Source organism: Streptomyces sp. B93, assembly GCF_018070565.1.
Lineage (GTDB): Bacteria > Actinomycetota > Actinomycetes > Streptomycetales > Streptomycetaceae > Streptomyces.
In genome coordinates this window covers 1-57,671 of record NZ_JAGPXL010000011.1, presented here as the reverse complement: position 1 = coordinate 57,671, position 57,671 = coordinate 1, and the positions used below count along the sequence as shown (strand labels likewise).

Sequence of the window (57,671 nt, the reverse complement as noted above, 5' to 3'; positions counted from 1 at the left end):
CTGGTGGCAGTACGACCGCCTTGGCCTGATGGACCAACTGGGGGCGCTGGAGCCGACGGAACTCTGAGCCGCGCGGCAGCAACGGAGACAGCGGTCGCGCCCCAGGAAGGCTTGCCCCTATTAATAGGGGCAAGCTCACCCTTGCCCCACCCCTGTGCCGGCTCCCTGTGCTCCCCCGAACATGGCACCCCGTCTGTCATAGGGGACGACTAGGATTCTGGGCCTGTCATCAGGGGAGGGACAGCACGCCGCAGCGTGTACCGCCCCGGTCCGCCGCCGTCTCCGGAGGTACTCGGTGCCCGCTGCTCCGAAACCGGCTGCCCCCACTCCCCGCGAGCGCTGGTTCCAGCCGCGACGGTCAGGTTTCCGCTGGGAGCAAGAAGGGCTGGACCACCTGCGCGGCCTGATGCCGCGGACCGAGCCCTACCGGGCGTGGGCGACGTTCCAGTTCACCGGTGCGTCGGGACGTGTCAACGAGTGCGACGTGTTGATCGCGGTCCCCGGCGGTGTCTACCTGCTGGAGCTGAAGGGCCATCCCGGCCGGGTCGTGAACCACGGCGACACCTGGCAGTTCCACGGTGACGACCGGGTCCGTACGCTGCGCAATCCTCTTCATCTGACGGACCTGAAAGCCAAGGAGCTGAAGAACCAGCTCGAGCGGGCCGCTCGCAGGCTCGAGATGAACCCCAGGCAGGTCCCCTTCATCAAGCCCGCCGTGTTCCTGCACGACTCAGGGCTGGTCAGCGGCCTGGACGAGTTCCAGCGGACGTCGGTGTACGGCCGGAACGACGGCGCGAGCGGACTGCCGAAGGTGTGGGACGACCTGCTGGGTCGGCCACCGGAGCGGGAGGCCTGGCGCATCACCCCGGTGATCGGTCAGCGACTCGAAACGCTGATGCAGAAGATCGGCATCAGCCACTCAACCGCCCATCTGCGCTTCGGTGACGACTGGAAGCTCCAGCCGCGGGCGCTGGACGCGGGCCCCGAGTGGGAGGACCGGCTGGCCGTCAGGGACGACGGGCTGGTCCAGGAGAGCGGCCGGGTCCGTATCTACCTGGCGGGGCAGAAGGCGTCCGCGGAGCAGCGTGCGAAGGTGGACCGCGCGGCCCGCCGTGAGTACCAGGTGCTCCAGGGCATCAATCACCGCGGCATTGTGCAGGCGGTGCAGATCCGCGAGCACCAGGGCGGGCCCGCGATCCTCTTCCGGCACCGGGAGTCCGACCTGCGCCTGGACGCGTACCTCGACGCGTACGGTGGTCAGCTCTCCCCTGTGATCCGTCTGGACCTGGTCCGGCAGCTCGCCGAGGCGGTCCGCTACGCCCACCACCGCTCCCTGTACCACCGGGCCCTTTCAGCCCGCTCGGTCTACGTCTCGGCGCGTGAGGACGGCAGCGAGCCCATACTGCGGATCGCCGACTGGCAGACCGCGGCCCGCGACTTCGAGACGACCGTGCACCACTCACTGGGGGACACGCCTCTCGACGGCGGTCTGATCGCGGACACGGCGCAGGTGTATCTCGCGCCGGAGACGGATCTGGAGTTCGCCGATCCCGTCGACCTGGACGTCTTCGGTCTCGGTGCCGTCACCTATCTCCTCCTCACGGGTCGCCCACCCGCCGACCGCCGCAGCGCGCTGTTGGAGCGACTGCAGAGCGACGCGGGACTGCACCCCTACGCCGTCAGCGACTCCGTCTCGGCCGCCCTCGACACACTTGTCTTCCGGGCGACGGCGGCGGATGTGCAGGACCGCCTCGCCTCCGTCGACGAGTTCCTGGAGCTGCTGGCCGCCGCCGAAGCGGACGTAGCGGCTCCGGACGTGTCGGGCGGACCCGCCACGGACCCTCTCACGGTGCAGCCGGGGCAGCCGCTGGACGGGGCCTGGACGGTGGCCCGCGTGCTGGGTACCGGTGCGACCGCCCGCGCGCTGCTGGTCCGCCGCACCGGCGACGACGGCGCGGACGACTCACTGCGCGTGTTCAAGGTGGCGCTGGACCGGGAGAAGGACGCCCGGCTCCTCGCGGAGGCGAAGGCGCTACGGGAGGTGGGCGGCGGACGCGTCGTGAAGCTGCTCGCCGAACCGCGCGAAGTGGCGGGCCACACGATCCTGGAGCTGGAGTACGCGGGCGGCTACCGGGGGCCCGACGACCGTGAGCCGGTGAGCCTCGGGTCGCGCCTGCGTGACCAGGGCCCGCTGGGATACGACCAGCTGGAGCGGTTCGGCAACGACCTGTTCGACGCGCTGGACGCGCTCGCGGCCCGCGGGGTGCGGCACCGGGACATCAAGCCCGACAATCTCGGCCTGTTCAAGCGCAGCGACGGTTCGTGGCAGCTGATGCTGTTCGACTTCTCGCTGGCCGACGCCCCCGACCAGGACCTGCACGCGGGGACGCGCGGCTACCTGGACCCGTTCCTGGGCAGCACGGGGCGCTCCCGCTATGACGATCACGCCGAGTGGTACGCCGCCGCGGTCACCCTCCATGAGATGGCCGCGGGCGAGCGGCCCGTCTGGGGAGACGGCCAGGGAGATCCGCGGATGGCCCCCGACGCTGCGCTGCACGTGTCCGCCGAGTTGTTCCCCGCCGCGCTCAGTGACGGTCTGAAGAGGTTCTTCGAGCGTGCGCTGCACCGGGACGCGGAGCAGCGCTACGACAGTCTGCGGCAGTTGCAGGAAGCGTGGCGGGAGGTGTTCCGCGCGGCGGACGCGGCCCGCCCGGCGACGACCCCGGCAACGGTCGGCATGAGTGTGGAGGACGTGGAGGACGCGCGCGAGCAGGCCGCCGAGGCCGCCTCGCTCAGCACTCCGCTCGCCGCCGCGGGGCTGTCGCCCCGGGCTGTCTCGGTCGCCGAGAGCCTAAAGGCGCACACGGTCGAGCAGCTGCTGAACATCCCGCCGCACCACATCTCCCGGGCACGCGGCGCGGGCAACGCGATCCGCAAGGAGCTGAACCGCCGCCACCGTCAGTGGACGCAGGCGCTCCGGCGGCGGGCGGCGGCCGGGAAGCCCGCGGCGGTGGCCCTCGACGCCCCCGAGGAGGCGCTGGAGTCCGTCGACACGCTGGCCGCGCGGCTGACACCGCCGGAGGGTAAGCGGCGCACACGCCCCCGCCCCGACGTGGTCCGGGCGGCACTGCAACTCCCCGGTGCGCTGGAGGCCGGGGAGACGCTGGAGCCGTGGCCCGCGCAGAGTTCGATAGCGCAGTCGCTGCGCATCAGCCAGCCGACCGTGTCGCAGAACCTCCACGTGGCGGTCGAGCAGTGGTCAGCGCTGCCGTGGCTGCGCAGGATTCGCGACGAGCTGGTGGCGATCCTGGCCGACCGGGACCGGGTGTCCACGGCCGAAGAGCTGGCGTCGGAGCTGCGGGCCCGGCACGGCGCGGGCGCCGGTGACGCGGAGGGGGCGCAGGCGCGGGCGCTGGCTGTGGTGCGGGCCGCTGTCGAGACGGAGATCCGCAGACGGGAGGACGAGCAGCCCGGTCCCGACGCCGAGCCGCCCCCGCGGCTGGCCGTCCAGCGCCGGGCCGGGCGGGTCGTGATCGCTCTGGAGGACCAGCCGGGCGCCGACGATCCGACCCCTGCCGAGCTCGCCGACTACGCCGCGGCGCTGGGCGTGCGCGCCGCTGACCTGGCGGGGCGCGATCCGCTGCCCGGACGGACCACGGTGCTGCGGGAGCTGCGCGCTGAGCCCGCCCCTGACGGGATGTCCCCGCTGGCCGACACCCGGCTGGTGGAACTCGCCGCGTCGATGACGGCCGGTGTCGCGGTCTCGCCCCGCCTGGAGCTGTTCCCGCTCTCCCTCAGCCTGCCGCGGGCCCTGCGCATCTCCCAGGCCCCGGCGGGCGTGCGGCCCGAGACCGGGATCAGCACCGGGGACCTGCTGGCGCGGGTACGGGCCCGGTTCCCCGGTCTGGAGGTGCTGGACGAGACGACGTACGTGGAACTGGGCGAGGCCCTGGGCGAGGCGGGGTTCCCGCTCCTCTACGACGCCAACCGGCGCCGGTTCGTACCGCAGTCGCGGGAGGGGGCGGGCAGTCGTCCCGCACTGTCGTCCTCCGTCCTGACGAGCACCGGCTCCCTGTACGCCGCCGCTCAGGGCAGCATCGCCGAGGGCCGGGACCCACGGGAGGTGCTGGCGGCACGGCTCACCGACGCCCGCCGCCGCGGCGGGTTCCTCGCGCTGACGTTGAAGGGCGCGGAGCTGCCGGGCGTCGCCGCGGCTCTGGCGGACCGGTTCGAGGCGACGGACACCTCGCTGAACGGGCTGTTCCTGGACGCCCTGCGGGAGCTGGCCGAGGAGCAGTCGGTGCGCTGGCAGGCCCTGCTGAAGGCGGACGCCAAGTACGCGGCCACCGGCACGCTCGGGGCGGCGCTCGCGTCGTACACCCGGCTCGCGGCGGAGCGGGTGCGTCAGCGACTCCTTGACCTCGCGGAGCATTCCGGGCCGCGGACGGTCCTGCTGGCCCACGAGGCCGGGCTGATCGCGCGCTACTGGGAGGCGGGCGGCCGGGAGCTGGTGGCAGCCCTCCAGCAGGCCGCCCGGCGTCCCGCCGACACACCGCACGGCCTCTGGCTGCTGCTGCCCGCGGAGGACCCGCGGGCCACGCCAACGCTGGACGGCCGGACGGTGGAGGTGGTGGACCGGGCCACGGAGTGGGAGGTGCTGGACGGACTGTTCGTGCGGGAGCTGCGGTCCACGGTGCGGCAGGTCTGACGCCTCGGCCGGGTCGTAGCGGACGCCGATCATCAACCTGCCTGACGCGCAAGGGAGTTGATCGCGATGCGGCTGACAGCCCCGCTGCCGTCCCCCTACCATGTTCAGTCCTGTCGGCTATCTGTAGCGGGGGTGACTGATGGCAGGCACCGTCGTCAGTTCTGCCCAGTCCGGTCACGCGCTACGGGGGGCACCGAGCACGCGGCGCCGCATGCCCGCCGTGCCGCTGTCAAAGCCTCACGCGCCGCTGTCCGCACCACCGCCGGAGACCTGGCCACACTTGGTGGCCCGGTTACGGGACCCCCTCATCGAGGAGTTCTCGGCCGCGTGCCGGGAACTCGTGGCCGCAGACGCCGACTTGTGCGAGATCAGCCCTCGTGATTTCGACATCCAGTTACGCCTTTACGCTCCCTCGGTACTCAGCGCGGGCCATCCCGGCCACTCACTCGAAACACTTTACGACGCTCTGCGACGACAGCTCATCGTGCGTTGCAGCCGTATAGCCGCCTACACCCACGACGCCGACCTCATGGCGAATACGTCACTGCTGATCGGCGGCGGGGAAGCGCGGCGCGACTTCACTGTCCGGCGCCCTGACGGCTCCTCCGTCCGGGTGAGTTTCGACCAGGTACCGGCCGACATCGGACATCTGTACCAGTCAAAGCTGCATTACCTGCTCAGCCCACGGGCCGACACCTTGGTAGAAGTCGGCTGCTACCTCCAGGGCGCCTCGCATCCCATCACCTACCTGGGCTTCTCCGCCTGCGACAGGCCCGGCATCATAGAAGCCCTGCGGCGGCACGACGTTCCGGCGGAGCGCTCCAACTTGCTCGTCCTGACTCGCGCCCTAGGATTGTCCGATACAGCTCGAAACCTGATGAGTTTCACGATCGGACAGGCCGTGAGGTATGTACGAGACATCGGCTGCAAATACATCGTAACGGCATTCAATCCACTCCTCGGATTCACCGGGTCAGCATTACACGCCTCCAATTTCACGCCTTTCGCCACAGCACCGGTAGCGTACTTCTACGACACTCTCGGAAATTACCGAACCCGCCGCCAGTCAGCATCGGACAAACGCGCGGAACGCCGAGCGGGAAACTACCGCAACCTCCTGGTGGCACTCGGCACGGACAGCACGACAAGAAGAGAAATCCGCAAAGTGAAAACCCTCGAACACCTCGCAGAGCCGACGGCCCAGAAGCCCACGCCCTCCGGGGCACGCCCGTCGCTCGCCCTCGCCGACCTGTGGCGCTACCGCTCCCGGCTGGAGGCCGCGTGGTCCGTGCGGACCACCCACCCCAGTTACGCGCGCGAGCCCTTGTCGTCCAAAGGCCAGTGCGGCGTCAGTTCCGTCTGGCTGGCACGCAGGCTGCGGCAGCAGCAGATCGAAGCGACGTACTGCTACGGCCGCCTGCGCTTCGACGACCCGGGCATCTCCTCCGTGGACCACCACTGCTGGATCGAGATCGGCGCCGCGAGCGACCCGTCCCGCCAAGTCGTCGACCTCACGGTCGACCAGGCCGACGGGTACGAGGAGAAGGTGATCTGCCGCCGGTTCGACGAGCTGAGCCGCGACGGCATCCACTACGAGCCGACGACGCGCCTGTCCGTCGACGACCTCCCGAAGGACCGTGTCTGGTCGCGCTACACGCGGCTGGAGGAGTCCATGCGGGAGAAGTGGGGCATCCAGACGCTGTACGACTCGGTCTGAGACCGCGCAGGCGGGCTCGGGGTCACAGGGGGAGGGTCCGTTGAGCACCCAGGTGGAGCGTCCAGAAGTCCTTTTACTGTCCTCGAACCGGCGCCGCCGCTACTCGGAGGACATCCTCACCGCGCTGGCGCTCCCCCGGGGTGCGATCATCCGGTTCCGCTACGAGGCCCGGTACGTGGCCCCTCCGCTCCAGCAGAAGGTCGCCAACGGCAGCGTCCTCGGCGTACAGACCCTCATAGGCTTCATCGCCGACGAGGACTCCCCGACCGACGCCTTCCTGCTCCCGGTCCGGCTCGCCAAGGTCGTGTCCGCCGAGTGCGCGGCCGACATCTTCCGGTTCCGGCTGCGCGTCACCGAACACGTCGACCTGGACGAGTACTCCCTCAACCGGGACGAGATCAGGGCGTCGAGCCGCCGGACCATCGACAAGATCATGGAGGGCAACAACGGGACGTACTACCCCGCCCTCCTGCGGTTTCCGCCGTTCCCCATAGGCACCGGCAGCGACGAGGCGCAGTTATGGATCGGGGTCGCCCGCCGCCTCGCTCTCCACCCCACGTTCGCCAGCGCCTACTTCATGCGTGTGGACCCTCCGGTCCACCTCAAGAGCGCCACCACGTTCACCTTCGACCCGGAGGGCCGTCTCGTCCTCGGCGACATGCAGCCCGCCCGCCTGCCGGTCAGCTTCCACACCGAGCACTACGCGGAGACGCCCAAGATCAGCCTCACCTGCGACACCGACGGCCGCTTCCTCCGCGTCTCCTCCGACGCCTCCCACGACGTCGCCTCCCGCTACGACTCCACCGAGTTCTGGCTCCAGCCCGACGCGTCCTCCTTCGACTCCCTCACCCACGTCACGGTCCGCCTCGGCCCCGATGAGCCAGGTACCACACCCGTCGCCGACGTGGGGCTCCCGGTCGTCGTCAAGCACTCCCGCGTACGCCTGTTCTCCCGGGTCGCCATCAGCGCACTCGGCGCGTGCCTGGTCGCCACCCCGGCCATCCTGGGCCCGGACTCCTCCCTCCCCCTGCGCGTCCTGCTGGCCGTCCTCGGCGCCGCCGCGCTCAGCACGGCCACCATCGTCATGGGCCGCCCCCGCGACTGAGAGGATGGGCACGGGCTATTGGCAGCCTGTGTGCGAGGGGTGAAGGAGTGATCCGTAAGTGACTGCTGAGGGGACGCCGGGGGCGGGGGCCTCGCTCGACCCGGTACGGCTGCTGAAGGATCTCCAGACGCGGGCCCGCCTGCTGGAGGACGACCTGCGCGCCCGCACCGACAGCGAGCCGGAGTTCCGTTCCGCGCTGCACGCCGAGTACGACCGCGCGGTCCGCGCCGAGCGTACGGCGGCCATGTACGAGACCTGGCGGGACGAGCGGGTCGTCCAGATCGCCGCCGCGTGGGTGCTGGCCTGCGTGTTCGTCCGCTTCAGCGAGGACAACGGGCTCATCCCCGACGCCTGGCTCTCCGGCCCCGGTGAGCGGCTGGCGGAGGCCGTGGACCGCCACGACGCGTACTTCCGGGCCCACCCCGAGAAGAACGACCGCGACTGGCTCCTCGCCGCCTTCGACGCGCTCGGCGCTTCCCATCCGACGGCCGCCGGGCTCTTCGACCGTGAGCACAACCCGCTGTACGAGGTGACGCCCTCGTACGAGGCCGCGTCCGCGCTGCTGGCGTTCTGGCGCGAGCGGGGCGCCGACGGCGAGACCGTCCACGACTTCACCGACCCCGACCTGAACACCCGTTTCCTCGGCGACCTCTACCAGGACCTCTCGGAGCATGCCCGCAAGACGTACGCGCTGCTCCAGACGCCGGTGTTCGTGGAGGAGTTCATCCTCGACCTGACCCTCGAACCGGCGGTGGAAGAGTTCGGCCTCACCCCCGCGTGGAAGCACCGGCCCGCAGGGTGGGACGGGGAGGTGTGGGCCGACGGTCCGGGTGGCGAGGAGGTCGTGCGGGGGCTGCGGTGCATCGACCCCGCCTGCGGCTCCGGGCACTTCCTGCTGGGCATCTTCGAACGGCTGCTCACCAAGTGGCGCGAGGCCGAGCCCGGCACGGAGCAGTGGGTCCTCGTCCGGCGTGCGTTGGAATCCGTCCACGGCTCGGACAAGAACCCGTTCGCCGTCGCCATCGCCCGGTTCCGACTGCTGGTCGCCGCGTTGAAGGCGGGCGGTGTGCGGGACCTGACGGCGGCGCCCGGGTTGCCGATCCGGGTGGCGGTCGCCGACTCGCTGCTGCACGGGCGCGGTGCGGAGACGGTGACGGAGGCGCTGGACACCCTGTTCGCGGAGAACGAGCCGTTCTATTACAGGACGGAGGATGTGGAGGAGTACGCGCGGGGGGTGGATCTGCTCGGGAGGGGGTCGTATCACGTGGTGGTGGGGAACCCGCCGTACATCACGGTGAAGGATGCGAGCGAAAATGCGACCTATCGCCGAGCCTACGACGCTTGCTCGGGAACTTACGCACTTTCTATTCCTTTTGCGCAGCGAATCTTTGAACTGGCAGTTAGGTCGGGAGGAAGTCGACGAGACGGTGGCTTCACAGGGCAAATCACGGCCAATTCTTTCATGAAGCGACAGTTCGGGCGACTGCTGATCGAAAAGTTCTTCGCTAAGGTTGACCTCACTCACGTCATTGATACCTCCGGGGCGCACATCCCAGGGCACGGGACACCCACAGTCATCCTGGTGGGCCGAAATAGAAATCAACTGGCTATGTCGCAGGTGCGAGTAGCAATGGGTATTCAAGGGGAGCCAGAACAGCCAAAGGAACCGGCCAACGGTAAGGTTTGGTCTGCGATCGAGCAGCTAATTGGACAGCCAGGTAAGATTTCTCAGTGGGTTAGCGTTGACGACGTGGAAAGGTCACGTCTGGCAAAGCATCCGTGGTCTTTGAGTGGCGGAGGAGCAGCAGAACTGATTCAGCGGCTAAAGAGCGAGGGGGAACTCAGAGGCAGGATTGATCCACCTATCGGGCGCGCTATTCGCGCTGGCGCCGATGACGCCTTCAGCAGACAACGCCCTGTGAAGGTGCTGGAGAGCACAGATGCGTCCGCTCTTCGACCCATTGTGCGCGGCGAAAACGTCCGAGACTGGGGAATGCATAACCTCGGTTTCACTTGGTACCCATATATCGGCAACGGGCAGGTACGAGATGATTTGCAGCACGAACTTTGGCCGCTTCGGACACTACTCGCCGCCCGGCGCACATTTCAAGGAGACATGGCTGCAGCAGGGCGCGCTTGGTGGGAATACATGCAACACACCAAGTCGGCGTACGTAACACCACTCTCAATCACGTTCGCCAACGTTGCCACTCACGTACACTTTGCGGTCGATCGCGGCGGTAAGGTCTTCGACGCTCACGCCCCTGTCATTAAGTTGCCGCCCGGGGCGAGTGAGGAGCGGCATCTGGAGTTGTTGGGGGTGCTTAATTCCTCATCTGCCTGTTTCTGGTTGAAGCAGGTGAGCCAGGGCAAGGGCGGAAGCGGACTCGGACGGGGCCTTCAAGACGAAGAGTGGGAGGAGCGTTACGAGTTCACCGGCACCAAGCTCCAGGAGTTTCCCCTTCCTGGGAAGCTCCCCCTTCCCCTGGCCAAGGAACTCGACGCGCTCGCGCAGCAGTCGGCCGAGCACGAGCCGTCCGCCCGCACCCGCACTGGTGTCCCCACTCGTGCAGCCCTCGACGCGGCTCGGCAAGCGCAGCAACAGATCCGTGCCCGGATGATCGCCCTGCAAGAGGAGCTGGACTGGACCGTCTACGGTGCCTACGGCCTGCTCACGCCCGAAGAGGTCGCTCGGACGACCACCGATGAGGTGCCCGAGGTTGCCCTTGGACAGAGGGCCTTCGAAATCGTGCTCGCTGCCAGCGGGGCCGAGACCGCCTGGTTTGAGCGGCACGGGTCGACCCCCGTCACCGAGATTCCCGCTCACTGGCCCGAGGACTACCGCAAGGTCGTCCAGGCGCGGATTGACCTCATCGAGGCCAACAAGGACATCCGTCTCATCGAGCGGCCCGAGTACAAGCGGCGCTGGTCCATCGAGCCCTGGGAGAAGCGGGAGGCCGCCGCGCTGCGGAGTTGGCTGCTCGATGCCGCCGAAAGAGAGGAGCTGTGGTTCGAGGAGCGGGACGGGTTCACCGTGCCCCGGCCGCTCACCGTCAACCAGCTCGCCGACGCCCTCCGCCACGACGAGGACGTTCAGGCCGTCGCCGCGCTCTACGCCGCCGACCACCTCGGCAAGCGCGACGCCTCCCTCGCCACCGTGCTCGCCGCCGTCATCGAGCCCGAGCACGTCCCCTACCTTGCCGCCCTCCGCTACAAGGAGCCCGGCCTGCGCAAGCGTGCCCAGTGGGAGCAGGTCTGGGAGCAGCAGCGCGAAGAGGACCGTACCGGCAAGCGGCTCGACATCAAGGTGCCGCCGAAGTACACCAGCGCCGACTTCCTCAAGCACTCCTACTGGTCCCACCGCGGCAAGCTCGACGTGCCGAAGGAGCGGTTCATCTCCTACCCCGGCGCGTCCCTTGAGTCCGACACCTCCCTCCTCCTCGGCTGGGCCGGTTGGAACCACCGCGACCAGGCCGACGCCCTCGTGGGACTCCTCCGCAGCCGCGTCGAGACCGGCGGCTGGGCCAAGGACGACCCCCGGTTCGTACCGCTCCTGGCCGGGCTGCGTGAAGTGCTGCCCTGGGTTCATCAGTGGTACGGCGGCTACGACGAGGAGTGGGAGGGCAACCCCTCCGAGGAGTTCCAGGCCGCCCTCGACACCGGCCGCACGGAACGTGGTCTCTCCGAGTCCGACCTGATCAACTGGCGTCCGGAGAAGGCGGCTCGCGGGCGGAAGAAGAGCACCTGACGTGAGTGAGGGGCGGCCGTGCGTGCGGCTGCCCCTCGGTCGTCACATCAGCCGCGCGCGGCCATCCGCACAAACGCCACCCACGGCACAGAGGGAACGCTGATCACGGCCGCGTGCGGCTGCTTGGAGTCCCGGACCAGTACGGCTGCTCCCGCGTCCGCTATCTCCACGCAGTCGCCGCCGCTCCCTGAGCTGTAGCTGCTCTTGTACCAGCTCAGGTCGTCGGCGGGCGCAGGGCTGCTTGCCTTCATAGCTCTCCCAACAGCTTCTCGATGAAGGTCAGCGACTCCCGGGGAGTGAGTGCTTGCGCTCGGAGAACGCCGTACGTCGCTTCCAGAGGGCTGACCTTCTTGGGTGCGGTGTACAGGATGCTCGCCTCCTGCACCTCCATGTACCCAATCCTGCGCTGGTCTTCAAGATGGATCAACGTGAAGGCGCCGCCCAGGCCCGCGTGTTCATCGCGGTGCATCGGCATGACCTGCATCTCGACGTAGCGCTCGTGCCCGCACAACAGCAAGTGCTCAAGCTGGCCTTGTAACACCTCACGCCCGCCCACAGGCCGACGGAGCACCTGTTCCTCGATGACGAAACTCAGCAGTGGAGCGGGTCGTCGGGAGAAGAGTTTCCGCCGCTCCATACGTGCCGCCACACGCTGCTCGATTACTTCCGCGTCCAGCAACGGCCGCCACATGGTGAAGACCGCCCGCGCGTACTCCTCCGTCTGCAACAGCCCTTTGACCACGTGGTTGTCGTAGGCGTGCAGCTCTACAGCCTCGGCCTCCATCTCCGCGTACCGCCGAAAGAACGACGGATACCGAGCCCGAGCCACCTCCCCCTTCATCGCCACCAACACCCCCCGCGCCCCCACCGCCCGGTCCACCGCGTCGATCAGCTCCGGCTTGGGAATCCGCCGCCCCTGCTCCACCGCCGCGATCTGCGCCTCCCCGTACCCGACCCGCTCCCCCAACTGCGTCTGGGTGAGCCCGGCCACCTCCCGCAGCAGCTTCACCTGGCGACCGAAGCAGCGCAGGAACTGTCCGCTGGAGTCCGGTTCCGCCCCGCCCGCGCCCGCGTCCGATCCCGTGTCCATGCCGCCTCGCCCCCTGTCGCCATCCAGCCACCGTCCGTCACTGGAGCGTAAGCCGTATGCACATCAACCCTGGTCACGGGAGGTCAAGTTGCCACCTGTGAGTGAACCCGCCCACCAGGACCCCTCTTCACTCAACGCGTCCACGGAAGCACGCTCCGTGCGCTACCGTCACTCCAACAGCAACCCAAAGAAACGGCCCCCGCGACGGCTGCAACCGTCAGCGAGGGCCTGAACCACCAGTGGAAGGCCATTTCCACCGTGATGTACCGGCACCTTATCGCGCCCCCTCGCGCGTTCACCCAGTTCTCCCACGACCTCATCCGGCATCCCCGGCTCTCCTCGGACGCCGTGCGGCTGCTGACCTGGCAGCTCTCCCTCCCGCCCGGCGCCCGCGAATCCCTCTCCCGTACGGCTGAACGCGCCCGTATCGGCGCCTGCGCCTTCACCCGGGCCAAGCGACAGCTCAAGGATGAGGGGTTCGTACACGAGCGGCGGCTCCAAGGGCCCGGTGGCCACTGGGTCACCCAACAGCTCGTCTCCAGCGTCCCGTTGAACCAGGCCGAGGCCGCCAAGCTCCTCGCCCGAATGCCCGTAGGCCCGGCCGGGACGACCACCACCGAACGCGTCACGCCGGCGCCAGCCCCGTCCCCGTCACCGCAGGTCGCACCGGGTCCCCGTCTCCCGGCCGTCGGTGAGCCGACCACCCCGCCCACCGACGGCTATCCACCCGAAGACCCTGAAGAAGACACCCCCAACCAACCCCCCAGGCCCCCCGGGTCCCCCGAACCTTCCGTGCCTCCGCAGGAGACCGCCGCCGCCCGCGCCCTGGTCGACGCCTTCCCCGCCCTCTCCCCCGACCTGCGCCACATCCCCCGCGCCATGCACGCCGAGCTGACGCACCTCACCGCCCGCTGGCTGGCCGCCGGGCATCCGCCGAGCAGCATCCGTACGCACATCCTGCGTGGCCTGCCCGACGACGGAACGCCCGTGCGCCGCCCCGGCGGACTCCTGCGCCACCTCCTCCAGGACGTGCCACCACTCCCCCGGGACACGCACCCCACGCCGCCCCCGCCACCCACCGCAGGGCCCGCCGGCCCCCACCTCTCCCCCCGCCTCACCGGCACCCGGGAATGCGCGGGCGACCACGTGCAGCCGGTCCTCTTCCGGCCCGTCGGCAGCGAGACGCACTGTCCGCGCTGTCAATCCCCCCGAGCTGACTGCCCGCCAACTCGGTTGCCCCGTAACGTAGTCACATGACTACGAACATCTACATCGACGGCTTCAACCTCTACTACGGCCTGCTGAAGAAGAACCCCGACCTCAAGTGGCTGGACCCGGTCTCGCTGTGCGCCAAGCTCGTCCCGGCGGGGCAGCACATCAACCGGGTGCGGTACTTCACGGCGAGAATCAAGCCACGACCCGAGGACCCAGGAGGGCCACAACGGCAGGACGCCTACCTGCGGGCGCTGGGCACACTGCCCGAGGTGTCCGTCCACTACGGGCGGTTCCTCCAGAGCACCACGCGGATGCGGCTCGCGCAGCCGCCGCCGGGCGGGCCGAACACCGTCGAGGTGGTGAAGACGGAGGAGAAGGGGACGGATGTCCACATCGCCGCGCACCTACTGCGGGACGCCTTCCGCGGGGACTGCGACCTGGCGGTGCTGGTCAGCAACGACAGCGACCTGTGCGAGCCGCTGCGGATGGTGAAGGAGGAGTTCGGGGTGGCCATCGGCATCCTCAACCCGTTCGACCGGCCGAGCCGCTGGCTGCGGCAGGTCCAGCCGTCCTTCATGAAACCGATCCGGGTGGGCGCCGCGCGCGCCTCGCAACTGCCCGACCCCGTTCCGCTCGGCAACGGCAAGGAGGTCCGGCGCCCCAAGGAATGGGTCTGAGCACGGACGACGACCGACCGTAGAGGACAAAAGCAGAGGCCCGCCGTAGTCCTTGGCGGGCCTCGCGCCTGCTCGCCGCGACGAGCAGGGGGTTCGCTTCCCACCGTAACGCATCACCCGGTGCCTTCCAAGCGGTACGGCACGGTCACCTCACGGTGCGTGACGGCCCGGGTCTAGTTGGCGACCCGGGGGACCCCTCCCTTGCGGCCCACGTTGAAGGCGATGCGGTAGACGTCCGGCAGGTCTATGCGGCCGTCGCGGCGGCGGCGCATCACGCCCAGCGTGATCAGCTCCTCGATGAGCAGCTTGGGGTCCTCCGGGTAGCGGGGCCCGGTCCGCACCTTGGTGTCGTCGTCGGCGCTGTGGGGCACGTACCGCTCAGCCAGCTTCCTCAGGGCATCGACCAGGTTGAACTCCTCCCAGAGCGCCTCGACCTTCGCCTGCTCCATCGGTACCTGGTGCCCCGCCAGCGGCTTGATGGCCGACTCCACCCACGGCATGTCCTCGCTGATCTCGTCGACCCGCGTCTCGGACGCCTTCTGCACCCCACGGCGGATGCCCTCGTGGTGCAGGGCGTGCTCGTGGCCGGCGTACTGGCTGCGGGTCTCCGCGAGCGCCTTCTCCAGCGCGCTGAGGAAGCTGCGCGGGCTGACCTGCTCGACGCCGTCCATCAGGTGGTTCGGCAGCCAGGTGAAGGTGTGGCCCTTGCGGAAGTTGGAGCCCATGTAGGGCCCGGCGATGTGGGTGAACTGCTCCGACTGGCACTGCTCGTCACCGCTGAGCAGTGCGGGCAGGACGTGACGACGGCCGTCTGCCTCGCTCTGCCAGCCGCCGGTGAGCTGCCGGAAGCGGGCCGCCAGCTCGCTGTCGTGGTTGCCCATGGTGTGGAACAGCAGGCCGTAGAGGTTGGCCCGCGACCAGGTCAGGGCCGCCGCGTTGGAACTCAGCTTGGAGGCGTCGGGGAAGTGGAGCAGGGCGCCGTCGTACATGTCCGGGCGGATGAACACCTTGAAGCGGATGCTGCGCGTGCCCAGCCGCATGGCGAGCGCCAGCTCCAGAATGCCGCCCACCAGCCGGTCGGCCTGGGCCCGGACCCGGTGCAGGTGCTCCAAGGCGTCGAAGAGAATCAGGTGCGTGACGCCCTGCCGCTGCGCCTCCTGGTCGGCGTGCTGGACCGTGCGCTCCGCCGCACCCGGGTTGTTGCGCACCCACAGGGCCTTGTCCCGCCATTCGGGCAGCTCACGCAGCTCGGGCTGGCCGAAGGCGCTCAGCATGACGGCGTACCAAAGGTCGTAGGGGCGAACACCTTCTTCCACCAGTTGCCGCAGGTTGCCCGGACCAGGGTAGAAGTTCTGCTTCAGCGCGGCTCCGAAGCCCTGAGAGACCTTCACCCGGCGCAGCCGCTCGATGCCGTACTCCTGGGCAGCGATCTCGCGCAGCGTCTCGTCTAGAAGCGAGCGGTACCAGAAGGTCTTGCCAACGCCGCGCCCGCCGCGGACCACCGTGCTGTCGACGTACAGGGCAGCGCGGTGGGTGTCCGGAGTGAAGAGGCTCTCCACCTTCGGCACGGCGGTGTCCGCGTCCGTCGCCTCCGGGAGAGCGCCGGACAGCAGGTCGCGGTACTCCTCGACGCTCAGTGCGGTGCTCATCGCGGTCCTTCGCTGCTCTGCTGCGGGTCGGCGGTGATCAGGAGCGTAGCGGTGGGCAGGAAGTCCCGGTACGCCGCCTGCACGAAGGCGCGGTCCTGCCAGCCCGGGGTGGCCGCCGCGTCCAGACCCACCAGGCCCGGCTCGAACAGGATGGGGATGGGATGGTGCGGCGCCGCGTCGTCCTCCAGGGAGGGGGAGAAGGTGTCGGTGGCGAACTCGTCCGCTCCGGCGGGGAGGTCGTCGTAGAGCAGCGCGAAGCATTCCCAGGCGTGCTCGCGGAACGACTGGAGGTAGGTGCCCTGCGGTGAGTCGGGGACCATCGAGGCCACCATGCGCAGCTTCTCCCGGACCGCGCTCGCCTGCCCGGAGGTGAGCCAGGCCGCGAAGAGGTCGCCGTAGCCCTGCCAGGTCTGCGCGTTGTCCGTGCCGAACAGGAGCGCCAGGTCGCACAGGCGGGAGATGGTCACCGCGGCGATGTCATGGATACCGGCCCGGCTGTCCAGCAGGACGATGTCCGGCCGCCGTCCGCTGTCGCCGTCCCGGGCCACCGCGTCCTCGCAGGCGCGCACGGCCTGCTCGAGCCGGTCGGCGAAGTCGGCGCCCGGGACGTCCGCGTAGGCGCGGTTGAGCTTGTCGACGTAGGCATAGGGGACGCCGGGCGTGCCCCGTCCCCGGGCCGGTGCCACCCACAGCTCGCCCCGGCCGGTCGGCGGGGTGTACCCGGTGCGGATCACGTGCTCCAGGCCCTCGGCGTTGCCCACGGCCGACTCCACGAGCAGGTCGATGACGCCGTGCGGCGGCAGTTCCGCGTCGACGGTGGCCAGCGGGCCGACGCCCGGTGACTCCAGGTCCAGGTCGACGACGAGCACCAGGTGTCCGGCGTCGGCCAGGTGGCGGGCCAGGACGGCGGTGGCGGTGCTGCGGCCCACGCCGCCCTTGAAGCCGTAGAGCGCGGTGCGGTGGGTGCGGGTGCCGTCCGCTTCCGAGGACGGGGTGGACACGTGCGCCCAGTCCTCGCCCACCACGGTGTTGTCGAGGACGCGCACCCGCCCGTCGGGGCGCTCCGGGTCGGTCACCGCCCGCTCCGAGTCCAGCAGTGCGTCGGCCGAGAAGAGTTCGGAGGCCAGCAGCAGGGGGCGCTCGGCGGCGTAGGGGCCGAGGTCCTGGGTGAGACGGGGCCCGTAGTCGGCGTTCAGGCGCGCCAGTGTCTCGGGGGCCGGGTGCGTACGGTCGTCGACGAGAAGCGTGAACCGGCCCAGCACGTCCCGGACGGCCAGCACGTCGACGCCCGTGGCCGCCAGCTCGTGGGCGAGGGCCAGGGCGCGCGGTCGCGCATCGGCGAAGCGGACGGGTCCGCCGGGCGGGCGGGGGGCGAGGGTCACGGCAGCCTTCCGGTGATCAGTGCCTGCTCGTGCAGGGCGAGGATGTTCTGGGCCACCGTACGACGTTGCCGTACGTCCGCCTCGACAACTTCGCTGCCGTCGAGGTACCGATGCTGTTCCGACCAGGAGGCGAAGGCGGACAGGCCACCGAGCGCGGTGGTCAGCGGGGACGCCGACCTGCCGTGCGTCAGGAGAGCCACGTCGGTGGCCACCCACGGCAGGTGGCCGTACTGGCGTGCGGGCTTGTTGGTCGCCGGATTCGGATTCGGGAGGTAGGGCTTCTTGGCGCGCTGTCCGCCGGGCTTGACGGGATCCATGGTGACGGCCGTGAAGCGCAGCAAGAGGCTCTTGAGAGCGCACTCCACGGCGAAACCGTAGTGGTGGTCGGCGTTCGACAGCCGCGTCCCCTTCAGGAGGTAGTCCGCGTCCTCGTAATGACGTCGGGCGGCGTGGGCGAAGTGGTGCTCCTCTGAATTCCCCTGCACAGCAAGGATCTTAGGGCGCGCATCACCCGTACGGCCCAGCCTCCGGACTCACCCCGCCGACCCCGACAGCCACCCGCCCCACCCCGACAGATGCCGACCGTAGGGGCGGAGAACCTGGTCAGCGGGCGGGCGCGGGCGCGATCGTCGCGCCATGACCACCAGCACCTCCACCGGCGCACCCGCCTTCACCGCCGCCGCGTCCTTCACCCTCCGCTTCAGTCCCACCCCGCGCGGCGCCCGGCTGGCCCGGCGGCTGGCGTCGCTCCAGACGGACGCCTGGGGCTGGCCCTACCGCACCCCCGTCCACGACGCCGTGGAGCTGGTCGTCGCCGAGCTGGCCGCCAACGCCGTCACCCATGGGCGGGTGCCCGGCCGGGACGCGGAGCTGCGGCTGGCCCACGACGGCGCGGGGCGCGTCCTTGTCGCGGTGAGCGACGTGCGCGGGGAGCGGCGGCCGGTCCACGCACCGGAACCCCGCCCGCTGGCGGAGAGCGGACGCGGGCTGGCCCTGGTGGAGGCAGTCGCCGAGACGTGGGGCGTGGCCGAGCGTCCGGGTGCCCCGGGGAAGACCGTGTGGGCCGTGCTCGCGGCCGTGCGCGGTCCCCGCCCCTCCTGAAGCCCAGGGGCTTTCCTCCCGAGCCGCCCCGGGCTTTCCCGCTCCCTCCCCGCGCCCCGGGCGGCCTGGCAGGATAAGGGGGACTTGTGTGGGCTACGGGGAGCGGGAGCGGCAGATGGCCAGGGGCGGCGACACCGTCGTACTGAGGGACGTCCTCGACATCAAGGAGGACGTGTACGCCGGGGACTTCAAGGTCGAGCTGTCCCAGGGGTTCACCGGGCAGTCAGCGGATCGCGTCGAGGAGTACGTCGTCACGCCGCAGCTGCGGGAGCAGTTCGGCAAGGCACTGCGACTGGTGCGCGGCGCGGTCCGCAAGAACGCGTCGTACGCCGCCTACCTGCACGGCTCCTTCGGCGCCGGTAAGAGCCACTTCCTGACCGTGCTGCACGCCGTCCTCAACGGCGACCCCGCCGTGCGCGCCAAGCCGCGGCTGCGGGAGGTCGTCGCCGAACACGACGAGTGGCTGCGCGGCAAGCGGTTCCTCATGGTGCCGTACCACCTCGTGGGCGCCGCCAACCTGGACGAGGCACTGCTCGGCGGCTATGTGCGGACCGTGCGCGAGCGGTTCCCCCAGGCGCCCACCCCGACCGTCTTCCGCTCCGACGCGATGCTCGCGGACGCCCGGCGGATGCGGGAACAGCTCGGCGACGACGCCTTCGTCCGGCTGCTGCCCGCCGACGCCGGGGACGGCGACGACGAGGACGGCGAGCTGAAGGTGATCGGCGCGGGCGGCTCGTGGGCCTCCGGCGAGCTGGACGCCGCCTTCGCCGCGCCCGCCGGGGACGACCGGCGCGAGCGGCTGGTGGCCGCGCTGCTCAGCGGGCCGATGCGGTCGTACGCCGAAAGCGCCCACGGTGACGCGGCCAAGTACGTGCCCCTGGAGAACGGGCTCTCCGCGATCAGCCGGCACGCCCGCGGGCTCGGCTACGACGGTGTGGTGCTGTTCCTCGACGAGCTGGTGCTGTGGCTCCAGGCGCACATGAAGGAACGCACCTTCGTCAACAGCGAGATCCAGAAGCTGGTGAAGCTGATCGAGTCCGGTGACGCGGACCGCCCGGTGCCGATCGTCTCCTTCATCTCCCGGCAGCGGGACCTGTCCCAGCTCGTCGGCACCGACGTTCTCGGAGCCGACGTCAAGGCCATGGAACAGGCGCTCGAATACCTCAACGAGCGGTTCGAGATCGTCGACCTGGAGGACCGCAACCTGCCGGAGATCATCAAGGAGCGGGTGCTGAAGCCCCTGCCCGGCAAGGAAGCGGTGCTGGAGAACGCGTTCGCGGGCGTCGACCGCTCCAACCAACAGGTCAAGGACGTCCTGCTGGACGGTGGCGGCGCCACCCACGCCGACTGGAACGACTTCCGCTCCCTCTACCCGCTGTCCCCGGCACTGCTCAACGTGCTCGTCGCCCTCTCCGGCGCCCTCCAGCGCGAACGCACCGGTCTGAAGCTCGTACAGCAACTGCTCCAGCGGAACGCGGACGCTGCCGTCGGCCGGCTCATCCCGCTGGGTGACCTGTGGGACGTGCTCGTCGACGGGACCGGGGCCGCGTTCACCGACAAGCTGAAGCGGGAGTCGGAGGCCGCGGTGAAGTTCTACGCCAAGGCGCGCACCCACCTCCTCGACAAGTACGGCTCCGCCACCCACACCGACTTCCTCGCCGACGACCGGTTCGTCAAGACGCTGCTGCTCAGCGCGCTCACGCCCGACGTGCCCGCCCTGCGACGGCTGACGGGCGCCCGGCTCGCCGCCCTCAACCACGGCTCGGTGCGCTCGCGGACCGTGCCCGCCGGGGACGTCGTCGTACGGCGCATGCGTGACCTCCAGGCGGCGTTCCCCTCCGAGGTGCGCTCCGACGGCGAGGCCGACCCCGTCTTCTCCCTGCACCTGTCCGACCTCGACATCGAGCCGCTGCTCGACGCGGTCGCCGAGGAGGACAAGGCGGGCGTGCGCCGGGTGTGGCTGCGCGACCGGCTGTGGGAGGCCATCGGGGTACGCGACGGACAGTTCGTCGCCGAGAAGGAGATCGTCTGGCGGGGCACCCGGCGCGTCGCCGAGTTCGTGTTCGGCAACGTGCGCGACCGCTCCGACCTGCCCGACGAGCAGTTCGCCCCGGCGACCTCGGGCAATGTGCGGTTCGTCGTGGACTACCCCTTCGACGACGGCGACCACTACCCCAGCGACGACTTCCACCGCGTCGAGGAACTGAAGAAGGACGGCGTCACCGCCCCCGTCCTCGTCTGGCTCACCGACTTCTTCTCCGACCAGCGCAAAGCACAGCTCGGTCGCCTCATGCGGATCACCTTCCTGCTGGAACGCGACCGGCTCGCCGACTACACCGGCACCTTCCCGCCCGACGACCGCGCCAAGGTCAGGCGGCAGCTCGAAGTCGCCCAGGACACCCTCACCGACCAGCTCACCGGGGCGTTGGCCGAGGTGTACGGGCTGGCCGGACGCACCGACGCCAACCCCGGCCCGGAAGTGCCCGACGGGCGGCACGTGCTGTCGCTGCAACCGGAGTACGCCCAGCCCCGCGAGGAGGGTGGCAAGGGCTTCGAGGCCAACGTGCAGCACCTCGCCGACGGCATGTTCTCCGCCCTGTACCCCAAGCACCCCGACTTCGGCCCGGACGGGAAGGGGCAGCGCAAGGCCGTCACGGCGGGCGAGCTGCGCACCGCCCTGGAGTGGATCACCCGGGCCATGGACGAGGGTGGACGCGCCCAGAACGTCGACAGCCACCACCTGAAGACCGTCAAGCGGATCGTGGAGCCGCTCGAACTCGGCACCGTCCACGACGGCCCCCTGGTCATGCGGCAGGACTGGCGCACCCGGATCAATCAGGCCGCCTCCGGGCACCAGCAGCGCGGGGACCTCGCCGTCGAGGACATCCGCGGCTGGATCACCAAGGACCTCGGCTACGGCGGCCTCGACAAGCTCGTAGGCAACCTCCTCATCGCCGCCTACGCGCTGCTCGACGACCGGGCCTGGGTCTACCAGGGCGGCCCCGAACGGCAGGCGCCCGCGCTGCACGAGATCGGGCCCGGCTGGTCCCTGCGGGCCCAGCCGCTGCCCTCGGAGGAGGAGTACGCGGCGGCCAGGGACCGGGCTGCCCGGCTCTTCGGCGTCTCCGCCAAACCGGCCGTATACGCGCGCAACGTCAACCGGCTCGCCGAGGACGTCCGCGCCCGCGCGGAGATCTGGGAACGGGAGGTCGCGGGCGTACGGGCGTCGCTGGAACGGCACGCCGCGCTGCTGGGCCTCGACGAGCCCGGCCCGGGTGCGGCTGCCCGGCCCGCGGTCCTACGGGAGGCCGCCGCGCTGCTCGCCCGGCTGACCCGGCACGGCAGCGACGCGACAGCCCTGGTCCGCGAACTCGCCGCCGCCTCGTTCACCGCGCAGGAACGGGACCTGAACGCCGCCATGGGCAGCGCCGGGGAAGTGCTGCGCGCGCTGGACGACGCCGCCTGGCCCGCCCTCACCAACGTGCGGGGCCTGCTCGGCCGAGAGGACGGCGTCGGTGACCGCGCCCGACGGCTGTTCGACGAGATCGCCGTCACCGCGCGGGCCTCGGAGTTCGAGCGGTCGCTCGTCCCGGTGCTGGCGCAGGCAGGTGAGAAGGCCAACGCGATCATCAACGCGGCTCTGACAGTGGAGACCGCGTTCACGCCGCGGCAAACGCCCGCGCCCGGACCCCAGGACGTGCGCGTCGACCAGCCGGAGGTGGCCACCCGGCACTCCCCGGGCGCGCGAGCCGAGGTACCCGAGCAGGCCGAGCCCGCGACGCCTGGTCCGACGGACAGCACGCCCGCGTCGGGGCGCCGGATCGTCACCGCTCTCGGGACGACCCCGCTGGAAGAACTGCTGACGGGTGAACTGACCGGAATGCGGGACGACATCCAGGAGTTCCTCACCGCCCATCCGGATGCAGCCGTCGAGATCACCTGGCGCCCGGTGCGCTCCTCCGGCACCACGTCCGCGGGCACGGACAGCGCCGAGGAGACGCGCTGATGGCGTCCCGGCCCGCCGCCGGCCGGCGTGCCATCGAGGTGCTGTTGCAGGCCGAGCTGCCCCGTGCGGAGGACCGGCGGCTGGTACTGGTGGACGCCGTGTGGGCTGGCGGCGACGACGAACGCGACTTCAGCGTCCGGGTCGACGACCGGCCGCGCCGCGTCCACGTCACCGACCAGGAGTCACCGCTCGGTATCGCCGACGCCTGGCGGCGCCACCTCGCCGACGCCGGTCCCGACACGGACAGCGTCCTCGTCGTCACCGGCGGCGTCCCCGCCGACCAGCTCGGCTGGGACCTGCGCGGACACGCCGTACGCCGTCGGCCGCTGGCCGTCGAGCGCACCGACATCGTCAAGCAGATCTTCGGTGCCGGAGACCTCGACACCCGTATGGTGCGCGAGACCTGGCTGCTGGACGCCCTGCTGGAGGCAGAACCGCCCGGCGGATGGCCGCACGTGGGCTCCGTGCTGACCCGCGACCGGGCCCTGCGCGCCCTGCTCGCCGCCCGGGTGGGCCTCGGCGACACCGCGCAGGAGTCACTCGACGTGGACGCCGACACCGTCTTCGAATGGAGCCGCACCCCCGCCGGGCCGCGGCGCTTCGCCGAACTGCCCGAACCCGAACGCGAGGGCCTCACCACCTGGCTGGGCGAGGTGACCGGGCCCGCCGCACCCACCCTGCTCGCCCTCGCCGCCGACGGGCGCGGCGCCGACGCCCTCCCGCTCGGCGCACTGACATCCGCGGCCCTCGGCTGCCCCGCCGCCGCGGACGCCGGGTTCGCCCTCGGCACGCTCTTCGGACAGGCCCTGGGATCGTTCGACGCGCTGACGCCGTACGCGGCGGCGGCCACCGGAGTGCTCACCCGCTGGATCGCCCAGGCGGAGGCGGGCGGTCCAGCCGGTGCCGAGGCACGGTCCAGGGTGCTTTCCGTGCTGGAACGGGCCGACCACCTCGCCGAAACGGCGCGCCTCACCCCGCTGCTGACCGGTGACCGCCTGCTTCCCTCCGGCTTCCGCACCCGCCTGCGCGGCCTCGCCGTGAGCCTCGACGGACGCCCCGCCGCCGCACTGAGCGCCCTGACCGAGCTGGCTGACCACCAGCTCGCCGAACTGCACGGCGACTCCACCGAACGGGCCCGGGTCGCGGTGCGCTTGCTGCGCTGGCTGGACGCTCCCGTGCCGGAGCTGGAGTCAGTCGGGCAGAGCGTGCGCCACCATCTGGAGTCCACCGGCTGGGTGGACCTGGCCACGGGGATACTCGCCGAGGGTGACGTCTCCCGGGACGGGACCGTCTCGGAGGCGTACCACCGGCTCATCGACCGGGTGCGTGAGCGGCGTCGCCATCTGGACGAGCGGTTCGCCTCCCTCCTCGCCGTCTGGGCGGAACGCGCCTCGCAGCAAGCCCCGCACGGGGCGCTCCTCATCGAGGACGTGCTGGCGGAGGCAGCCGCGCCGCTCGCCCGTGACGGCGGCCGCCCACTCGTCCTGGTCCTGGACGGGATGAGCGCCGACGTCGCCGTGGAACTCGCCGCCGGACTGGACCGACGGGTGTGGACCGAGATCGTCCCCGGCGCGCCGACAGGCCGTCGCTCCGGGCGAACCGCCGCCGTCGCGATGCTCCCGACCCTGACCCGGCTCAGTCGGGCCTCCCTGCTCAGCGGTGCTCCCGCCGAGGGCGGCCAGGACGTCGAGCGCGCCGGATTCGCCGCCTTCTGGAAGAGACGGCACCGGGACGCGCTGCTGTTCCACAAGGGCGGCTACGAGGGAACGGCCGGACACCGGCTCGCGCCCGAGTTGCTGGGTGCGCTCGCCGACGATCGCACCGTCGTCGGCGTGGTCCTCAACACGATCGACGACACGCTCTCCGACGGACGCGACAACGGACGTGCCCGTTGGCGGCCCTCGGACATCGCCCGGCTGACCGATCTGCTCGACGCCGCGCGCGGCACCGGGCGGCCCGTCCTGCTCGTCTCCGACCACGGGCACGTTCTTGACCGCGGCCCGCGGGACGCCGGGCCCACCCCGGCCGAGGGGGTGCGGGGTGCCCGCTGGCGCGTCGGCCCCGCCGAATCCGGTGAGGTCGAACTATCCGGACCGCGCGTGCGGGCGCCCGAGGGGCGCGTCACCGCCGCCTGGCGCGAGGACCTGCGGTACACCCCGCGCCAGGCGGGCTACCACGGAGGCGCCTCGCTCGCCGAGATCACGGTGCCCGTCCTGGGGTTCGTGCCGTCCGGCAGCGAGATCCCGGCCGGGTGGACCGTCCTGCCCGCGGAGAACACCGCGCCCGAGTGGTGGCGGGAACCGCACGAGACCGCCCAGCCGCCCACAGCCTCGGCCACGCCCCGCGCCAAGGACGGCGGCCGGAAGCGCCAGCCGCAGCCCCAAGGGCTGTTCCCGCAGCCTGGGCACGGCACACTCGGCGAGCGGACCGTGCTCAGCAAGCCGTACGAGACGCAGCGCGAGTTCGTCCGCAACGCCCCCGGCAACACGGCCGTCGCCGCCGCGCTCGACGCCCTGCTGGCGGCAGGGGGCAAACTCTCACCGGCCGCCGTCGCCGCCGCCGCGCAGGCCGCCACCGGCAGGTCGGAACGGAACCCCCAGCGGTTCGTCACCATGCTCGAACGGCTGCTCAACATCGACGGCTACCCCGTGCTCCAGCTCATCGAGTCCGGACGCACCGTCCACCTCGACAGGGAACTGCTGCGGCAGCAGTTCCCGGAAGGCACCACGTCGTGACCCCGTCCCACCTTCCGCCCGGCGACACCACGATCAGCGCGGCCCGTGCCCGCGACGTCGTCGACGCGCTGCGCCGCGGCACCGTGCCGCAGCAGGGCCTCGGACTGTTCGCCGTCGGCCTGGACCGCTTCGCCGACGCCCTGGACGACGACCTCGCCACCGTCGCCCGCGGCGGCTCCGCCTTCCACGCGCTGCGCGGCGAGTACGGCTCCGGAAAGACGTTCTTCGCCCGCTGGCTCGCCGAACGGGCCAAGCGTCGCGGCCTGGCCGTCAGCGAGGTGCAGATCTCCGAGACGGAGACCCCGCTGCACCGGCTGGAGACCGTCTACCGACGGCTCACGGAACGGCTGACGACGTCCACCCACCCGCCCTCCGCGCTGCGCGCCGTCGTCGACTCGTGGTTCTACGCGCTGGAGGAGGAAGTCCTCGCCGCGGGAGAGGTTGCCGAGGACGACGAGGCCACGCTCGGCCGGGCCGTCGACGACCTTCTGGAACTGCGGCTCACGGAGGTCGCCCGCACCACGCCCGCGTTCTCGGCCGCGCTGCGCGGCTACCGGGCGGCGGTGTCCGTCGGTGACGGCGCCCGCGCCGAGGCGCTGATCGCGTGGCTCGGCGGTCAGCGGTCCGTCGCCGCCTCCGCCAAGAGGGCCGCCGGAGTGCGCGGCGACCTCGACCACTTCGCCGCGCTCGGTTTCCTCCAGGGACTGCTGACGGTGCTGCGGGACTGCGGACACCCCGGGCTCCTGCTGGTCCTCGACGAGGTGGAGACGCTGCAACGGGTGCGCGGCGACGTGCGGGAGAAGTCGCTGAACGCGCTGCGCCAGCTCCTGGACGAGATCGACGCCGGACGCTTCCCGGGCCTGTTCCTCGTCATCACCGGCACCCCCGCCTTCTACGACGGTCAGCAGGGTGTCCAGCGTCTGGCACCACTCGCCCAGCGGCTGGCCACGGACTTCACCACCGACCCGCGCTTCGACTCCCCGCGCGCTGTCCAGCTGCGCCTGCCCGGCTTCGACCTGGCGTCCCTCGGTGAACTGGGCCGCCGGGTGCGCCGCGTGTACGAGGCCACGGCCCGCAACCCGGGGCGGGTGACCGAGCGCGCCGACGACGTCTACCTCGACGAGCTGGCCCGCGCGGTCACCGGCTCCCTCGGCGGCAAGGCCGGTATCGCCCCCCGGCTCTACCTGCGCAAACTCGTGGCCGACGTCCTCGACCGGGTCGACACCTTCGACGACTTCGATCCCCGCACCCACTACACGCTGACGGTGAGGACGGCGGAACTGGACGAAGTCGAACGCAACGCGGCGGCGAGCGCCGGGGACGTGGACCTGGAGCTGCCGTGAGCGCCGACGCGCTGGACCTGCTCGACCCGATCCTCACCCACCACATCGTCAACACCCTCGGCTGGCGCTCCCTGCGCCCCCTCCAGCAGGAAGCCGTCGGGCCACTGCTGTCGGGCCAGGACGCCGTGCTCCTGGCGCCCACGGCCGGGGGCAAGACCGAGGCCGCCGTCTTTCCCCTGCTCACCCGTGCCCAGCGAGGCGGCTGGAAGGACACCGGCATCCTGTATGTCACTCCGCTGAAAGCCCTGCTGAACAACCTGCACCCCCGCCTGGAGACGTACGCGGGCTGGGTCGGCCGGACCGCCGAGCTGTGGCACGGGGACATCGCGACCAGCAAGCGCCGCCGTATCCTCGCGCAGCGCCCGGACGTGCTGCTGACGACGCCGGAGTCGCTGGAGGCGATGCTGGTCTCCACCCATGTGGACCACAGGGCCTTCTTCCACGGTCTGCACTGTGTGGTGGTCGACGAGGTGCACGCCTTCGCCGGTGACGACCGGGGCTGGCATCTGCTCGCCGTACTGGAACGGCTCCAGCGGCTCGTGGGGCGGCCGGTGCAGCGCGTCGGCCTGTCCGCGACCGTCGGCAACCCTCGCGAGCTGCTCGACTGGCTCCAGGGCTCCGGGAGCGGCGGGCGCCCCGGACAGGTCATCGCGCCCGGGGTCACCCTGCCCGGCGCCGGAGCCGGGGCGGCCGCGGGGAGCCCGCCCGCGGGTGACGTCGAACTGGACTACGTCGGCTCGGTACCCAACGCCGCGACCGTCATCGCGGCACTGCACCGGGGCGAGAAACGTCTGGTGTTCTGCGAGAGCCGACGGACCGTCGAGGAGCTGGGCGAGCAGTTGCGGCTCCGGGGCGTGACCACGTTCCTCTCCCACGCCTCGCTCTCCACCGACGAGCGGCGCCGGGCCGAACACGCCTTCGCCGAGGCCCGTGACTGTGTGATCGTGTCAACCAGCACCCTCGAACTCGGCATCGACGTCGGCGACCTGGACCGGGTGATCCAGCTCGACGCACCGCCCACGGTCGCCTCGTTCCTGCAACGACTGGGGCGTACCGGCCGCCGTCCCGGCACCCGGCGCCACTGCCTCTTCCTCGCCGTGCACGACGAGGGCTTCCTGGCCGCAGCCGCCCTGCTGCTGGCGTGGTCACGCGGCTGGGTGGAACCGGTGACCGCGCCCGCCGAGCCACGGCACCTTGTGGCCCAACAGATCCTCGCGCTGTGCCTCCAGGAGCACCGCGTCGGTGAGAACTTGTGGTCCGAGTGGTGGGGCGGTCTTGAGCCGTTCGGGAAAGCCGCCGAGCCCGTCGTCCAGCACCTCGTGGAGCAGGGCTACGTGGAACGCGACGGCGGCATCCTGTTCATCGGGCCCGAGGCCGAACGGCGTTTCGGTCACCGGCACTTCATGGGCCTGACCGCTTCGTTCACCGCGCCGCCGGAGTTCACGGTGTTCAGCGGCCGGACAGAAATCGGCCGCACCGACCCGGACCTCCTCACCGAGGAGGTGCAAGGCCCCCGCAAGCTGTTGCTGGCCGGACGCAGTTGGCTGGTCACCTACATCGACTGGCGGCGCAGGCGCTGTTTCGTGGAGCCCGTCGACGAGGGCGGGCGCGCCAAGTGGAGCGGTTTCGGAGCGGACCGCGTCCGGTCGTACACCCTCAGCCGTGCCGTCCGGGACGTCCTTCTGGGCACCGATCCGCCGGTCCTCCTGACCCGGCGGGCGCGGGCGAGACTGGCCGAAGCCAGGGACAGGCACCGGGATGTGGTGCACCCGGCCGGGCCGGTCATCACCCGCCGCGGTGACGGTGACGCGCGGTGGTGGACCTGGGGCGGACACCGCGCGAACGCCACCCTGGCCGCCTCGCTGCCCTCCGTCGTCCTGCCCCACCGGATCGTGGACGACCGTTTCGTCCGGCTGCGGGACGACATCACCGCACAGGCGTGGCGCGCAGCCGTGGCCGATGCCGGGAACGGGCTCACCCTGCCCGAGGTGGACGTCCGCGCCGTACGCGGGCTCAAGTTCGCGGAAGCCCTGCCCCCGCGCCTCGCCGAGGCCACGCTCGCGGCCCGGCTGGCGGACACGGAGGGAGCGCGTGCGGTGCTGGCCGAGCCCGTGCGTTTCCTGGCGGGTGAAGAAGGCTGAAGAGCCCGCTCGGGGGTCGACGACACGACGGAAAGGGCAAGGCCCCGCTCCGGCACCTGAGTGCGGAAGCGGGGCCTGCCGGTACGAGCGTGTCGGCTCAGTGAGCGTGCCCGTGGCCGTGGCCGGCCGCCGCGGCGGGCTCTTCCTCTTCCTTCTTCTCGACGACCAGGGTCTCGGTCGTCAGGAGGAGGGAGGCGATGGACGCGGCGTTCTCCAGGGCGGAGCGGGTGACCTTCACCGGGTCGATGACGCCGGCCTTGAGCAGGTCGCCGTACTCGCCGGTGGCGGCGTTGTAGCCGTTGCCCTTGTCCAGCTCGGCGACCTTGGAGACGATCACGTAGCCCTCGAGGCCCGCGTTCTCCGCGATCCAGCGCAGCGGCTCGACGGCGGCGCGGCGGACGACCGCGACACCGGTGGCCTCGTCGCCGGTCTTGCCGAGGTTGCCCTCCAGCACCTTGACGGCGTGCACCAGGGCGGAGCCACCACCGGAGACGATGCCCTCCTCGACCGCGGCGCGGGTCGCGGAGATGGCGTCCTCCAAACGGTGCTTGCGCTCCTTCAGCTCCACCTCGGTGGCGGCGCCGACCTTGATCACGCACACGCCGCCGGCCAGCTTCGCGAGGCGCTCCTGGAGCTTCTCGCGGTCCCAGTCGGAGTCGGTGTTCTCGATCTCGGCCTTGATCTGGTTGACGCGGCCCTCGACGTCGGCCTTCTGACCGGCGCCGTCGACGATCGTGGTGTCGTCCTTGGTGACGGTGATGCGGCGGGCGGTGCCGAGGACGTCCAGACCGGCCTGGTCGAGCTTGAGGCCGACCTCCTCGGAGATGACCGTGGCGCCGGTGAGGACCGCCATGTCCTGGAGCATCGCCTTGCGGCGGTCGCCGAAGCCGGGGGCCTTCACCGCGACGGCGTTGAAGGTGCCGCGGATCTTGTTGACGACCAGGGTCGACAGGGCCTCGCCCTCGACGTCCTCGGCGATGATCAGCAGCGGCTTGGAGGAGTTCGTCTGGATGATCTTCTCAAGCAGCGGCAGGAGGTCCTGGATGGAGGAGATCTTGCCCTGGTTGATGAGGATGTACGGGTCCTCCAGGACGGCCTCCATGCGCTCCTGGTCCGTCACGAAGTACGGCGACAGGTAGCCCTTGTCGAAGGCCATGCCCTCGGTGAAGTCCAGCTCCAGACCGAAGGTGTTGGACTCCTCGACGGTGATGACACCGTCCTTGCCGACCTTGTCCATCGCCTCGGCGATCAGCTCACCGACCTGCTGGTCCTGGGCGGACAGCGCGGCGACGGCGGCGATGTCGGACTTCTCGTCGATCGGGCGCGCGGTCGAGAGCAGGTCCTCGGAGACGGCGGCGACGGCCGCGTCGATGCCCTTCTTCAGGGCGGCCGGGGAGGCACCGGCGGCGACGTTCTTCAGGCCCTCGCGGACCAGCGCCTGGGCCAGCACGGTGGCGGTGGTCGTACCGTCACCCGCGATGTCGTTGGTCTTGGTCGCCACCTCCTTCACCAGCTGGGCGCCCAGGTTCTCGTACGGGTCCTCGACCTCGACCTCACGGGCGATGGTGACGCCGTCGTTGGTGATGGTGGGGGCGCCGAACTTCTTGTCGATGACGACGTTGCGGCCCTTGGGGCCGATCGTCACCTTCACGGTGTCGGCGAGCTTGTTGACGCCGCGCTCGAGGGCGCGACGGGCGTCCTCGTCGAACTTCAGGATCTTCGCCATGGCAGCGGGAGCCCTCTCGGAAAGCTAGAAAGCTAGGGGGTAAAGAAACTGCGCCCCGGGCGCCCGGCTTCGTTATCGGTCGCGGGGGCAGCCAGGGGCGCAGTGTGAAGCAAGGTGCTTCGGGGTGAACTACTTCTCGATGATCGCGAGGACGTCGCGGGCCGAGAGAACGAGGTACTCCTCGTTGTTGTACTTCACCTCGGTGCCGCCGTACTTGCTGTAGAGCACGACGTCGCCGACGGAAACGTCGAGCGGAAGGCGGTTGCCGTCCTCGAAGCGGCCCGGGCCCACGGCCAGGACGACGCCCTCCTGGGGCTTCTCCTTGGCAGTGTCCGGGATGACCAGGCCAGAGGCCGTGGTCTGCTCGGCGTCCAGCGGCTGGACCACGATGCGGTCCTCGAGCGGCTTGATGGCAACCTTGGAGCTGGCGGTCGTCACGATCCGACCTCCCCCTTCGGAGATCTCACGGGGTTAACTGTCTGAGGTGGCGACCAGGTCGATCCGTCGTCGCGGGTGCCGGACCTGCCCGTCGCGTGGTTGGCACTCTCCGGTGGTGAGTGCCAGAGCCGAGACTATGACTGTGGTTAGCACTCGGTCAAGCGGAGTGCCAATTGCCCGCGGCGCGGCGCGGGATTTCGGCCCCAAGAGGGGTCGCCTACACATAGTCCTCCAGCCGCCCCACCCTCAGCCCCGCCGCCGCCACCTCCCGCAGGACGTGTCGCGTGCGGTCGACGACGGCCGTGGTGTCGGCGTCGTCCGGGGTCACGGAGACGATGTCGCCGGGGCGGAGGCGGTGCGGCGCCCGGGTGTAGCGCAGACCGGTGTCCGTGGCCAGGGCGCGCCACAGGGCGATGGTGGTGACGCCGCAGTCGGCGGCGGCGCGGCGGGTCGTGCGGTCGTGGGCGCCGTACGGGGGCCGCAGCAGCCGGGGCCGGGCGCCGAAGCGGGCGTGGAGCTTGCTCTGCTGGCCGCAGATCTCGGCGCGCTGACCGGCGTACGGCAGGCCGCGCAGGGCGGTGTGGTCGAGGGTGTGGTTCTGGAGGCTCGCCCCGACCGCGCGGAGCCGGGCGAAGTGACCGTACCCGGGGCCCGCCACGCGGTCGGTCAGGAACAGGGTCACGGGGAGCCGCAGGGTGCGGATGGTGTCGACGAAGCGCGGGTCGCGTTCGGCGCCGTCGTCGTAGGTGAGGAAGACGACCGGGTCCCGGGTCGGCACGTGGTCGACGACGGGCGGCAGCCGGGGCTCGGTGCCCGCCGCGCGGGCGTCCACCCGGGGCGCGGGTGGCTGCGCGCACCCGACGGCGGTCAGGAGCAGCAGCAGGAGCAGGGCCCGCGGCCTCACAGGTAGTCCTCCAGCTTCGCCACCGCGTACCCCTCGGCGGTGACCTTGTCGAGGAACCTGCGGATCATGTCGGGCATCGTGCCCTTCCAGTCGCCGCGGCCCCGGAAGTGGCTGAGGACGATGTCGCCGGGGTGCAGGGCGCGGTCCCACTCGCGGTACTCCCAGCGGTCGACGAAGACCTCCTCGTTCCACAGCGGCACGTGCTTGATGCCGCAGGACTTGGCGGCGAGCAGGGTGTTCTTGTCGTAGTTGCCGAAGGGCGGGCGGAAGAGGGCGGGGCGGGTGCCGTAGCGCTTCTCGATGACGTCCTGCATGCCGCAGATCTCCTGCCGCTGGCGGGCGTAGGAGAGGCCGGGCAGGTAGGGGTGGTGGAGGGTGTGGTTGTTGAGGGTGACGCCGCGGTCCCGCATCCGCTTGAAGTAGCCGTAGTCCTCCTTGACCAGGTAGTCGCTGAGGAAGGCGGTGTAGGGGATCTTCAGCTCGCTCATCATGCGCAGGAACGCCGGGTCCTTCTCGGCGCCGTCGTCGATGGTGAGGAAGACGACCTTGTCGCGGGTGGGGACGGTGGTGAACACCGGGGGCAGGTCCAGGGCCCGGTGGCCGGTCACCTCGAAGCCCTTGCGGGTGGTGAGGTGCGGTTTGCGGGCGGGCGGGGGCGGGGGCGTGAGGGGGACCCGGCGCAGTTTCCAGCGTTTGGCGACCGCGACGCGCGCGGTGTGCGCCGCCTCGAGTCCGGCGGCGTAGGAGTGCAGGGCGCGGGCGGCGGGGGCCTGGAGGGGCGGTTGCTGCCCGGCGGCGGGGTGGTTCCCGGGGGCGGGGTCCTGGACGCAGCCGGAGGCTAGCGCGGTGACGGCGAGGGCGGGGAGGAGCAGCCGGGTGCGCGCGTTCGGCCCCCTCTTTTCACCTTGTCCTACGGCATTTTGTACTACTTGTCGCATGGTGCGGGATCCTCGCAGCCACCTCCCCGGAACCCCCGCCGACACCGCCACCCTCCCCGCACCGTCCACCGACTGGCCGACACCGAAGACAATGAACCCGTGACTGACCTCTTCACCCCCCTCCTCACCCCCGAAGGCCGCGCCCTCCTCGACGAGGTGCGCGGCACGGACCCCGCGCGGGAACTCGCCGTCGCCACCCGGCTGCGCCGCGACCACTCGGCCGAGCTGGTGTCGGCGGCGCTGGGGCAGGCCCGGCTGCGGCAGCGGGCGGCGGCGAAGTTCGGTGCGGAGGACGCCGGGCGGATGTTCTTCACGCCGCACGGGGTCGAGCAGTCGACGCGGGCGAGCGTGGCGGCGTACCGGGCGGGGCGGCTGAGGGAACTCGGCGTCGGCTCGGTCACGGACCTGTGCTGCGGGGTCGGCGGGGACGCCATCGCGATGGCGCGGGCGGGTATCCGGGTGCTGGCCGTGGACCGGGACCCGCTGACGGCGGCGGTGGCGCGGGCCAACGCCGAGGCGCTGGGGCTCGACGGGCTGATCGAGGTGCGCCAGGCGGATGTCACGGAGGTGGACGTGTCGTCGTACGACGCCGTGTTCGTCGATCCGGCGCGGCGCGGGGGGCGGGGCAGGATTTTCGATCCGGAGGCGTACTCGCCGCCGCTGTCCTGGGCGGTGGAGACCGCCCTGCGGGCCCGGATCGCCGCGCTGAAGGTGGCGCCCGGTATTCCGCACGAGGCGGTGCCCGGCGCTGCGGAGGCCGAGTGGGTCTCGGACGGCGGGGACGTGAAGGAGGCCGTGCTGTGGTTCGGGACGGCACCGGGCGCCGTGCGCGCCACGCTGCTGCCGGGCCCGCGCGGCCTGCGCGGCCGGGGGCTGCCCGACCCGGAGGTCCGCCCGGTGGGGCGTTACCTGTACGAGCCGGACGGCGCCGTCATCCGCGCCCATCTGGTCGCCGAGGTGGCCGACGGGCTGGACGGCGGACTGCTCGATCCGACGATCGCCTACGTCACCGCCGACGAGGCCCGCCCGACGCCGTACGCCACCGGCTACGAGATCACCGACCACCTCCCCTTCAACGTCAAGAAGCTGAAGGCGCTGCTGCGGGAGCGGCGGGTGGGCACGCTGACCGTGAAGAAGCGGGGTTCGGCGGTGGAGCCGGAGGAGCTGCGGAGGAAGGTCAAGCCGCAGGGGCCCGGCGCGGCGACGGTGTTCCTGACGCGGGTCGCCGGGGCCCCGGCGATGCTGATCGGACGGCCGCTCGACCGTCCCTAGAGCGCGGCAGCCCGTCCCAGCAGCAGTTCACGCTCACGCGTGTTGTGGGTGAGGGACGCCGCCCTTTCGAACTCCGCCTTCGCCTCCGCCGTACGCCCGAGGCGCAGCAGGAGATCGCCGCGGACGCTGGGCAGCAGGTGGTAGTCGCGCAGGGCGGGTACGGCGCCGAGGGCGTCCACGATCTCCAGCGCAGCCTCTGGCCCCTGGGCCATGGAGACGGCGACCGCGCGGTTCAGCTCGACGACGGGCGACGGGGCGCGGGCGGCGAGCATGCCGTACAGGGTGGCGATCCTGGCCCAGTCGGTCTCCTCGTAGGAGGGGGCGTGGGCGTGGCAGGCGGCGATGGCGGCCTGGAGGGCGTACGGGCCGAGGGCGCCGTCGGCCGTGGCGGAGGCGTGGGTGAGGGCGGTGACGCCGCGGGCGATGAGCAGGCGGTTCCAGCGGGCGCGCTGCTGGTCCTTCAGGAGGACGGGCGCGCCGTCGGGGCCGGTGCGGGCGGACGTGCGGGAGGCCTGGAACTCCAGCAGCGCGGCCAGGCCGTGCACCTCGGACTCCTTGGGCATCAGCCCGGCGAGCTGCCGGGCGAGCCGCAGCGCGTCCTCGCACAGGCCGGGGCGCAGCCAGTCGTCGCCCGCGGTGGCGGCGTACCCCTCGTTGAAGATCAGGTAGATGACGTCGAGCACGGAGCCGAGCCGGGCCTCGCGGTCGGGGCCGTACGGCACCTCGAAGGCGACGTTCCTCGTGGCGAGGGTGCGTTTGGCGCGGACGATGCGCTGGGCGACCGTCGGCTCGGGCACCAGGTAGGCGCGGGCGATCTCGGCCGTGGTGAGACCGCCGAGCAGCCGCAGGGTGAGGGCGCAGCGGGCCTCGGCGGAGAGCACCGGGTGGCAGGCGGTGAAGACCAGCCGGAGCAGGTCGTCGTCGATGTCCTCGGGGTCGGCGGGCTCCGGCGGTGCGGGCGTCTCGGAGAGGTCCCGGCCGATCTCGGCGAGCTTGCGGGCGTAGTTCTCCCGGCGGCGGACCAGGTCGACGGCGCGGTGCCGGGCGGTGGTGGTGAGCCAGGCGCCGGGGTTGTCGGGCACCCCGTCGCGCGGCCACTGTTCCAGCGCGGCGACGAGGGCGTCCTGGGCGAGTTCCTCGGCGATGCCGACGTCCCGGACGACGCGGGCGACGGCGGCGATGACCCGTGGGGACTCCATCCGGAAGACGGTCTCCACGGTCTCCATGGCCCGGCGGGCGTCGGCGGTGGGCTGTTGCTGCTGCACAGCCCACCATCAGACACCCGTACGGCCCGACGGCCAAACCCCAAGCCGGGCGGTCGAGCCGCGGTCCGGGCGGTCAGCCCTCCACGACCTCCCTGACCTCGCAGAAGAAGCGGAACTCGTCGCCGTGGATCTTCAGGAACCGCTTGGTCCACTCGATCGCCTCGGCCCTGTCCTTGCACTGCATGAGCGCGTAGCCGCCGACGACCTCCTTGGTCTCGGTGAACGGCCCGTCGGTGACGGACGCCCGCTCGCCGTCCCAGTGCACCCGGGTGCCCTGCGCGGTCGGGGTGAGCCCGGCCGTGTCGAGGAGCACCCCGGCCTTGGTCATCTCCTCCAGCAGCTCTCCCATCCGCTGCATCAGCTCGTCGCTCGGGCCCTCGGTGTAGGCGTTCTCGTCGATGGTCACGAGGGACATGAAGCGGGGCATGGTGACTCCCTGGGTCGTTTCGGGCGGGGTCTCTCCCCGCCTCTCAACCCTGCGTCGATCGAGGGCGGCCCGGATCGACATCCACGCCGAGAAATTCCTCCAGAAGCCGAAGAACTACGGACAGTCACCGATTGCGTCAACGCAGCGACTCCCACAGCTCGCCCGCCTCCGGCTCGTCCGCCACCACCCGGTTACGGTCCCAGGGCGCGGGCAGCACCGGCATCGTCACCGTCGTCACGTTCTCCGGCTCCAGTCCCCGCAGGCTCTCCCCCAGCCCGGTCAGCTCGCCGAGCGAGTCGAGTTCGGTGTCGGTGGTGAGGCTGCGGGTGAGGGTGTCGGCGACCCGGTACAGCTCGGTCGGGTCGGAGAGCAGGCTGGTGCCGGAGATCTGGGTCAGCAGGGCGAGCACCAGCTGCTGCTGGAGCCGGATGCGGCCCAGGTCGCTGCCGTCGCCGACGCCGTGCCGGGTGCGGGCGAAGGCGAGGGCCTGCTCGCCGTCGAGGTGGTGGGTGCCGGCGGGCAGGGTGAGGTGGCTGTCCTCGTCGTCGATGTCCTCCTCGGTGGTGACGGTGACCCCGCCGAGGGCGTCCACGAGGTTGGCGAACCCGGCGAAGTCCAGCTCGACGTAGTGGTCCATCCGGACGTCGGTGAGCGTCTCGACGGTCTTGACCGCGCACACCGGACCGCCGACCGCGTAGGCGGTGTTGAACATGACGTTCTGCCGCTCGGCCGTCTCGCCGCCGTCCGGGAGGGGGCAGGACGGGCGGGTGACCAGGGTGTCGCGCGGGATGCTGACGACGGTCGCCCCGGTGCGCCCGGCGTCGAGGTGGACGATCATCGCGGTGTCGGAGCGGGCGCCGCCGCTGTCGCCGCCGCCGAGTTCCTGGTTCTCCGCGCCGGTGCGGGAGTCGGAGCCGAGGACGAGGATGTTCAGGGCGCCGCTGGGCACCGGGGAGGCGGCGGCCGACGCGTCGCCGGTCGGGGTGGTCAGCGGACGGGGCGGCCGGTCGTCGCCCAGGGCGCTGTTGATGTCGACGCCGGTGATGTTGTCGTTGAGGTGCCAGTAGGCCCAGCCCGCGGCGGCGATGCCCAGCACCAGCGCTCCCGCGAGGGTGAGACCGGCGGCCTTCAGCACGGTCGACCTCCGTGCCGCCGGTCCGGGCGTCTTCCCCTGCTCGTGCTCGCCTTCGTCAAGTCCCGCCACGGACATGAACATAAGTCCGAAATATTACGAGCGGGAACCCGAGGCCGTGCTTTCTTGGGAACTTCTCAGATTTCACGGTCAAATGACGTGTTACGTCACCCCATCGACACCACGGGCGCCGGATTGCTCCCGTTCCACGTGCCGTTGAAGCCGAACGTCACCGAGCCGCCGGGCGGCACGGTCCCGTTGTAGGAGGCGTTGGAGCAACTGACGGCGGTGCCCGTCTGGACGCAGTCGGCGTTCCAGGCCTGGGTGATCCGCTGGCCCGCGCCGTAGGTCCAGTTCACCCGCCACGACGACAGCGCGGTGTCCGCGCAGTCGATCCGCACCTGCCCGGTGAAGCCGGTGTTCCACTCGTTGACCACGCTGTACGTGGCCGTGCACCCCTCGCCGGGCGGCTCGCTGGTCCCGCCGAGGGACGCGGCGATCGCGTCGTAGGCCGGTTTCGGCGCGTAGTTCTCGTCGTACGGGGTCGCGGCCCCTTGGCCCTCGAACCAGTCAGGGATCCAGGAGTCGGAGTCGGTGAAGCCCCACACGGTGACGCCGGAGCAGCGGTCGACGGCCACGCAGGCGTCCATGACGGCACGGTAGTCGGCGGCCTGCTGGGCCAGCTTGGCGTCGGTGACCGGCAGCTGCATCCGGATGTCCAGCTCGGTGATGGCGACGTCCACGCCGAGGTCGGCGAAGCGCTGGATGTTCTGCTGGAAGGTGCCGGGGACCTGGCCGAGGATCAGGTGCGCCTGGAGGCCGACCCCGTCGATCGGGACGCCGCGCTCCTTCAGCGACCGGACCAGGTTGTACAGGGCGGTCGACTTCGCGTTGACGCCCTCCACGTTGTAGTCGTTGATGTAGAGCTTGGCGCTCGGGTCGGCGGCCCGCGCCCGCGTGAGCGCCTCGGCGATGTAGTCCTGGCCGAGGCCGTCGTACCAGAGGGTCTGCCGGTAGGTGCCGTCCTCGTTGAAGGGTTCGTTGACCACGTCCCAGGCGGCCACCCGGCCCCGGTAGCGGGTCATCTCGGTGTCGATGTGGTCCATGAGCAGGGTGCGCAGCTCGGCCGGGGTGAAGTCGCCGTTCGTCAGCCAGCCGGGGTTCTGGCTGTGCCAGACCAGGGTGTGGCCGCGCACCTCCTGGCCGTTCGCTTCGGCGAAGTCGACGATCCGGTCGGCCTCGGCCCAGTCGAAGGAGCCACGGGACGGCTCCACCGACTCCCACTTCATGGCGTTGCCGGGCGTGAGCCAGTTGAACTCGCGGGCCGCGACCTCGGCGTAGGTGCCGCTCAGCTTGGAGCCGGTCACCGCGGTGCCGATGACCTTGCCCTTGGCGTCGGCGAGGTCGCGCAGCGGGGCGTCGGCGGACTGCGCAGCGGGGGCGGCGAGCAGCAGTGCGCCGAGGGTGGCGAGGCCGGTGAACAGCGACGCCACGGAGGAGCCTGTTCTCAGAGATCTCTTGCGGGTGCCCATCACGGGTGCCTCCGAAAATTTCGGTTCGATAACCGATTGGCTTCGGAGGAGTGTTGAGGGCGTCGCCCCACCCGTCAATACCGCACCTTTCGGCCACCGCCTTCCCGGCGGTCAGGCGGGCGGCGCCGCCGTGCTGCTGCGGACCACCAGACTGGTGGCGAGTTCCACCCTGGTCGCGGCCGGTTCCGTACCGTCGGTGCGGCCCAGCTCCATCACCAGCCGCGCCGCCGCCTCGGCCATCTCGGTCAGCGGCTGCCGTACGGTCGTCAGCGGCGGCCCCACCCAGCGCGCCACCGGCAGGTCGTCGAAGCCGACCACGCTCACGTCCTCCGGGATCCGCAGCCCCAGCTCGCGCGCCGCCTCGTACAGCCCGAGCGCCTGGAGGTCGTTCCCGGCGAAGATCGCGGTCGGCCGGTCCTCGCGGCGCAGCAGCTGGAGCCCGAGCCGGTAGCCGGACTCGTGGTGGAAGTCGCCGGGCATGATGAGGCTCGGGTCGACGGGGAGCCCGGCGGTCTCCAGGGCGGCCCGGTAGCCGTCCACCCGGGCGCGGCTGCACATCATCCGCGAGGGCCCGGTGATGGCGCCGATCCGGGTGTGCCCCAGCTCCACCAGGTGCCGGGTGGCGGCGAGGCCGCCCTGCCAGTTGGTGGCGCCGATGGAGGGCACGTCGGTGCCGGGGTCACCGGCCGGGTCCATCACCACGAACGGGATGGACCGGCTGGTCAGCAGGGCCCGCTGGGACTCGTCCAGTTCGGACAGGACCAGGATCACGCCGTGCGGGCGGCGGGCGGCGACCTGGTCGGCCCAGGTCCGGCCGGGGGTGAGCCGTCCGGCGCTCTCGGAGAGCACCACGCTCAGGCCCGCGTCCCGGGCGACGTTCTCCACGCCCCGGATGACCTCCAGCGCCCAGGCGCTCTCCATCTCGTGGAAGACGAGGTCGAGCAGGGGCGAGCGGGTCGCCTCGGCCCGGCGGCGCCGGTAGCCGTGGGTGCGCAGCAGTTCCTCGACCCTGGTCCGGGTGGCGGGAGCGACGTCGGCACGGCCGTTGAGGACCTTCGAAACAGTCGGCGCGGACACTCCCGCCTCGCGGGCGATCTCCGCGAGCGTCGCGGTCTGCGCGGACCGTCCTGTCGTCTGGGTTTGAGCGCGTTCCGGGGCAGTCATGCTGGCGATCGTATCTCTGCGCGACCTCTTGACGGAGCCCCTGGGGCGCCATAGGTTCCCCAAAACATTCGGAAGACGGTGCGAAACATTCGTATGTCACGGAGACCCACGAGCCTTCGTACCCGGCGCCGAACAGTCAATCAAGGCAACACAGGCATTCGTACTGCGCAAGCAATTTCGTGCTCGACATTCGCGAGAGGTGCGGTCATGGAGTCCACAACAGGGCGGTCCAACGGCGGGCGGCCCGACGGCGGCAGCCAGGGCGGACGGACGTTCAGCAGGCGCTGGGTACTGGGGGCAGGCGCGACCACGTTGCTCACCACCGGCCTGACCGCCTGCGGCTCCGGAAACGGCTCGGGCGGCAGCGGCGGCGGCACCATCACCGCGTTCGTCTACGGCGACGACGCGGTGAAGGTCCAGCAGGCGGCCGTGGACCGGTTCAACAAGTCGGCCGCCGCCAAGGACACCGGCGGCAAGATCAAGCTGGAGCGGATACCCGGCTCCGACTACTCGCCCAAGCTGCGCACCGCCATGGGCTCGCCCAGCGCCCCCGACGTGTTCTTCAACTGGGGCGGCGGCTCCATCAAGCCCTACCAGGAGGCCGACAAGATCGTCGACCTCACCGACATCATCGAGAACGACAAGGTCCTCAAGGACGGCTTCCTGCCCTCCGTGCTCGCCGCCGGCGACCTCGGCGGCCGCCACTACGGCATCCCGATGCGCGGTATGCAGCCGGTGATCCTCTTCTACAACAAGGCCGTCTTCGCCGAGCACAAGCTCCAGCCGCCCACCACCTGGGACCAGCTCCTCGACAACAACGCCAAGCTGAAGAAGGCGGGCATCACCCCCTTCGCCCTCGGCGGCTCCGACATCTGGCCCGAACTGATGTGGCTGGAGTACCTCGTCGACCGCATCGGCGGGGAGCAGGTCTTCCGCCGCATCCAGGACGGCGACATGCAGGGCTGGGGCGACCCGGCGATGCTCAAGGCCGCCGAACTGGTGAAGGAACTCGTCGACGACGGCGCCTTCGGCTCCAAGTTCACCTCGGTGTCCTACGTCAACGGCGGCGCGCCCGCCGTCTTCGCCAAGGGCAAGGCGGCCATGCACCTCATGGGCTCCTGGGAGTACTCGACCCAGCTCGGCAAGTTCCCCGACTTCGCCAAGAAGGACCTGGGCTGGGCGCCCTTCCCCAGCGTCGAGGGCGGCACCGGCGACCTCAGCAACGTCGTCGGCAACCCCACCAACTACTGGTCCATCAACAGCCGCACCCGCAACAAGGACGCGGCGATCGCCTTCCTCAAGGAGTGCGCCTCCCAGCAGTACGCCAAGGACCTGGTCGCCAACGGCGACGTGCCGACCACCTCCAACGCGGCCCTGCTGCTCAACAACGCGCCCAACCCGGAGTTCGCCAAGTTCCAGTACGAGATGGTCGAGAAGGCCACCGCCTTCACCCTCTCCTGGGACCAGGCGCTCGGCGACGAGCTGGGCACCAAGATGCACACCGAGATCGGCAAGCTGTTCGCCGGGAAGCACTCGCCGCAGCAGTTCGTGGACGCCTGCAAGGGGCTGAAGTGAGCACCACGGTCCACAAGGGTTCCGGCCGGTCCGTCACCAGGACCGGCCGGTCCACCCGGGCCCGGGCGGGGCGTCCGCACGCCGCCTGGGCCCTGCCCGCCGTCCTGTTCTTCGCGTTCTTCGCGATCGTCCCGATGGCACTGGCGTTCTACCTGTCCTTCACCAAGTGGGACGGCCTCAGCGACCCGCAGCCCGTCGGCTTCGACAACTGGCAGCGGCTGCTGGACGACCCGCGCATGACCCAGTCCCTGTGGCTGACGGTCCTGCTCACCGTCACCAGCTGGCTCTTCCAGACCGTCGTCGCCCTGCTGCTCGGCGTCTGGGCGGCGGGCCCGCAGCGCAACCGGGCGATCCTGTCGGCGATCTACTTCACCCCGCTGCTGCTGTCGTCCACCGCCATCGCGATCCTGTTCTACGCCCTGCTCGACCCGAACTTCGGCATCATCCAGAAGGACACCCTCGGCTCGTCCAGCGGCGCCTTCCTCGCGATCGTGTTCGTCGGCGGCTGGCAGTTCATGCCGCTGCACACCCTGATCTACCAGGGCGGCGCCCGCCAGATCCCGGCGGTGCTCTACCAGGCGGCGGCCATCGACGGAGCCGGCCGCTACCGCCAGTTCTTCTCGATCACCCTGCCGCAGCTGCGCAACACCATCACCACGTCCTCCGTGCTGATCGTCGTCGGCTCGCTGACCTACTTCGAGACGGTGCTGATCCTCACCAAGGGCGGCCCCGGCACGGACACCGCGATCCTGCCGTACCTGATGTACGAGGCGGGCTTCCGCAACTACGACTTCGGCTACGCCAGCGCCATCGCCTCCTTCCTGGTGCTGGTGGCCACCGGCCTGTCCCTGCTGCTGGTGAAGCTGAGCGGCTTCGGACGCATGCGCAGCACGCGCGAAGGGATGTGACGGCATGTCACACGACACGTTGCGGCGCCCCGCCAAGACCAGCGGAGACTCCCCGGAGCACATGAACACCGCGCACCACCGCCGACGCCGCCACTGGACCAAGCGCGCCAACCCGGTCGCGGGCCTCGGCTCGCTGGTCTGGCTGGTGATCGTCCTGATCCCGGTCTACGCCATGCTGTCGGCGTCCCTGACCCGCCAGGAGGACGCCCTCACCGGCAACCCGCTCAAACCCCCGAGCAACCCCACCTTCGACAACTACAACACCGTCCTCGACAGCGGCTTCGGCCATCTGCTCACCAACACCGCGATCACCGCGGTGGCCGTCGTCGGCATCGTCCTCGGCCTGTCCATCCCGCTGGCCTACGTCGCGGTCCGCACCCGCAACCGCTGGTCCGGCACCGCCTTCCGGGTCTTCCTGCTCGGCGTCGCCATCCCGGCCCAGGCGGTCGTCGTCCCGCTGTACCTGCTCATCTCCGAACTCGGCCTCTACGACACCCTGCTCGCCGTCATCCTGCCGACGGCGGCCTTCGCCATGCCGGTGTCGGTACTGATCCTCGTCGGCACCCTGCGGGACGTCTCCGAGGAGCTGTACGAAGCGATGGCGCTGGACGGCGCCTCACCGCTGCGGATGCTGTTCCAGCTGACGATCCCGCTGGCCAAGGGCGGCATCAGCACGGTCGTCATCTACTCCGCGCTCCAGGCGTGGAACGGCTTCCTGTTCCCGCTGATCTTCACCCAGTCCGACGGCCCGCGCGTGCTCACGCTCGGCATCTTCAACTACGTCAGCCAGTTCGGCGTGAACATCCCCGCACTGCTCGCCTCGGTCGTCCTCTCCGGCATCCCGATCTTCGCCGTCTATCTGGTGGCCCGCCGTGCCCTGGTGAGCGGGCTGATGGGTGTGGGCGGCAAGTAGACCCCGGCACCCGCACAGCCCGCACCCGCGCGACCGCCCCGAGACGCATCCCAACCGACTGGAGTTCCATGACCACCGCCCCTTGGCGCGACCCCGCCCTCCCCGCCGCCGCCCGCGTCGACGACCTCCTCTCCCGGATGACCCTGGAGGAGAAGACCGCCCAGCTGTACGGGGTGTGGGTGGGCGCGGACACGGACGGCGCCGGAGTCGCCCCGCACCAGCACGACATGACCACCGAGTGGAACTGGGACGAGCTGATCACCCGGGGCCTCGGCCAGCTCACCCGCCCCTTCGGCACCGCCCCCGTCGACCCGGCCACCGGCGCCCAGTCCCTCGCCGCCGCACAGCGCCGGATCAGGGAGGCGGGCCGGTTCGGCATCCCCGCGCTCGCACACGAGGAGTGCCTGGCCGGGTTCACCGCCTGGCAGGCCACCGCCTACCCGGTGCCGCTCGCCTGGGGCGCCACCTTCGACCCCGCGCTCATCGAGGAGATGGCCCGGCACATCGGCCGCGACCTGCGCTCGGTCGGCGTCCACCAGGGCCTCGCCCCGGTCCTGGACGTCGTACGCGATCTGCGCTGGGGCCGTGTCGAGGAGACCATCGGCGAGGACCCGTACCTGGTCGGCACGGTCGGCGCCGCCTACGTCCGCGGCCTGGAGTCGACCGGCATCGTCGCCACGCTGAAGCACTTCGCCGGGTACGCCGCCTCCGCGGGCGCCCGCAACCTCGCGCCCGTGCGCGCGGGCGTCCGCGAGTTCGCCGACATCACCCTGCCGCCGTTCGAGATGGCCCTGCGCGAGGGCGGCGCCCGCTCGGTGATGGCCGCCTACAACGAGACGGACGGCGTCCCCGCCTCGGCGGACGCCCACCTCCTCACCGAACTCCTGCGCGACGAGTGGGGCTTCACCGGCACGGTCGTCTCCGACTACTTCGGCGTCGCCTTCCTCCAGAGCCTGCACCGCGTCGCGGGTACCCCCGCCGAGGCGGCGCACGCGGCCCTCGCCGCGGGCATCGACGTGGAACTGCCCAGCCTCAACTGCTACGGCGACCCCCTGACCGAGGCGGTCCGCGCGGGCGAGGTCCCCGAGGAGCTCATCGACCGGGCGGCCCGCCGCATCCTGCTCCAGAAGTGCGAACTGGGCCTCCTCGACGAGGACTGGCGGCCCGAACCCGGCGAGCACATCGACCTGGACTCCGCGGCCAACCGCGCCCTGGCCCGCCGTATCGCCGAGGAGTCGGTGGTACTGCTGGACAACCCGGACGGGCTGCTGCCGCTGGCCCCGGACACCCGGATCGCGGTCGTCGGACCGCGCGCGGCCGACCCGCTGGCGATGCTCGGCTGCTACTCCTTCCCCTCCCACGTCGGCACCCACCACCCCGACAAGCCGATGGGCATCGCCATCCCGACCGTCATCGAGGCGCTGCGCGGCGAACTCCCCGACGCCAAGGTGACGTTCGCCGAGGGCTGCGGGGTCTCCGACCCGGACACCTCCGGCTTCGAGGAGGCGGTGGCACGGGCCGCGGAGGCCGACGTGTGCGTGGCGGTCCTCGGCGACCAGGCGGGCCTGTTCGGCCGCGGCACCTCGGGCGAGGGCTGCGACGCCGCCGACCTGCGACTGCCCGGCGCCCAGAGCGAACTGCTGGACGCGCTGGTCGCCACCGGAGTCCCGGTGGTGCTGGTGCTGCTCACCGGCCGCCCCTACGCACTCGGCCGCTGGCACGGCAGGCTCGCCGCCGTCGTCCAGGCCTTCTTCCCCGGGGAGGAGGGCGGCCCGGCGGTCGCGGGAGTGCTGTCGGGCCGCGTCACCCCCTCCGGCCGCCTCCCCGTCAGCGTCCCGCGCGACCCCGGCGGCCAGCCCTGGACCTACCTCCAGCCCCCGCTCGGCCTCGCGGGCGAGGTCAGCAACCTGGACCCGACGCCGCTGTACCCGTTCGGGCACGGCCGCTCGTACACGACGTTCGAGTGGACGGACTTCGACGGCGCCGAGGAGACGGAGATCGGCACGGACGCCTCGTACGACATCGGTGTCAACGTCACCAACACCGGTGACCGCGAGGCCGCCGAGGTCGTCCAGCTCTACCTCCACGACCCCGTCGCCACGGTCACCCGCCCCGACGTCCGCCTCATCGGCTACCAGCGGGTGCACCTCGCCCCCGGCGAGAGCGCCCGGGTGACGTTCCGCTTCCACACCGACCTGTCCGCCTTCACCGACCGCACCGGCCGCCGCGTCGTCGAACCCGGCGCCCTTGAACTCCGCCTGGCGGCCTCCAGCACCGACACCCGTCACACGGCCCGGCTGACCCTGACCGGCCCGCGCCGCGAACTCCCCACGGCCCGCCGCCTGCGCTGCGAGACGGAGGTGACACCCGGGGCGTAAGCGGCGCGGCGCGGGGCGCCCAGGGTGCGTGCGCAGCTCACCTCGCGGCGCCGACGTGCCCCCCGTACTCGTCCTCGTCGTCCACCTCGATGCCCTCCAGCTCGTCCATCAGCGGCAGGAGTTCCTCGCCCCGCTCGTCCGCGGCCAGCAGCCACATGGCGGCCTCGCGGGCGGCGGGGTCACGGCGCAGATGCTCGAGCAGGCCCCGCCTGGCCTCGACCGTCTCCGGGGTACGGCCCATCAGCACCCGGTAGAAGGCGTGCGCCAGGTACTCGATGTTCCCCACGGCCTCGGGCCGGGCCGTGGCGTACCCGTTGGCCCGCCCGTACCTCGCCAGGATCTGCCCGTCCAGGAACCCCATGGTCGGGTCGATGCCGACGAGCGGGTGCACATGGCCGACCGCGTCCCCGACCATCGCGATCCGCCCGTGCTCGTAGGACCTTCGGGTGCGGAAACCCTCCGCCGTCCAGGTGATCCCGTCCTCCTCGGCGGCCGCCCGGTCCAGCGGTTCGTGCAGCTCCGGCGGCAGCAGCGGCCAGAACTGCTCCTTGAGGTGGTCCCGCACCTCGTCCTCGGCGGGCAGCTTGCTCGGCAGGTCGAGGCCGACCCCGATCAGGTCCCGGCCGAGCGCCTGGATCCGTACGCTGCGCCCGTGCTCGTCGGTGATCACCCGGATCTGCTCGTACCCCTTGAGTCCGGTGCCCTCCAGCACCGCCGACGCGGTGAGCGAGGTGACGGTCTCCGGCAGGTCGCCGTAGAGCCTGCGGCGGACCACCGAGGTGCGGCCGTCGGCCCCGACCAGCAGGTCGGCGCGGTACTGGGTGTCGAACTTGCCGCGGGTCGCGTGGACCGAGCCGTCGAGTTCCACGCTGAGGATCTCCACCCCGTGCAGCAACTCGATCTCGTACCGCTCGATCAGGCTCTCCTGCATCGCGTCGGCCAGATCCGTGTACGAGATCATCAGCGGCCGCGCCTCCGCGGGGAACCGCAGCTCCACGGGCTCCGGATGGCCGTGCTCGTAGAAGGTGACCCCGGTGCCGCGCGCGAACCGGCCCGGCGGCAGCTCCACGCCCCACCGCCGCATCAGCTGGACGGTGGGAGGGAAGAGCACCTCCGCCACCGGCCGGGTCAGGGGCCCCTTCGCCATGTCGCACATCAGCACCCGGGCGCCTTTGTCGGCGAAGGTGTGCGCGGTGGCGCAGCCGATGGGTCCGGCTCCGATGATGATCACGTCCGCGTTGTCCATGGGCACCTCTCAACCCCGCCCTGCGGGGCCTGATCGCTGAGGACTGCACTGAGGCGGCACCCACGGCGCTCCGCCGACTGAGGCCTGCCGGGCAGGTACGGTACGCCGACCCGGCGAACAGAGGTGGCGAATGAACCGATACGGCTGACTTTACGGCGTGTCGCCTTGACGTGACCGACCGTCAACCAGTAATGCCCTCGGCAACGGACTCGAACCGCCAGCGATGCACCGCCCGGCTCACCAACTCGCCCTCCGGCTCCGGCAGTTCGGGCAGTTCGGCGTCGAACGCCGCGTCCCACCAGGTGATGACGAGCACCCGGCCCTGCGGGGCCCAAAAGGTCTCCCGCCGCAGCGGCACCCCCGCAAGCTCCTGCGCACGGGCCCAGTCGAGCAGCTCCGCCCCCCGGCCGGGCATCGCCCGCGCCTCCCACATCAGCGCCACGGTCACGAGTACAGGTTCTCCTTGCTCACCTCGTGCACATGGTCGTGCCCCGGTACGTGCGGGTTCGTCACCGGCAGCGAGGAGTCCGCCGACAGGTCCCACGCGGACGCGGCCCGGTTGCGGGCCACCATCTCGGCGCCGAGCGCGGCGACCATCGCCCCGTTGTCCGTGCACAGCTTCGGCCGCGGCACCCGCAGCCGAATCCCCGCCGCCTCGCACCGCTCCTGCGCGAGCGCCCGCAGCCGCGAGTTGGCGGCGACACCACCGCCGATCATCAGATGGTCGACGCCCTCGTCCTTGCAGGCCCGTACCGCCTTGCGGGTCAGCACATCGACCACCGCCTCCTGGAAGGAGGCCGCCACATCACGCACCGGCACCTCCCCCCCGGCCGCCCGCTTGGCCTCGATCCAGCGCGCCACGGCCGTCTTCAGCCCCGAGAAGGAGAAGTCGTACGCCGGATCGCGGGGCCCGGTCAGCCCGCGCGGGAACGCGATCGCCGCCGGGTCGCCCTCGCGCGCGTACCGGTCGATCACGGGACCGCCCGGGAAGCCCAGGTTCAGCACCCGGGCGATCTTGTCGAACGCCTCGCCCGCCGCGTCGTCGATGGTCGCGCCCATCGGCCGCACGTCGGAGGTGATGTCGGAGGACAGCAGCAGCGACGAGTGCCCCCCGCTGACCAGCAGCGCCATCGTCGGCTCCGGCAGCGGCCCGTGCTCCAGCTGGTCGACGCAGATGTGCGAGGCCAGGTGGTTGACGCCGTAGAGCGGCTTGCCCAGCGCGTACGCGTACGCCTTCGCCGCCGACACCCCGACCAGCAGCGCACCGGCGAGACCGGGACCGGCGGTCACCGCGATGCCGTCGAGGTCCCGGGCGCTGACCCCGGCCTCCTTCAGCGCGCGCTCGATGGTGGGGACCATCGCCTCCAGATGCGCCCGGGACGCCACCTCCGGCACGACCCCGCCGAAGCGGGCGTGCTCGTCGACGCTGGAGGCGATGGCGTCGGCCAGCAGGGTGGTGCCGCGGACGACACCGACACCGGTCTCGTCGCAGGAGGTCTCGATCCCCAGGACCAGGGGTTCGTCAGCCATGGATCTCGGTTCCTTGTGCAGGGTCCGGTGGTACCGGCGCGGAGTCGGATACGGAGTGTGCGGGGTCGGTCAGCCGCATGACCAGGGCGTCCACGTTGCCCGGCTGGTAGTAGCCGCGCCTGAAGCCGATGGGTTCGAAGCCGAAGCGCTCGTACAGCCGCTGGGCGGGCCGGTTGTCGATCCGGCACTCCAGCATCACCTCGGCGCACTCGAACGCCGTCGCCGCCCGCAGCAGCTCGGTCAGCAGCCGCGCCCCGAGCCCGGTGCCCCAGCGGTCGCGGGCCACGGCGATGGTCTGCACGTCGGCCAGCTCACCGGCGGCGGCGAGGCCGGCGTACCCGACGACCCGCTCCCCCTCGGTGGCCACCAGGTACCGCCGGGTCGAGCCCGGCCCCCGCGCATGGGCCAGCTCGGACCAGAACATCCCCCGCGACCAGGCGTCCTCGGGGAACAGGTCCCGTTCCAGTCCCAGCACGGGGTCGATGTCCCACCAGCGCATCTCCCGCAGCAGCACGGGCGTCACCTCTGGCTCGGTCACTTGGGCGTGACCACCTTGTAGTTCTTGGGGACCTGGGCGTCCGGGCGGCGCAGGTACAGCGGCCGGGGCGGCGCCAGGTCCTCGCCCGCGGCCAGCTTCTCGGCGGCCAGCCGGGCCAGCGCGGCGGCGGACACGTGCTCGGGCTCGTGCGCCTGCGGGAACGTGCCGGGGTACAGCAGCGCGCCCGCGCCGACCGCGGGCAGCCCCGCGACCCGGTCGGCGATGTCTGCGGGCCGGTCGACGGCCGGGTCGGTGAGCCGGGTGCGCGAGTCGGCGTAGCGCGCCCAGTACACCTCCTTGCGCCGGGCGTCGGTGGCCACGACGAACGGCCCCGGCAGATCGGCCGCGTACGCCAGACCGTCCAGCGTGCACAGCCCGTGCACGGGCACCCCGAGCGCCAGCCCGAAGGTGTCGGCGGTCATCAGCCCGACCCGCAGCCCGGTGTACGGGCCGGGACCGGTCCCTACGACGATCCCGGTGACGGCGTCCAGTCGGCGCCCCGCCTCCCGCAGCACACGGTCGACGGCGGGCAGCAGCAGCTCACCGTGCCGTCGTGCGTCGACCTGGCCGGCGGAGGCGATGACGTCCGTGCCGTCGTGCAGGGCGACGGTCACGGCGGGGGTGGCGGTATCCAGAGCGAGCAAGAGCACGCAAACAGCCTACGGCTCCCGCGCCGCGCGCACGGCCGCCCCGGGCGGGCCCGCCACCGCTGCTACGGTCACCGGGGACCACAGCAGGACATACACCGACATACGACGCAGAGGTGGACGACGGTGGCAAGCAGCAGCTCGGGGATCGTGATCGGGCTCACCGTGGCGGCCCTCGGGACGATCGGGTACCTCGGCTACCAGGCCTCCGCGAACGTCCCCCTCGAGTTCGACCGGCCGAAGGCGGCGGCGTCCCTGGCGGCGCTCGCCTCCAAGGCCCCCCGCGACACCCACGACCCCACCGCGCTGCCCTCCAACTCCGGGACCGGGGAACGCGTCGTGTACTCCCTCGACGACGACCGCGTCTGGCTGGTCGCCGCCGACGGCACGGTCAGGCGCACCTTCCGGGTCGTCCCCAGCACGGTCGACCCGCTGCCGGGCAACTACACCGTCTCCTCCCGCTCGGGGCGCATCACCGGCTCCGACGGCGTCCCCGTCGAGCATGTGGTCCGCTTCGCCACGGTGGACGGTGTGACCATCGGCTTCAGCGCGGCCGTCGACCCCTCGGCCCCGGCCCCCGCCACCGGCGCACGCACGGGCGGCATCCGCCAGAGCCGCCCGGACGGCGACGCCATGTGGCGGTTCGCGACGGTGGGGCAGCGGGTGGTGGTGATCCGCTAGGGCCTGTCTGACAATTCCCGTCGTCGCCCGTAGGGCGGCTCTGCGGCGTCAGGTGCGTGCTCTCGGTGTGCCGGGCCCTGACCCACGTACTGGATGTACTTGGGTCAGGGCCCGGTGCGGCGAGAGCACGTGCATGGCGTCGCGGAGCAGGCGGGAATTGTCAGACAGGCCCTAGGCGGCCTGTCGGCGTTCTGGCCGGTGAGGGGCCACGGTGGGTTCCGGCTCCCGCGGTGGCCGCGAGATGAGGTCGGCCGCGGCGCAGGACGCCAGCAGGTCGCGCATGGACACGCCGGTGGGGACCCCCGGCACCGCGCGCGGTGCCTCGTCTCGTTCGCTGGTCGGCATGGGCGCCTCCTGAGGTACGGGGGCGGATGTAGTTAGGTAAACCTAACTACCGCTGGATACCATCTGAACACGCCGAAGGCACCCCACGCAATAACGTCCCGACAACTTGTCGGAAAACGCGGGGTGCCTGCCGTACCGGTGGACGAACGGCCCGCTCAGGCCGTCAGCACGCTCAGGTCGGCCCCCGCCCAGCGCTCCCCGATCCCGGTCAGCGTCACCCGCCGCACCTCGTCGGTGGTGTCGCCGACGGCCCGGTGGACGGCGAGGTGCAGCCGGTCCTCCGTCAGCTCCTCGACCTTCCCCTCGCCCCACTCCACGACGATCACCGAGTCCGGCAGCGAGACGTCCAGGTCCAGGTCCTCCATCTCGTCCAGACCGCCGGAGAGCCGGTAGGCGTCCACATGGACCAGGGGCGGACCGTCCCCGAGGGACGGGTGCACCCGGGCGATCACGAAGGTCGGCGAGGTGACCGCGCCCCGGACGCCGAGCCCCTCGCCGAGCCCGCGCGTCAGGGTCGTCTTGCCCGCGCCCAGTTCCCCGCTGAGCATCACGAGGTCACCGGCGCGCAGCAGCTTGGCGAGGCGGCGGCCCAGTTCCCGCATCTGCTCGGGGGAGGTGACGACCAGCTCGGTCTCAGCCGGGTTGTGCGGTGCTGCTGGTGCTTCCATAGCCACTTACGGTAGCCCCTGCGGGCACCGCGCCCACACGGGTGAGGAGGTCGGCGAGGCGGTCGGTGACCACCTCCGGGTGCTCCAGCATCACCAGGTGCCCGGCGTCCGGCACCAGCACCAGCTCCGACTCCGGCAGCAGATCGGCGATCGCCTCACTGTGCTCACTGGGCGTCACCAGATCCTGCACCCCGGCCAGCACCAGCACCGGTATGTCCGCGAAGTACACCAGCGCCTCGGTCTTGTCGTGGTCGGTGAAGGCCGGGTAGAACTCCGCGACCACGTCGATCGGAGTGCCCTCGATCATCCGCTCGGCGAACCGCTCCACCGCCGGATCGATGTCCCGCGCCGCGAACGAGTACCGCTTGATGATCCCGGCGAACAGATCGGCGGTCGCCCGCCGCCCCTTCTCCACCAGCTCCGCCCGCTGCCCCAGCGCCTTCAGCACCCCCGGCAGCACCCGCCGCACGGCGTTCACACCCGCCACCGGCAGCCCGAAGTTGACCTCGCCGAGCCGCCCTGACGACGACCCCACCAGGGCCGCGCCCACCACCCGCTCCCGCACCAGCTCCGGGAACTGGGCGGCCAGCGCCATGATCGTCATCCCGCCCATGGAGTGCCCGACCAGCACCAGCGGCCCCTCCGGCGCGGCCACGTCCAGCACGGCCTTCAGATCCTGCCCGAGCTGGTCGATGCTGACCGGCAGCCCGTCCTGTATCTGCGCCACCCCGCGCCCGGACCGGCCATGACTGCGCTGGTCCCAGTGCACGGTCCGCACCACACCGCGCAACGCGGCCCGCTGGAAGTGCCAGGAGTCCTGGCTGAGGCAGTACCCGTGGCAGAACACCACGGTCACCGGGACCGGCGCCTTACGGCCGAACAGCCGACGCCTGCGGGGTGCGAGCTGCGCCTCCGGCTCCACGTCGTCGACCTCGAAGTACAGCTCGGTGCCGTCATCGGCGTACGCCTTGCCGGGCATGCCCCGCAGGGCGCCGTACGGACCGGCGGAGTCCAGCGCGAGCCGGGCCTTCTGCCGCATGCCGCGCCCGACGGTCAGCCGCTCGATGGCGACCCCCGCCGCCGCCCCGGCCGCCAGCACGCCTATCGCGGCACCCGCGACGCCGGTCGCTCTGCGCCAGCCCCCGGCCGCGGCCCCCGTGGCGGAGGCGACGGCCGCCGAGGCGGCGTCCGCGACGACCTCCGCACTGCTCTCGCTCACGTACCGCTCCTCTTCGCCGTACCTACCCGCTTCACGCGTGTGGCCGCGCTCTGCGAGTTACCCGTCAGGCTGTTCGTTCACATGCTCGTCGTCCACATAGACGCGGGGAACGCGCGTTCCGATCCGGGTGACGATCTCATACGCGATGGTCCCGGCCGCCTGCGCCCAGTCCTCGGCGGTGGGCTCACCCCGGTCACCGGCCCCGAACAGCACCGCCTCGGCCCCCGCCTCCGGCTCGTCGCCCCCCAGGTCGACGACGAACTGGTCCATCGCGATCCGCCCGGCCACGGTCCGCCACTTCCCGCCGATCAGCACCGGCCCGGCCCCCGAGGCATGCCGCGGAATCCCGTCCGCGTACCCCACCGGGACCAGCCCCAGCGTCGTACCGCCCGGCGTCGTGTAGTGGTGCCCGTAGCTGACGCCGTGCCCCGCCGGTACGTGCTTCACCAGCGCCAGCGACGCCGCGAGGGTCATCACCGGCCGCAGCCCGAAGTCCGCCGGGGTGCCCACCTCGGGGCTCGGCGAGATCCCGTAGAGCGCGATACCCGTCCGTACGAGATCGAAGTGCGACTCGGGCAGGGTCAGGGTCGCGGGCGAGTTGGCGATGTGCCGGACCTCCGGCCGCAGCCCCTGCCGCTCGGCCTCCGCGACCATCTCCCGGAACGCGGTGAGCTGGAGCGCGATGGACGGATGCCCCGGCTCGTCGGCACACGCGAAGTGCGACCAGACCCCGGTGACCCGCAGCAGCCCCGCGCCCTCGGCCTCCACCGCGGCGCCGACCAGCTCCTCCCAGTCGCCCGGCTGACAGCCGTTGCGCCCGAGCCCGGTGTCCGCCTTGAGCTGCACCCGCGCGGACCGCCCGGCACCCCGGGCCGCCCGGACGACCTCACGCAACGCCCACATCCCGCTCACCGAGACGTCGAGATCGGCCTCGACCGCCTCCCGCCACGGCCCGCCCGGCGTCCACAGCCAGCACATGATGCGCGTCGAGGCGGGCAGCCCGCCCCGGGCCCGCAGCACCAGGGCCTCCTCCGGCGTGGCCGTACCCAGCCAGTCCGCCCCCGCGTCCACGGCGGCCCGCGCCACGCGCAGCGCCCCGTGCCCGTACGCGTCCGCCTTCACCACGGCCATCAGCCGGGCCCCGGACGCCCGCTCCCGCAGGGCACGCACGTTCGCCCGCAGCGCGCCCAGGTCGATCTGGGCGTGGGCGCGCAGCGGGGCGGTCGGCAGAAGTGCTGTCTCAGTCATCGCGCCCAGTGTCTCAGAGGGCACCGACACCACCGCCGCGACGGGACCTCACCCTTGTCAGTCGCACACGTCCCGCCAGGCGGCCGGAATCGCCGCCGCCACATCGTGCGCCCCGAGCGGAGCCCCGTCGGCCGCGTACCTCCCGGCCAGCCCGTGCAGATACGCCCCGGCGCTCCCCGCGTCCAGCGCCGGAAGACCGGCCGCCAGCAACGACCCCACCAGCCCCGACAGCACGTCCCCGCTCCCGGCCGTGGCCAGCCATGACGTCCCCGTCGCGTTCACCCGTACGGCCCCACCGCCGGCGTCGGCGACCAGCGTGGTCGACCCCTTCAGCAGCACGGTCGCCCGGTACCGCGCCGCCAGCTCCCGCACCGCCGCCAGCCGCCCGGCCTCGACCTCCTCCCGGGCCACCCCGAGCAACGCAGCGGCCTCCCCGGCGTGCGGCGTCATCAGCGTGGGCGCGGTACGCCCCCGCACGACCTCGGGGTCGGCGAGCCGCAGCCCGTCCGCGTCCAGCAGCACCGGCACCTCACCGGCCAGCACCTCCGTCACCGCCCCGGCGTCGTCCCCGGCCCCCGGCCCCACCACCCAGGCCTGCACCCGCCCCGCGTGCTTCGGCCCTTGGTCCGACACGAGCGTCTCGGGGAACCGCGCGATGACGGCGTCCCCGGCGGGCCCGACGTACCGCACGGCCCCGGCGCCCCCGCGCAACGCGCCCGCCACGGACAGCACGGCGGCCCCCGGATACCGGGCCGACCCGGCGGCGACCCCGACCACGCCCCGCCGGTACTTGTCGCTCTCGACGCCGGGCACCGGCAGCAGCGCGGCCACATCGGCGTGCTGCAAGGCCTCCAGCTCCCCCACGGCGGGCAACTCCAGCCCGATGTCGACGAGCCGCACGACACCGGCGTACTCCCGCGCGGGATCGACGAGCAGCCCCGGCTTGTACGTCCCGAACGTCACCGTCAGATCGGCCCGCACGGCGGCCCCCCGCACCTCCCCGCTGTCCCCGTCCACCCCACTGGGCAGATCGACGGCGACGACGGCGGCCCGGGCCCGGTCGGCGACCTCGGCGAGGGCGACGGCGTCCCCGCGCAGCCCGCCCTTGCCGCCGATCCCGACGATCCCGTCGAGGACGAGGTCGGCCCGCTCGATGAGCGCTGCGGCGCCGCTGACGTCGACGACCCGGCCTCCCGCCTTGCGCAGGGCAGCGAGCCCACCCCCATGCACCCGCTCGGGATTCAGGCGTACCGCCGTCACCCCGGCCCCCCGCCGCGCGAGCCGCGCCCCGGCGTACAGGGCGTCACCCCCGTTGTCCCCGCTCCCCGCCAGCACCACCACCCGCTTGCCGTACACCCGCCCGAGCAGATCGGCACAGGCGGCGGCGAGCCCGGCGGCGGCCCGCTGCATCAGGGCTCCCTCCGGCAGCCGTGCCATGAGTTCCCGCTCGGCCGCCCTCACTGTCTCCACGCTGTAAGCAGTCCGCATACCCGTGAGTCTCCCCCGCACGTCCCGTTGATGCCCTGCCGTTGCCGCTCCGCCGTTGACGCTCCGCCATTGACGCGTCGCCCGGCCGTTGCCAAACTCCCACCCCCCACAGGATGAATCGATTCAGTCGAACAGATTCGACGACTCGGGTCGATTCCGACACGACAGGAAGCCGGACTCTCATGGGACGCAGAGCCGCACTTCTAGCCGCCACCACCGCAACGACCCTGCTCGCCGCCGCAGGCGCCCTCACCTCCGCCCCCACAGCGTCGGCCGCCGCATGCGGCGAGGGCACCTACCACGCGGAGGCCACCCTCAGCGGCAGCACCTGGACGGCCCGCCGCGGCGGCAGCACGGTCTACACGGGCGCGGACATGCGCACGGCCGTCCAGTCGGCCATCAACAGCCTCACGTCAGGCCGTACGGCGAAGGAGAGGGTGGTGGTCCGAGGCTCGGGAAGCATCCCGGCGTCGACGCGCATCAGCCTTCCCTCCTACACCACCCTCGACGTCTGCGGCACGATCAACGTCACCGGCACCGGCTCGGGCGACCAGGCCCCCGTCTACTCCCGGGGCACCCGAGACATCGAGGTCCAGCACCTGAACGTCACCGGCACCCCGCTCTACGGTGTCTTCATGCGCAACGTCCAGAACGCCACCCTGGGCCAGATCGACATGCGCCTCTCCTCCGGCCTCGGCATCCGCATCGACAACCGGGGCGACACGTCCCAGTGGACGCGCAACGTCCGCATAGACAACGCGTACGTCTCCGGCGCCTCGAACCACGCCGTGGAGACCTACGGCGTCGACGGCCTGACCATCGGCACGGTGACCGCCCGCAACGTCGGCTACTCCGGCCTCCTCCTCAACGAGACCATCAACGCATCCGTCGGCAAGGTAGACGCGGAGAACACGGGCACCGGCACGGGCTACGCCGCCTTCCGCATGGCCAACCGCAACGGCAGGGTGGGCAGCGGCTACCCGACCAACATCAGGGTCGGCGAGGTCGTGGCAAGGGGCGGCGGCCGAGGCGTGTTCTGCGTCTCGGAAAGCGGCGGAGCGGTCATCGACAGGGTCACGCTCTCGAACACGGGCAACAACGCCATCCTGATTGAGAACTGCTACAACGTGAACATCGCGGCGCAGAGCGGCACGGTGACGGGCGGCGGCGAAATCCGCCTGGCAGCCCGCACGGAGTTCCCGAACAACGACAACATCACCATCCAGAACCTCACGGTGACGAACTCGGCGATCAGGGAAACCCCCTGCGGCACGAACACCACGTTCCGCAACAACACCCTGGTGAACAGCACCCAGTCCATCTGCTGACCGCAACTCCAGACCCTCGGCCTCAGGAAGGTGGAAGGTCCCTGAGGCCGAGGAAACCCCCAACCACGGGCAGCAGGCGTTTCCTTCGGCTGCGGTCCGCGCTGCCGAACGGCCAGGTGAGTGTCAGTGCGGGGTGGGAGTCTCAGGGGCATGAGCTACGACCTGGCTGTCTGGGAAGGCGAGAGGCCGGCGGATGACAAGACCGCCGGCCAGGTCTTCGGCAACCTGTACGACCGCTACATCGAGGGCGATGCGGAAGAGCCTCCGTCCGAACGCATAGCGGCTTACGTGGCCGCGCTCCTTGAGCGCTGGTGCGACATCACCGAGGACGAGGAAGACACCTCGCCCTGGTCGACCGGTCCGTTGATCGACGAGGCCAGTGGTCCGCTGATCTACTTCGCCATGCGGTGGAGCATGGCCGAGGAGGCATCGGCCTATGCGGCGGCCGTCGCGGAGTCCATGGGCCTGGTCTGCTTTGACGTGCAGTTGGACCGGCTCAGGCCGTGAGCAGGGCCGCCAATCGACGGTAGCTGATCAGGGTCGCGGCTATGCCGACGAAGGCGCCCAGTCGCTGTGAGTACTCGAGTCCCTTGCGGGCGAAGTGACACCACCCCCAGCCACACCACAAACGGGGCAACGGCAAAAACCCGGAACAGCGCCCAACCTCCGAACACGGGCCGGCCACGAGTCCACGACCCTGACGTCCCTGCCCGGCCACCACGACACGCCGTACGACATCACCGACGGCGCCCCCATGCCGATCCACGACTACTTCACCGCCCTAACGGCAACCCAGGCCGCGAACATCTCCGCACCCTGGCCCCGCCCAACCAACGCCACAGACAGCTAAGGCACGTCCCGACGCCCACCGCCCACGGAACTACGCCGCGAAGTCGGCTCGGGAACCGCGAAGGGCGATGCGGCGGACCCCAACTGATTCAGTTGCCGTTGGGGCCGCCCGCTTCTTGGCCAGTGTCGTGCTTCCGCGACCCGGCCTCAAGGGCGCTCCGCTACGCTCCGCGTCGGCTACGCCGATGGCCCTGCGGGCCACCCTTGACCCCGGCCCGCTCCAGCCCGGGTAAGAAGCGAGCGGACGGCCCGGAAAGACGGGTGGCCGGGGATCCGTTTTTCCTTCGGGCAGGCTGTGGGGTGGGCGTGGGTTGAGGGGCGCGTCGGCGTCTCGCCTGCACGCCGGGCCGGCTTGGCGGCTTGCGGCCCGGTGGGCGAGTGCGCGCCCGGCTGCCGGGGGCATGCCGGGATCGGCTTAGCGGCCATCGGTCGGTGGCGGGCGCGCGTCAGACGGGTGGCGGCACGCCGGGCGGGTTTGGCGGCTTGCGGCCCGGTGGGGGTGGAGGGCGCGCCCCGTGGCAGGGGGCACGCCGGGATCGGCTCAGCGGCCATCGCCCGGTGGCGGGCACGCGTCAGACGGGTGGCGGCACGCCGGGCGGGTTTGGCGGCTTGCGGCCCGGTGGGGGTGGAGGGCGCGCCCCGTGGCAGGGGGCACGCCGGGATCGGCTCAGCGGCCATCGCCCGGTGGCGGGCAC

Annotated in this window: 44 protein-coding genes (1 of these 44 running past the window's edge); 20 read left to right on the top strand and 24 right to left on the bottom strand. The window is 71.4% G+C overall.

Annotated elements, in window-relative coordinates:
* The 5 genes from KBY47_RS13545 to pglX form a co-directional block, all read left to right on the top strand.
* A protein-coding gene (locus KBY47_RS13545; protein ID WP_210921320.1) for an ester cyclase crosses the window boundary here: on the top strand, positions 1-67 show its final stretch. 644 nt of this gene lie to the left of the window's left edge; only the last 67 of its 711 coding nucleotides appear in the window; the start codon falls outside the window, past its left edge; the stop codon is at positions 65-67.
* Positions 68-295: 228 nt separating this feature from the next.
* Entirely contained in the window at positions 296-4,708 is a 4,413-nt protein-coding gene (gene pglW / locus KBY47_RS13540) for a BREX system serine/threonine kinase PglW (RefSeq protein ID WP_210921319.1), read from the top strand.
* A 139-nt stretch (positions 4,709-4,847) separates the two neighbouring features.
* The gene (locus tag KBY47_RS13535; protein WP_210921318.1) at positions 4,848-6,425 is read left to right on the top strand and encodes a hypothetical protein; all 1,578 of its coding nucleotides are present in this window, start codon (positions 4,848-4,850) and stop codon (positions 6,423-6,425) included.
* A 40-nt stretch (positions 6,426-6,465) separates the two neighbouring features.
* Positions 6,466-7,530, top strand: a complete 1,065-nt coding sequence (locus KBY47_RS13530; protein WP_210921317.1) for a hypothetical protein — start codon at positions 6,466-6,468, stop codon at positions 7,528-7,530.
* A 58-nt stretch (positions 7,531-7,588) separates the two neighbouring features.
* The gene (gene pglX / locus KBY47_RS13525; RefSeq protein ID WP_210921316.1) at positions 7,589-11,278 is read left to right on the top strand and encodes a BREX-2 system adenine-specific DNA-methyltransferase PglX; all 3,690 of its coding nucleotides are present in this window, start codon (positions 7,589-7,591) and stop codon (positions 11,276-11,278) included.
* Positions 11,279-11,325: 47 nt separating this feature from the next.
* Here pglX and KBY47_RS13520 read toward each other — a convergent pair whose 3' ends face one another.
* Both KBY47_RS13520 and KBY47_RS13515 read right to left on the bottom strand, forming a co-directional pair.
* On the bottom strand, positions 11,326-11,529 hold the full coding sequence (locus KBY47_RS13520; protein ID WP_210921315.1) for a DUF397 domain-containing protein: 204 nt from the start codon (positions 11,527-11,529) through the stop codon (positions 11,326-11,328).
* A complete protein-coding gene (locus KBY47_RS13515) occupies positions 11,526-12,368 on the bottom strand; it encodes a helix-turn-helix transcriptional regulator (RefSeq protein WP_210921314.1) in 843 nt (280 codons plus the stop codon). Before KBY47_RS13515 ends, KBY47_RS13520 begins: the two co-directional genes overlap by 4 nt.
* Before the next feature lie 261 nt (positions 12,369-12,629).
* Between KBY47_RS13515 and KBY47_RS37045 the strand changes: the two genes are divergently transcribed.
* Together KBY47_RS37045 and KBY47_RS13505 are read left to right on the top strand one after the other, a co-directional pair.
* Entirely contained in the window at positions 12,630-13,625 is a 996-nt protein-coding gene (locus tag KBY47_RS37045; RefSeq protein WP_282108407.1) for a hypothetical protein, read from the top strand.
* Positions 13,622-14,260, top strand: a complete 639-nt coding sequence (locus tag KBY47_RS13505) for an NYN domain-containing protein (RefSeq protein ID WP_210921312.1) — start codon at positions 13,622-13,624, stop codon at positions 14,258-14,260. The genes KBY47_RS37045 and KBY47_RS13505 overlap by 4 nt, the downstream gene beginning before the upstream one ends.
* A 173-nt stretch (positions 14,261-14,433) precedes the next feature.
* Here the strand turns inward: KBY47_RS13505 and KBY47_RS13500 are convergent, their stop codons facing one another.
* From KBY47_RS13500 to KBY47_RS13490, 3 genes are read right to left on the bottom strand one after another with little or no spacing between them, the layout of a single operon-like run.
* The gene (locus KBY47_RS13500) at positions 14,434-15,909 is read right to left on the bottom strand and encodes a hypothetical protein (RefSeq protein WP_210921311.1); all 1,476 of its coding nucleotides are present in this window, start codon (positions 15,907-15,909) and stop codon (positions 14,434-14,436) included.
* Positions 15,906-17,291, bottom strand: coding sequence for a KGGVGR-motif variant AAA ATPase (locus KBY47_RS13495; protein ID WP_210921310.1), 1,386 nt, complete (start codon positions 17,289-17,291; stop codon positions 15,906-15,908). Before KBY47_RS13495 ends, KBY47_RS13500 begins: the two co-directional genes overlap by 4 nt.
* Positions 17,288-17,776, bottom strand: a complete 489-nt coding sequence (locus KBY47_RS13490; RefSeq protein ID WP_210921309.1) for a hypothetical protein — start codon at positions 17,774-17,776, stop codon at positions 17,288-17,290. Before KBY47_RS13490 ends, KBY47_RS13495 begins: the two co-directional genes overlap by 4 nt.
* Positions 17,777-17,927: 151 nt before the next feature.
* Here KBY47_RS13490 and KBY47_RS13485 point away from each other — a divergent pair, with 151 nt between their 5' ends.
* From KBY47_RS13485 to KBY47_RS13465, 5 genes are all read left to right on the top strand, one after another.
* Positions 17,928-18,392, top strand: a complete 465-nt coding sequence (locus KBY47_RS13485; protein ID WP_210921308.1) for an ATP-binding protein — start codon at positions 17,928-17,930, stop codon at positions 18,390-18,392.
* Between the two features lie 88 nt (positions 18,393-18,480).
* On the top strand, positions 18,481-22,398 hold the full coding sequence (locus tag KBY47_RS13480; protein ID WP_308405147.1) for a hypothetical protein: 3,918 nt from the start codon (positions 18,481-18,483) through the stop codon (positions 22,396-22,398).
* A complete protein-coding gene (gene pglZ, locus KBY47_RS13475; protein WP_210921307.1) occupies positions 22,398-25,133 on the top strand; it encodes a BREX-2 system phosphatase PglZ in 2,736 nt (911 codons plus the stop codon). The genes KBY47_RS13480 and pglZ overlap by 1 nt, the downstream gene beginning before the upstream one ends.
* Positions 25,130-26,476 carry a BREX system ATP-binding protein BrxD gene (gene brxD, locus KBY47_RS13470; RefSeq protein ID WP_210921306.1) on the top strand — a complete coding sequence of 449 codons (1,347 nt, stop codon included), beginning with the start codon at positions 25,130-25,132 and terminating at the stop codon, positions 26,474-26,476. The genes pglZ and brxD overlap by 4 nt, the downstream gene beginning before the upstream one ends.
* Positions 26,473-28,617: a DEAD/DEAH box helicase gene (locus KBY47_RS13465; protein WP_210921305.1), complete on the top strand. Its 2,145-nt coding sequence runs from the start codon at positions 26,473-26,475 to the stop codon at positions 28,615-28,617. Before brxD ends, KBY47_RS13465 begins: the two co-directional genes overlap by 4 nt.
* A 97-nt stretch (positions 28,618-28,714) precedes the next feature.
* On the opposite strand, the gene groL is transcribed toward KBY47_RS13465, so the two are convergent.
* From groL to KBY47_RS13445, 4 genes are all read right to left on the bottom strand, one after another.
* A complete protein-coding gene (gene groL / locus KBY47_RS13460) occupies positions 28,715-30,343 on the bottom strand; it encodes a chaperonin GroEL (protein WP_210921304.1) in 1,629 nt (542 codons plus the stop codon).
* A 129-nt stretch (positions 30,344-30,472) separates the two neighbouring features.
* A complete protein-coding gene (gene groES, locus KBY47_RS13455; RefSeq protein ID WP_132856129.1) occupies positions 30,473-30,781 on the bottom strand; it encodes a co-chaperone GroES in 309 nt (102 codons plus the stop codon).
* Positions 30,782-30,998: 217 nt separating this feature from the next.
* On the bottom strand, positions 30,999-31,685 hold the full coding sequence (locus KBY47_RS13450) for a polysaccharide deacetylase family protein (protein ID WP_210921303.1): 687 nt from the start codon (positions 31,683-31,685) through the stop codon (positions 30,999-31,001).
* Positions 31,682-32,623, bottom strand: coding sequence for a polysaccharide deacetylase family protein (locus KBY47_RS13445; RefSeq protein ID WP_210921302.1), 942 nt, complete (start codon positions 32,621-32,623; stop codon positions 31,682-31,684). The genes KBY47_RS13450 and KBY47_RS13445 overlap by 4 nt, the downstream gene beginning before the upstream one ends.
* Here KBY47_RS13445 and KBY47_RS13440 point away from each other — a divergent pair.
* Positions 32,606-33,895: a class I SAM-dependent methyltransferase gene (locus KBY47_RS13440; RefSeq protein ID WP_210921301.1), complete on the top strand. Its 1,290-nt coding sequence runs from the start codon at positions 32,606-32,608 to the stop codon at positions 33,893-33,895. The two genes, KBY47_RS13445 and KBY47_RS13440, sit on opposite strands and share 18 nt — an antisense overlap.
* Here the strand turns inward: KBY47_RS13440 and KBY47_RS13435 are convergent.
* The 5 genes from KBY47_RS13435 to KBY47_RS13415 all read right to left on the bottom strand — a co-directional run bounded on the left by KBY47_RS13435 (position 33,892) and on the right by KBY47_RS13415 (position 39,415).
* Positions 33,892-35,121, bottom strand: a complete 1,230-nt coding sequence (locus KBY47_RS13435; protein ID WP_210921436.1) for an RNA polymerase sigma factor — start codon at positions 35,119-35,121, stop codon at positions 33,892-33,894. The genes KBY47_RS13440 and KBY47_RS13435 overlap by 4 nt on opposite strands.
* Positions 35,122-35,233: 112 nt before the next feature.
* Positions 35,234-35,587, bottom strand: a complete 354-nt coding sequence (locus KBY47_RS13430) for a YciI family protein (protein WP_210921300.1) — start codon at positions 35,585-35,587, stop codon at positions 35,234-35,236.
* Positions 35,588-35,723: 136 nt separating this feature from the next.
* Positions 35,724-36,797, bottom strand: a complete 1,074-nt coding sequence (locus KBY47_RS13425) for an LCP family protein (protein ID WP_247694641.1) — start codon at positions 36,795-36,797, stop codon at positions 35,724-35,726.
* An 89-nt stretch (positions 36,798-36,886) separates the two neighbouring features.
* Positions 36,887-38,251 carry an endo-1,4-beta-xylanase gene (locus KBY47_RS13420; protein WP_210921298.1) on the bottom strand — a complete coding sequence of 455 codons (1,365 nt, stop codon included), beginning with the start codon at positions 38,249-38,251 and terminating at the stop codon, positions 36,887-36,889.
* Between the two features lie 111 nt (positions 38,252-38,362).
* Positions 38,363-39,415: a LacI family DNA-binding transcriptional regulator gene (locus KBY47_RS13415; RefSeq protein ID WP_210921297.1), complete on the bottom strand. Its 1,053-nt coding sequence runs from the start codon at positions 39,413-39,415 to the stop codon at positions 38,363-38,365.
* Between the two features lie 207 nt (positions 39,416-39,622).
* Between KBY47_RS13415 and KBY47_RS13410 the strand changes: the two genes are divergently transcribed.
* From KBY47_RS13410 to KBY47_RS13395, 4 genes are all read left to right on the top strand, one after another.
* Entirely contained in the window at positions 39,623-40,990 is a 1,368-nt protein-coding gene (locus tag KBY47_RS13410; RefSeq protein ID WP_210921296.1) for an ABC transporter substrate-binding protein, read from the top strand.
* The gene (locus KBY47_RS13405; protein ID WP_210921295.1) at positions 40,987-41,898 is read left to right on the top strand and encodes a carbohydrate ABC transporter permease; all 912 of its coding nucleotides are present in this window, start codon (positions 40,987-40,989) and stop codon (positions 41,896-41,898) included. Before KBY47_RS13410 ends, KBY47_RS13405 begins: the two co-directional genes overlap by 4 nt.
* Positions 41,899-41,902: 4 nt before the next feature.
* Entirely contained in the window at positions 41,903-42,811 is a 909-nt protein-coding gene (locus KBY47_RS13400; protein ID WP_210921294.1) for a carbohydrate ABC transporter permease, read from the top strand.
* 68 nt (positions 42,812-42,879) lie between these two features.
* Complete coding sequence (locus KBY47_RS13395) at positions 42,880-45,189, top strand: glycoside hydrolase family 3 N-terminal domain-containing protein (RefSeq protein ID WP_210921293.1); 2,310 nt, start codon at positions 42,880-42,882, stop codon at positions 45,187-45,189.
* Between the two features lie 37 nt (positions 45,190-45,226).
* On the opposite strand, the gene KBY47_RS13390 is transcribed toward KBY47_RS13395, so the two are convergent.
* The 5 genes from KBY47_RS13390 to tsaB all read right to left on the bottom strand — a co-directional run bounded on the left by KBY47_RS13390 (position 45,227) and on the right by tsaB (position 49,153).
* A complete protein-coding gene (locus tag KBY47_RS13390; RefSeq protein ID WP_210921292.1) occupies positions 45,227-46,435 on the bottom strand; it encodes an NAD(P)/FAD-dependent oxidoreductase in 1,209 nt (402 codons plus the stop codon).
* A 181-nt stretch (positions 46,436-46,616) separates the two neighbouring features.
* The gene (locus KBY47_RS13385) at positions 46,617-46,883 is read right to left on the bottom strand and encodes a hypothetical protein (protein ID WP_210921291.1); all 267 of its coding nucleotides are present in this window, start codon (positions 46,881-46,883) and stop codon (positions 46,617-46,619) included.
* Positions 46,880-47,965, bottom strand: a complete 1,086-nt coding sequence (tsaD, locus tag KBY47_RS13380) for a tRNA (adenosine(37)-N6)-threonylcarbamoyltransferase complex transferase subunit TsaD (RefSeq protein ID WP_210921290.1) — start codon at positions 47,963-47,965, stop codon at positions 46,880-46,882. Before tsaD ends, KBY47_RS13385 begins: the two co-directional genes overlap by 4 nt.
* A complete protein-coding gene (rimI, locus tag KBY47_RS13375; protein ID WP_210921435.1) occupies positions 47,958-48,464 on the bottom strand; it encodes a ribosomal protein S18-alanine N-acetyltransferase in 507 nt (168 codons plus the stop codon). Before rimI ends, tsaD begins: the two co-directional genes overlap by 8 nt.
* A 35-nt stretch (positions 48,465-48,499) precedes the next feature.
* A complete protein-coding gene (tsaB, locus tag KBY47_RS13370; RefSeq protein ID WP_210921289.1) occupies positions 48,500-49,153 on the bottom strand; it encodes a tRNA (adenosine(37)-N6)-threonylcarbamoyltransferase complex dimerization subunit type 1 TsaB in 654 nt (217 codons plus the stop codon).
* A gap of 123 nt (positions 49,154-49,276) precedes the next feature.
* Here tsaB and KBY47_RS13365 point away from each other — a divergent pair, with 123 nt between their 5' ends.
* Positions 49,277-49,831 carry a hypothetical protein gene (locus KBY47_RS13365; protein WP_210921288.1) on the top strand — a complete coding sequence of 185 codons (555 nt, stop codon included), beginning with the start codon at positions 49,277-49,279 and terminating at the stop codon, positions 49,829-49,831.
* A gap of 171 nt (positions 49,832-50,002) precedes the next feature.
* Here the strand turns inward: KBY47_RS13365 and KBY47_RS13360 are convergent, their stop codons facing one another.
* From KBY47_RS13360 to KBY47_RS13340, 5 genes are all read right to left on the bottom strand, one after another.
* Positions 50,003-50,176: a hypothetical protein gene (locus KBY47_RS13360; protein WP_210921287.1), complete on the bottom strand. Its 174-nt coding sequence runs from the start codon at positions 50,174-50,176 to the stop codon at positions 50,003-50,005.
* Positions 50,177-50,331: 155 nt separating this feature from the next.
* Positions 50,332-50,844: a tRNA (adenosine(37)-N6)-threonylcarbamoyltransferase complex ATPase subunit type 1 TsaE gene (tsaE, locus tag KBY47_RS13355; protein ID WP_210921286.1), complete on the bottom strand. Its 513-nt coding sequence runs from the start codon at positions 50,842-50,844 to the stop codon at positions 50,332-50,334.
* Entirely contained in the window at positions 50,810-52,063 is a 1,254-nt protein-coding gene (locus tag KBY47_RS13350) for an alpha/beta fold hydrolase (protein WP_210921285.1), read from the bottom strand. Before KBY47_RS13350 ends, tsaE begins: the two co-directional genes overlap by 35 nt.
* Before the next feature lie 57 nt (positions 52,064-52,120).
* Positions 52,121-53,311 (bottom strand): alanine racemase, encoded by a 1,191-nt coding sequence (alr, locus tag KBY47_RS13345; RefSeq protein WP_210921284.1) that lies wholly within the window; start codon positions 53,309-53,311, stop codon positions 52,121-52,123.
* A 57-nt stretch (positions 53,312-53,368) separates the two neighbouring features.
* Positions 53,369-54,799, bottom strand: coding sequence for an NAD(P)H-hydrate dehydratase (locus KBY47_RS13340; RefSeq protein ID WP_210921283.1), 1,431 nt, complete (start codon positions 54,797-54,799; stop codon positions 53,369-53,371).
* Between the two features lie 182 nt (positions 54,800-54,981).
* Here KBY47_RS13340 and KBY47_RS13335 point away from each other — a divergent pair, with 182 nt between their 5' ends.
* On the top strand, positions 54,982-56,127 hold the full coding sequence (locus tag KBY47_RS13335) for a hypothetical protein (RefSeq protein WP_210921282.1): 1,146 nt from the start codon (positions 54,982-54,984) through the stop codon (positions 56,125-56,127).
* 150 nt (positions 56,128-56,277) lie between these two features.
* On the top strand, positions 56,278-56,634 hold the full coding sequence (locus KBY47_RS13330; RefSeq protein ID WP_210921281.1) for a hypothetical protein: 357 nt from the start codon (positions 56,278-56,280) through the stop codon (positions 56,632-56,634).
* The last annotated feature ends 1,037 nt before the right edge of the window (positions 56,635-57,671 follow it).

What these genes read in the sequence shown, in the direction of transcription:
- KBY47_RS13535 (WP_210921318.1), top strand. Translation starts at nt 4,848, where the DNA reads ATGGCAGGCACCGTCGTCAGTTCTGCCCAGTCCGGTCACGCGCTACGG.
- KBY47_RS13520 (WP_210921315.1), bottom strand. Translation starts at nt 11,529, where the DNA reads ATGAAGGCAAGCAGCCCTGCGCCCGCCGACGACCTGAGCTGGTACAAG.
- KBY47_RS13515 (WP_210921314.1), bottom strand. Translation starts at nt 12,368, where the DNA reads ATGGACACGGGATCGGACGCGGGCGCGGGCGGGGCGGAACCGGACTCC.
- KBY47_RS37045 (WP_282108407.1), top strand. Translation starts at nt 12,630, where the DNA reads ATGTACCGGCACCTTATCGCGCCCCCTCGCGCGTTCACCCAGTTCTCC.
- KBY47_RS13505 (WP_210921312.1), top strand. Translation starts at nt 13,622, where the DNA reads ATGACTACGAACATCTACATCGACGGCTTCAACCTCTACTACGGCCTG.
- KBY47_RS13500 (WP_210921311.1), bottom strand. Translation starts at nt 15,909, where the DNA reads ATGAGCACCGCACTGAGCGTCGAGGAGTACCGCGACCTGCTGTCCGGC.
- KBY47_RS13485 (WP_210921308.1), top strand. Translation starts at nt 17,928, where the DNA reads ATGACCACCAGCACCTCCACCGGCGCACCCGCCTTCACCGCCGCCGCG.
- pglZ (WP_210921307.1), top strand. Translation starts at nt 22,398, where the DNA reads ATGGCGTCCCGGCCCGCCGCCGGCCGGCGTGCCATCGAGGTGCTGTTG.
- groL (WP_210921304.1), bottom strand. Translation starts at nt 30,343, where the DNA reads ATGGCGAAGATCCTGAAGTTCGACGAGGACGCCCGTCGCGCCCTCGAG.
- KBY47_RS13445 (WP_210921302.1), bottom strand. Translation starts at nt 32,623, where the DNA reads ATGCGACAAGTAGTACAAAATGCCGTAGGACAAGGTGAAAAGAGGGGG.
- KBY47_RS13435 (WP_210921436.1), bottom strand. Translation starts at nt 35,121, where the DNA reads ATGGAGACCGTGGAGACCGTCTTCCGGATGGAGTCCCCACGGGTCATC.
- KBY47_RS13430 (WP_210921300.1), bottom strand. Translation starts at nt 35,587, where the DNA reads ATGCCCCGCTTCATGTCCCTCGTGACCATCGACGAGAACGCCTACACC.
- KBY47_RS13425 (WP_247694641.1), bottom strand. Translation starts at nt 36,797, where the DNA reads ATGTCCGTGGCGGGACTTGACGAAGGCGAGCACGAGCAGGGGAAGACG.
- KBY47_RS13420 (WP_210921298.1), bottom strand. Translation starts at nt 38,251, where the DNA reads ATGGGCACCCGCAAGAGATCTCTGAGAACAGGCTCCTCCGTGGCGTCG.
- KBY47_RS13415 (WP_210921297.1), bottom strand. Translation starts at nt 39,415, where the DNA reads ATGACTGCCCCGGAACGCGCTCAAACCCAGACGACAGGACGGTCCGCG.
- KBY47_RS13410 (WP_210921296.1), top strand. Translation starts at nt 39,623, where the DNA reads ATGGAGTCCACAACAGGGCGGTCCAACGGCGGGCGGCCCGACGGCGGC.
- KBY47_RS13400 (WP_210921294.1), top strand. Translation starts at nt 41,903, where the DNA reads ATGTCACACGACACGTTGCGGCGCCCCGCCAAGACCAGCGGAGACTCC.
- KBY47_RS13395 (WP_210921293.1), top strand. Translation starts at nt 42,880, where the DNA reads ATGACCACCGCCCCTTGGCGCGACCCCGCCCTCCCCGCCGCCGCCCGC.
- KBY47_RS13390 (WP_210921292.1), bottom strand. Translation starts at nt 46,435, where the DNA reads ATGGACAACGCGGACGTGATCATCATCGGAGCCGGACCCATCGGCTGC.
- tsaD (WP_210921290.1), bottom strand. Translation starts at nt 47,965, where the DNA reads ATGGCTGACGAACCCCTGGTCCTGGGGATCGAGACCTCCTGCGACGAG.
- rimI (WP_210921435.1), bottom strand. Translation starts at nt 48,464, where the DNA reads ATGCGCTGGTGGGACATCGACCCCGTGCTGGGACTGGAACGGGACCTG.
- KBY47_RS13360 (WP_210921287.1), bottom strand. Translation starts at nt 50,176, where the DNA reads ATGCCGACCAGCGAACGAGACGAGGCACCGCGCGCGGTGCCGGGGGTC.
- tsaE (WP_210921286.1), bottom strand. Translation starts at nt 50,844, where the DNA reads ATGGAAGCACCAGCAGCACCGCACAACCCGGCTGAGACCGAGCTGGTC.
- alr (WP_210921284.1), bottom strand. Translation starts at nt 53,311, where the DNA reads ATGACTGAGACAGCACTTCTGCCGACCGCCCCGCTGCGCGCCCACGCC.
- KBY47_RS13340 (WP_210921283.1), bottom strand. Translation starts at nt 54,799, where the DNA reads ATGCGGACTGCTTACAGCGTGGAGACAGTGAGGGCGGCCGAGCGGGAA.
- KBY47_RS13335 (WP_210921282.1), top strand. Translation starts at nt 54,982, where the DNA reads ATGGGACGCAGAGCCGCACTTCTAGCCGCCACCACCGCAACGACCCTG.
- KBY47_RS13330 (WP_210921281.1), top strand. Translation starts at nt 56,278, where the DNA reads ATGAGCTACGACCTGGCTGTCTGGGAAGGCGAGAGGCCGGCGGATGAC.